Source organism: Actinophytocola sp. (assembly GCF_049647105.1).
GTDB lineage: Bacteria > Actinomycetota > Actinomycetes > Mycobacteriales > Pseudonocardiaceae > Actinophytocola.
In genome coordinates, this window is sequence record NZ_JBARWZ010000102.1 from 1 (window position 1) to 45,362 (window position 45,362).

Annotated in this window: 43 protein-coding genes and 1 pseudogene; 22 read left to right on the forward strand and 22 right to left on the reverse strand. The window is 70.9% G+C overall.

Annotation, left to right across the window (positions count from 1 at the left end):
- From WBA97_RS13065 to WBA97_RS13075, 3 genes are all read left to right on the forward strand, one after another.
- Positions 1-690: [LysW]-aminoadipate kinase (locus tag WBA97_RS13065; protein WP_424231038.1), on the forward strand; the 690-nt coding region annotated here is incomplete at its 5' end.
- Positions 674-1,714, forward strand: a complete 1,041-nt coding sequence (locus WBA97_RS13070; RefSeq protein WP_424231039.1) for a M20/M25/M40 family metallo-hydrolase — start codon at positions 674-676, stop codon at positions 1,712-1,714. The genes WBA97_RS13065 and WBA97_RS13070, both read left to right, overlap by 17 nt.
- A 26-nt stretch (positions 1,715-1,740) precedes the next feature.
- Complete coding sequence (locus WBA97_RS13075) at positions 1,741-2,664, forward strand: DMT family transporter (RefSeq protein WP_424231075.1); 924 nt, start codon at positions 1,741-1,743, stop codon at positions 2,662-2,664.
- On the opposite strand, the pseudogene WBA97_RS13080 reads toward WBA97_RS13075, so the two are convergent.
- Both WBA97_RS13080 and WBA97_RS13085 read right to left on the reverse strand, forming a co-directional pair.
- Positions 2,657-3,769: pseudogene (locus tag WBA97_RS13080) on the reverse strand (MFS transporter); the annotation flags it as partial. The gene WBA97_RS13075 and the pseudogene WBA97_RS13080 sit on opposite strands and share 8 nt — an antisense overlap.
- Positions 3,769-4,833, reverse strand: a complete 1,065-nt coding sequence (locus WBA97_RS13085) for a GNAT family N-acetyltransferase (protein WP_424231040.1) — start codon at positions 4,831-4,833, stop codon at positions 3,769-3,771. The gene WBA97_RS13085 and the pseudogene WBA97_RS13080, both read right to left, overlap by 1 nt.
- A 249-nt stretch (positions 4,834-5,082) precedes the next feature.
- Between WBA97_RS13085 and WBA97_RS13090 the strand changes: the two genes are divergently transcribed.
- Positions 5,083-5,541, forward strand: a complete 459-nt coding sequence (locus WBA97_RS13090; RefSeq protein WP_424231041.1) for a GNAT family N-acetyltransferase — start codon at positions 5,083-5,085, stop codon at positions 5,539-5,541.
- Between the two features lie 18 nt (positions 5,542-5,559).
- Here the strand turns inward: WBA97_RS13090 and WBA97_RS13095 are convergent, their stop codons facing one another.
- Complete coding sequence (locus WBA97_RS13095; RefSeq protein WP_424231042.1) at positions 5,560-6,474, reverse strand: EamA family transporter; 915 nt, start codon at positions 6,472-6,474, stop codon at positions 5,560-5,562.
- A 124-nt stretch (positions 6,475-6,598) separates the two neighbouring features.
- Between WBA97_RS13095 and WBA97_RS13100 the strand changes: the two genes are divergently transcribed.
- The 3 genes from WBA97_RS13100 (at position 6,599) to WBA97_RS13110 (ending at position 10,440) form a co-directional block, all read left to right on the forward strand.
- A complete protein-coding gene (locus WBA97_RS13100; RefSeq protein ID WP_424231043.1) occupies positions 6,599-7,489 on the forward strand; it encodes a class I SAM-dependent methyltransferase in 891 nt (296 codons plus the stop codon).
- Between the two features lie 6 nt (positions 7,490-7,495).
- Positions 7,496-9,364, forward strand: a complete 1,869-nt coding sequence (locus WBA97_RS13105) for an acyl-CoA dehydrogenase (RefSeq protein ID WP_424231044.1) — start codon at positions 7,496-7,498, stop codon at positions 9,362-9,364.
- Positions 9,365-9,441: 77 nt separating this feature from the next.
- On the forward strand, positions 9,442-10,440 hold the full coding sequence (locus WBA97_RS13110) for an NAD-dependent epimerase/dehydratase family protein (RefSeq protein ID WP_424231045.1): 999 nt from the start codon (positions 9,442-9,444) through the stop codon (positions 10,438-10,440).
- Between the two features lie 137 nt (positions 10,441-10,577).
- Here WBA97_RS13110 and WBA97_RS13115 read toward each other — a convergent pair whose 3' ends face one another.
- Positions 10,578-12,071 carry an IS1380 family transposase gene (locus WBA97_RS13115; RefSeq protein WP_424231076.1) on the reverse strand — a complete coding sequence of 498 codons (1,494 nt, stop codon included), beginning with the start codon at positions 12,069-12,071 and terminating at the stop codon, positions 10,578-10,580.
- Positions 12,072-12,416: 345 nt separating this feature from the next.
- On the opposite strand from WBA97_RS13115, the gene WBA97_RS13120 reads away from it, so the two are divergent.
- Positions 12,417-13,256: a hypothetical protein gene (locus WBA97_RS13120; RefSeq protein ID WP_424231046.1), complete on the forward strand. Its 840-nt coding sequence runs from the start codon at positions 12,417-12,419 to the stop codon at positions 13,254-13,256.
- Here the strand turns inward: WBA97_RS13120 and WBA97_RS13125 are convergent.
- The gene (locus WBA97_RS13125; RefSeq protein WP_424231047.1) at positions 13,237-14,586 is read right to left on the reverse strand and encodes a protein kinase domain-containing protein; all 1,350 of its coding nucleotides are present in this window, start codon (positions 14,584-14,586) and stop codon (positions 13,237-13,239) included. The two genes, WBA97_RS13120 and WBA97_RS13125, sit on opposite strands and share 20 nt — an antisense overlap.
- 216 nt (positions 14,587-14,802) lie before the next feature.
- Between WBA97_RS13125 and WBA97_RS13130 the strand changes: the two genes are divergently transcribed.
- Positions 14,803-15,555, forward strand: coding sequence for a class I SAM-dependent methyltransferase (locus WBA97_RS13130; RefSeq protein WP_424231048.1), 753 nt, complete (start codon positions 14,803-14,805; stop codon positions 15,553-15,555).
- 107 nt (positions 15,556-15,662) lie between these two features.
- Here WBA97_RS13130 and WBA97_RS13135 read toward each other — a convergent pair whose 3' ends face one another.
- Complete coding sequence (locus WBA97_RS13135; RefSeq protein WP_424231049.1) at positions 15,663-16,481, reverse strand: hypothetical protein; 819 nt, start codon at positions 16,479-16,481, stop codon at positions 15,663-15,665.
- A 91-nt stretch (positions 16,482-16,572) separates the two neighbouring features.
- Entirely contained in the window at positions 16,573-16,833 is a 261-nt protein-coding gene (locus tag WBA97_RS13140; RefSeq protein WP_424231050.1) for a hypothetical protein, read from the reverse strand.
- 292 nt (positions 16,834-17,125) lie between these two features.
- On the opposite strand from WBA97_RS13140, the gene WBA97_RS13145 reads away from it, so the two are divergent.
- A complete protein-coding gene (locus WBA97_RS13145) occupies positions 17,126-17,470 on the forward strand; it encodes a helix-turn-helix domain-containing protein (RefSeq protein ID WP_424231051.1) in 345 nt (114 codons plus the stop codon).
- Here the strand turns inward: WBA97_RS13145 and WBA97_RS13150 are convergent, their stop codons facing one another.
- The 3 genes from WBA97_RS13150 to WBA97_RS13160 all read right to left on the reverse strand — a co-directional run bounded on the left by WBA97_RS13150 (position 17,471) and on the right by WBA97_RS13160 (position 19,621).
- Positions 17,471-18,061: a ClpP family protease gene (locus tag WBA97_RS13150; protein WP_424231052.1), complete on the reverse strand. Its 591-nt coding sequence runs from the start codon at positions 18,059-18,061 to the stop codon at positions 17,471-17,473. It lies immediately after the preceding gene.
- A 106-nt stretch (positions 18,062-18,167) separates the two neighbouring features.
- The gene (locus WBA97_RS13155) at positions 18,168-18,782 is read right to left on the reverse strand and encodes a ClpP family protease (protein ID WP_424231053.1); all 615 of its coding nucleotides are present in this window, start codon (positions 18,780-18,782) and stop codon (positions 18,168-18,170) included.
- 80 nt (positions 18,783-18,862) lie between these two features.
- Positions 18,863-19,621 (reverse strand): SAM-dependent methyltransferase, encoded by a 759-nt coding sequence (locus WBA97_RS13160; RefSeq protein WP_424231054.1) that lies wholly within the window; start codon positions 19,619-19,621, stop codon positions 18,863-18,865.
- Positions 19,622-19,830: 209 nt separating this feature from the next.
- On the opposite strand from WBA97_RS13160, the gene WBA97_RS13165 reads away from it, so the two are divergent.
- Positions 19,831-20,265 carry a VOC family protein gene (locus WBA97_RS13165; protein ID WP_424231055.1) on the forward strand — a complete coding sequence of 145 codons (435 nt, stop codon included), beginning with the start codon at positions 19,831-19,833 and terminating at the stop codon, positions 20,263-20,265.
- A 15-nt stretch (positions 20,266-20,280) separates the two neighbouring features.
- On the opposite strand, the gene WBA97_RS13170 is transcribed toward WBA97_RS13165, so the two are convergent.
- From WBA97_RS13170 to WBA97_RS13185, 4 genes are all read right to left on the reverse strand, one after another.
- Positions 20,281-20,451, reverse strand: a complete 171-nt coding sequence (locus WBA97_RS13170) for a DUF397 domain-containing protein (protein ID WP_424231056.1) — start codon at positions 20,449-20,451, stop codon at positions 20,281-20,283.
- Between the two features lie 136 nt (positions 20,452-20,587).
- Positions 20,588-21,565: a hypothetical protein gene (locus WBA97_RS13175; protein WP_424231057.1), complete on the reverse strand. Its 978-nt coding sequence runs from the start codon at positions 21,563-21,565 to the stop codon at positions 20,588-20,590.
- Positions 21,562-21,900, reverse strand: coding sequence for a PadR family transcriptional regulator (locus tag WBA97_RS13180; RefSeq protein WP_424231058.1), 339 nt, complete (start codon positions 21,898-21,900; stop codon positions 21,562-21,564). The genes WBA97_RS13175 and WBA97_RS13180 overlap by 4 nt, the downstream gene beginning before the upstream one ends.
- 64 nt (positions 21,901-21,964) lie before the next feature.
- Positions 21,965-23,419, reverse strand: a complete 1,455-nt coding sequence (locus WBA97_RS13185; protein ID WP_424231059.1) for a DUF7059 domain-containing protein — start codon at positions 23,417-23,419, stop codon at positions 21,965-21,967.
- Between the two features lie 123 nt (positions 23,420-23,542).
- Here WBA97_RS13185 and WBA97_RS13190 point away from each other — a divergent pair, with 123 nt between their 5' ends.
- The gene (locus tag WBA97_RS13190) at positions 23,543-23,911 is read left to right on the forward strand and encodes an RNA-binding S4 domain-containing protein (RefSeq protein WP_424231060.1); all 369 of its coding nucleotides are present in this window, start codon (positions 23,543-23,545) and stop codon (positions 23,909-23,911) included.
- Positions 23,912-23,949: 38 nt separating this feature from the next.
- On the opposite strand, the gene msrA is transcribed toward WBA97_RS13190, so the two are convergent.
- Positions 23,950-24,447: a peptide-methionine (S)-S-oxide reductase MsrA gene (gene msrA, locus WBA97_RS13195; protein ID WP_424231061.1), complete on the reverse strand. Its 498-nt coding sequence runs from the start codon at positions 24,445-24,447 to the stop codon at positions 23,950-23,952.
- 199 nt (positions 24,448-24,646) lie between these two features.
- Here msrA and WBA97_RS13200 point away from each other — a divergent pair, with 199 nt between their 5' ends.
- Together WBA97_RS13200 and ligD are read left to right on the forward strand one after the other, a co-directional pair.
- Positions 24,647-24,979, forward strand: coding sequence for an MmcQ/YjbR family DNA-binding protein (locus WBA97_RS13200; RefSeq protein WP_424231077.1), 333 nt, complete (start codon positions 24,647-24,649; stop codon positions 24,977-24,979).
- A complete protein-coding gene (ligD, locus tag WBA97_RS13205; RefSeq protein ID WP_424231062.1) occupies positions 24,966-25,976 on the forward strand; it encodes a non-homologous end-joining DNA ligase in 1,011 nt (336 codons plus the stop codon). The genes WBA97_RS13200 and ligD overlap by 14 nt, the downstream gene beginning before the upstream one ends.
- Before the next feature lie 30 nt (positions 25,977-26,006).
- Here ligD and WBA97_RS13210 read toward each other — a convergent pair whose 3' ends face one another.
- Positions 26,007-26,474, reverse strand: coding sequence for an ATP-binding cassette domain-containing protein (locus tag WBA97_RS13210; RefSeq protein ID WP_424231078.1), 468 nt, complete (start codon positions 26,472-26,474; stop codon positions 26,007-26,009).
- 245 nt (positions 26,475-26,719) lie between these two features.
- On the opposite strand from WBA97_RS13210, the gene WBA97_RS13215 reads away from it, so the two are divergent.
- Positions 26,720-27,913: an NAD(P)/FAD-dependent oxidoreductase gene (locus tag WBA97_RS13215; protein WP_424231063.1), complete on the forward strand. Its 1,194-nt coding sequence runs from the start codon at positions 26,720-26,722 to the stop codon at positions 27,911-27,913.
- Here the strand turns inward: WBA97_RS13215 and WBA97_RS13220 are convergent.
- Complete coding sequence (locus WBA97_RS13220; protein WP_424231079.1) at positions 27,905-29,020, reverse strand: tripartite tricarboxylate transporter permease; 1,116 nt, start codon at positions 29,018-29,020, stop codon at positions 27,905-27,907. The genes WBA97_RS13215 and WBA97_RS13220 overlap by 9 nt on opposite strands.
- On the opposite strand from WBA97_RS13220, the gene WBA97_RS13225 reads away from it, so the two are divergent.
- Both WBA97_RS13225 and WBA97_RS13230 read left to right on the forward strand, forming a co-directional pair.
- Positions 28,913-30,049 (forward strand): L-talarate/galactarate dehydratase, encoded by a 1,137-nt coding sequence (locus tag WBA97_RS13225; RefSeq protein WP_424231064.1) that lies wholly within the window; start codon positions 28,913-28,915, stop codon positions 30,047-30,049. The two genes, WBA97_RS13220 and WBA97_RS13225, sit on opposite strands and share 108 nt — an antisense overlap.
- 133 nt (positions 30,050-30,182) lie before the next feature.
- Complete coding sequence (locus WBA97_RS13230) at positions 30,183-31,109, forward strand: AEC family transporter (RefSeq protein ID WP_424231065.1); 927 nt, start codon at positions 30,183-30,185, stop codon at positions 31,107-31,109.
- Positions 31,110-31,331: 222 nt separating this feature from the next.
- On the opposite strand, the gene WBA97_RS13235 is transcribed toward WBA97_RS13230, so the two are convergent.
- On the reverse strand, positions 31,332-31,817 hold the full coding sequence (locus WBA97_RS13235) for a nuclear transport factor 2 family protein (protein WP_424231066.1): 486 nt from the start codon (positions 31,815-31,817) through the stop codon (positions 31,332-31,334).
- A gap of 179 nt (positions 31,818-31,996) precedes the next feature.
- On the opposite strand from WBA97_RS13235, the gene WBA97_RS13240 reads away from it, so the two are divergent.
- Positions 31,997-32,455 carry a DinB family protein gene (locus WBA97_RS13240; RefSeq protein ID WP_424231080.1) on the forward strand — a complete coding sequence of 153 codons (459 nt, stop codon included), beginning with the start codon at positions 31,997-31,999 and terminating at the stop codon, positions 32,453-32,455.
- A 7-nt stretch (positions 32,456-32,462) separates the two neighbouring features.
- On the opposite strand, the gene WBA97_RS13245 is transcribed toward WBA97_RS13240, so the two are convergent.
- Positions 32,463-34,373, reverse strand: coding sequence for a sensor histidine kinase (locus WBA97_RS13245; protein WP_424231067.1), 1,911 nt, complete (start codon positions 34,371-34,373; stop codon positions 32,463-32,465).
- 246 nt (positions 34,374-34,619) lie between these two features.
- Complete coding sequence (locus WBA97_RS13250; protein ID WP_424231068.1) at positions 34,620-35,465, reverse strand: SAM-dependent methyltransferase; 846 nt, start codon at positions 35,463-35,465, stop codon at positions 34,620-34,622.
- A 138-nt stretch (positions 35,466-35,603) separates the two neighbouring features.
- On the opposite strand from WBA97_RS13250, the gene WBA97_RS13255 reads away from it, so the two are divergent.
- Both WBA97_RS13255 and WBA97_RS13260 read left to right on the forward strand, forming a co-directional pair.
- The gene (locus WBA97_RS13255) at positions 35,604-38,684 is read left to right on the forward strand and encodes an amidohydrolase family protein (RefSeq protein WP_424231069.1); all 3,081 of its coding nucleotides are present in this window, start codon (positions 35,604-35,606) and stop codon (positions 38,682-38,684) included.
- A gap of 80 nt (positions 38,685-38,764) precedes the next feature.
- Positions 38,765-39,910 (forward strand): FUSC family protein, encoded by a 1,146-nt coding sequence (locus WBA97_RS13260; RefSeq protein WP_424231070.1) that lies wholly within the window; start codon positions 38,765-38,767, stop codon positions 39,908-39,910.
- Between the two features lie 4 nt (positions 39,911-39,914).
- Here the strand turns inward: WBA97_RS13260 and WBA97_RS13265 are convergent, their stop codons facing one another.
- Complete coding sequence (locus WBA97_RS13265) at positions 39,915-41,252, reverse strand: PLP-dependent aminotransferase family protein (RefSeq protein WP_424231071.1); 1,338 nt, start codon at positions 41,250-41,252, stop codon at positions 39,915-39,917.
- A 77-nt stretch (positions 41,253-41,329) separates the two neighbouring features.
- Here WBA97_RS13265 and WBA97_RS13270 point away from each other — a divergent pair, with 77 nt between their 5' ends.
- Together WBA97_RS13270 and WBA97_RS13275 are read left to right on the forward strand one after the other, a co-directional pair.
- Positions 41,330-42,118, forward strand: coding sequence for an alpha/beta fold hydrolase (locus WBA97_RS13270; RefSeq protein ID WP_424231072.1), 789 nt, complete (start codon positions 41,330-41,332; stop codon positions 42,116-42,118).
- Positions 42,115-42,834: an SDR family NAD(P)-dependent oxidoreductase gene (locus WBA97_RS13275; RefSeq protein WP_424231073.1), complete on the forward strand. Its 720-nt coding sequence runs from the start codon at positions 42,115-42,117 to the stop codon at positions 42,832-42,834. Before WBA97_RS13270 ends, WBA97_RS13275 begins: the two co-directional genes overlap by 4 nt.
- A 36-nt stretch (positions 42,835-42,870) precedes the next feature.
- Here WBA97_RS13275 and WBA97_RS13280 read toward each other — a convergent pair whose 3' ends face one another.
- Positions 42,871-45,117 carry a DUF6351 family protein gene (locus WBA97_RS13280; protein WP_424231074.1) on the reverse strand — a complete coding sequence of 749 codons (2,247 nt, stop codon included), beginning with the start codon at positions 45,115-45,117 and terminating at the stop codon, positions 42,871-42,873.
- Positions 45,118-45,362: the final 245 nt, after the last annotated feature.

Consider the following 45,362-nt stretch of genomic DNA (forward strand, 5'->3'; position numbering starts at 1 on the left):
GAGCTGGGCCGTCCGCCCCGCTACCTCACCGGCCGCGGTGGCCGCCGCAGCCGGTACACCGACACCGGCGCGCTGGACGTGTTGCGGCTCGGCATCCTCGGCCGGGTCAAGCCGGATCTCGTGGCCGCACTGGTGAACCTGGGTGTTCGCGCCGTCGGACTGTCCGGTGTGGACGGTGCGCTGGTGACGGCGAACCGCAACGGACCAGCGCGCGCCACGGTCGACGGGGCCGAGGTGGTGGTGCGCGACGACCTGTCCGGCCGGATCGCCACCGTGGACCCCGCCCTGCTGGTGACGTTGCTCGGCGGCGGGTTCACGCCGGTGGTCTCCCCGCCCGCGCTCGGCGCCGGGGGCGAGACGCTGAACGTGGACGCGGACCGGTTCGCCGCCGCGCTCGCGGCCGCGCTGTCGGCCGACTGGCTGGTCGTGTTGTCGGACGTGCCCGGCCTGCTGGCCGACCGGCACGACCCGGCGAGCCTCGTGCCCGAGGTGGCCGTCGACGCGCTCGATGGCCACCTCGCGGCGGCGGACGGGCGGATGAAGGTGAAGGTGCGTGCCGCGGCGGAGGCGTGCCGGGACGGGGTGGCCAACGTCGTCCTCTCCGACGGCCGGGTGGACTCCCCCGTGCTGGCCGCGTGTTCCGGTGCCGGGACCAGATTCGTCAAGGAGACGTATGCCAGGGCGAGCTGAGGAACTGCTGACGCGGATGGTCGGCATCCCGTCGGTGTCCGGGAACGAGGGCGCGCTCGCCGACTTCCTTGTCGAACGGATGCGGGAGTGGGGCTTCGAGACCCACCTCGACGAGGCGGGCAACGCGATCGGCCGCCGAGGCGAGCGAGACGCGCCGATGATCCTGCTGACCGGGCACATGGACACGGTGCCCGGCGGGCCTCCGATGCGCCGCGACGGTGACCTGTTGTACGGGCGCGGCACGGTCGACGCGAAGGGCCCGCTGGCAACCATGATCTGCGCGGCGGCCGACGCGGACGTCGACGGAGTGCAGTACGTCGTCGCGGGCGTGGTCGAGGAGGAGACCTACGGCCGAGGCGCGACGCACCTCGCCGAGTGCTTCCGGCCATCGGCCGCGTTCGTGGGCGAACCGAACGGCTGGGCCGGTGTCGGCATCGGCTACAAGGGCCGGATCATGCTGCGATACCACGTGTCCCGGCCCTCGGTGCACACGGCGAGCCCCGAGGAGAAGGCAAGCGAGGCCGCGGTCGCGTTCTGGCAGGACGTGGTGGCCTACTGCGCGTCGGTCACCACGAGCGAGAAGGCGTTCGACCGTCCTATCGCGACACTCAACGAGCTGGCAGGCGACATCGAGTCAGCGCGGCTGGTGATCTCCGTGCGCACCCCGCCCGGGTTCGACCTGCCCGCGTTCGAGGAGTTCCTGGCGGGCGCCACCCGCGACGGCGTACTGAAGATCGACGACCGCACCCCTGGCGTGCGCGTCGACCACCGGGGCGCCGCGGTCCGCGCACTGTGCGCGGGGATCCGCGCCCGTGGCGCACGGCCGACGCTCAAGCTCAAGACCGGCACCGCCGACCTGAACATCGTCGAGCCGCGCTGGCAGGTCCCCATGGCCGTGTACGGGCCGGGCGACTCCGCGCTGGACCACACCGACCACGAACACATCGACCTCACCGAATACGCCACCGCGATCGACGTGCTGCGCGACGCGCTGAACCAGCTGGCCGGAGAGCTGCGCCGGTAACGACGGTGCTCAGTAAGGTGAGCCTGGTGCCGACCCGCGCCGCGTTCGCCGCCATCCTCGTCGCGGTCGTCCTGTGGGGACTCGCGCCGGTCGCGACGCGGTACCTGGTGCTCAACGCCGACCCGCTCGGCGTGCTCGGCATCCGGTTCGCGCTCTGCTCGCTGTGCTACCTGCCGGTGCTCCCGTGGCTGCGGCTCGGCACCGTGACGTGGCACCGGCGGACGCTCGGCATGCTCGCGGCGTGCGGGATCGTCGGCGTGGTCGGCTACAACGTGCCGATGACGCTCGGCATCCGTGACGTCCACGCCGGGTTCGCCGGGATACTGCTGTCGACGGAGCCGCTGTGGATCGCGCTGCTGTCCGTGCTGGTACTGAAGCACCGGTTGACCGCGCCGCTGGCGTGGGGCCTGGCGGTGGCCTTCGCCGGGGTGGTGACCCTGAGCGTGGGCAACGGCCTGACGGTGTCGACGTCGATGTTCGGTGGCGCGGCACTGGTGCTGCTTGGCGCGTTCATGTGGGGCGCCTACTCGGTGGCCGTCGGCCCGCTGGTGCGCAGGTACGGGGCGTTGCGGGTCAGCGCGGTGACCATGTGGATCGGCACGGTGCCGCTGCTCGCGATCTGCGCAGAGGGCATGCTGTCGACGACCCTCGACGCGACCGGCTGGGTGGTGCTGTTCCTGTACGGCCTCGGCCCGAACCTCGTCGGCATGCTGCTGTGGAACTACGGCCTGTCCCGCGTGCCGGGGCCGAGGGCCGGGCTGCTGCTGAACCTGTACCCGGTGGTGAGCGTCGCGGGCGGTGTCATGCTGCTGGACGAGCCGCTGACGGTGACGACGCTGGCTGGTGGGGTGATTGTGCTGGCAGGACTTCTGCTGGCGCGGCCGCGCTCGGGAAGTGACGACGCCACCGAGGAGCCTGGGAAGCCAGCACGACCACCAGCAGACCGCTGAGCGCGCCGAGCAGGATGAACGACGTGCGGCCCGTCAGCTCGTACAGGACCACGCCCGCGACCGGGCCCAGCACGTTGCCGACATCGGACACCAGGCCGAACAACCCGAACGCGGTGCCCTGGCTGTCCTCGGCCGACTTCAGCTCGACGATGCCGCGCCGCGCGGTGAGGAACAGGATGGCGTAGCCGACCATCACGACCATGAACGCCGCGGCGACCGGCACCACCGACGCGCTGACGGCCATCGCCGCCAGCCCGGCGCCGAGGACGGCGAGCCCGGTCCCGATCATCGGCACCAGGCCGAACCGCTCCGTGTACCGGCCAAGCGCCCACATGCCGACCGCCGACGTCGCGAGCCCGACCACGAACACCACCGAGATCGCGCCGCGTGCCGACCCCTCGGCCGCGCCGCTGAGGTACAGCGGCAGCAACGGTTCCAGCGCGGTGTACACGAGGTGCGTGAACAGGTCGAGCACCCCGAGCACGAGCACCCACACCCACCAGCGGTTCGCGCCACCCGAGGCAGGCGCCTCGGGCGCCTTCTCCACCGGCGCGTCCGGGATCGCGTGCAGCAGACCGAACGCGGTCAGCGACGTCACCACCGCGCCGACGACGAACAACGTCGCCAGCCCGAACGGCGCGGCCACCCCCGCGATCAGCGGGCCCAGCAGGAAACCCGCCACCGCCGCCGACCCGAAGTTACCCATCATCCGGCCTGCCGCGATGTCGTACCGCTTGCACAGCGCGGACATGCCCGCGTACAGGGCCGGTGTCACCAGCCCTTCGCCGATGCCCCACACGAACCGGCCAACCAGCAGCGTCACCGAGTCGGTGGCGAAGGCCGTGAGCACGATGCCGACGGCCGCGATGTTCAGCGCCACGCACGCCACCGCGCGTGGCCGCCACCGGTCCACCCACGCGCCGCCGACCGGCTGGAACAACGCCTTCGCCGCGGCGAACACCGCGAACACCAGCGCGATCGTCACCGGGCCCGCGCCGACCCGCTCCTCGAGGTCCGGCACGAACGGGATCAGGACCGTGTAGGAGGCGTTGACGCTGATGACCGCGACGAGCAGCAGCAGTGCCCTGCGCCTGCCCGCGCCCATCAGGCGCTCTCGATGTAGGCGTGCAGCGTGGCGTGCATGCCGCGCAGCGCGAGCGCCAGTTCCGCCCGTGCGTTCGGCGCGTACACCAGCGCCCACAGCTCGGTCGCGGCGAGCCCGTGCCGTTCCTTGAACCGGTAGTTGTCGCGGCCCCACTCGATGCGGCGCATGCCGTTCTCGTAGGCCCACTGCGTCGACCGGTACATCAGCGCGACGTAGGTGCTGTACTCCCGGAGGCTCTCGTAGTCCACACCGCCGCACATGAACGTGACCTCGTCGCCGCGGCGGAAGCCGAAGAACACGCCGACGAGCCGGTCACCGACCGTCGCCGCGGACAGCAGCGCGCCCGGGATGTCGAGCATCCCGTGCAGCGCCGCCTCGTCGAACAGCGCGGGCCAGGAGTTCTTGTCGCTCGTGTCGACGGTCAGCGGGAACGCGGCGGGCACCAGCGCGTGCGCCTCGTCGCCCTCGACCATCCGCACCCGCAGGCCGCGCTCCTCGCCCCGGCGCAGCCGCCGCTCGACGTCGCGCCGGATCTTGTTGTCGATCCGGTACAGGTGGTCGGTGAACGTGCCCGCGACGTCGATCGCGTAGGTTCGTTCCAAGTGGACGGTCCCGGCCGGGGGGCCGACCGCGTCGAGCCAGCTGTCGACGCCCTCGGTCGTCAGGTTCGGCACGACGAGTACGTCCGCGGCGCCGCCGTGGATCCAGTCCATCGCGGTCGCGTACGCACCCCGCACCAGCGGCTCGGCGATCGGGCCGCGCTTGCCGTACATCGAGTACGGCGAGCCGGCGAAGACGATCGGGTTGCCGAACCGGCCCACCAGTCCGCACTGGAGTTCGTAGCCGTGCCAGAACGGGGACATCGTGGTCTCGTACAGCGGGAGGACGTCCTGTCCCGCGCACACGTAGGCGTGCCGGGAACGCTGCTCGATGCCGATCCGCTCCCACCCGCGCAACCAGCCCTGCGAGTCGTACAGGCAGCTGGCGCTCACCTGGTCGGGCACCCGATCGGACAGTGTCCACTCGTCGGCCGGGTCGACCCGTCCCGCGTCGGTGACCGTCACACCGCACCTCCGCTCACGCCGAGCTGACAACACCCCGAACCTAAAGTCGCCCGGTAACCCCGGACCCGAATCCGGCTTGAGCGCCGCCAGCCGCCGTTTTAGGGTCTGCCCCATGGATCTTTGCGGCGAAGGTCTTCCCCTGAGCAACAGTGACCTCAGGGGAACGTGACGGCACCCAGCCACCAACCACCCGCGGTCCGAGGATGCGCTGGGTCGGGACCAACACTTTTGAATCCGGGGAGGCGGACAGTGTTTCTGATCGACGACAATCGGGACCGGGTCGACCGGGACGTCCTGTGGGAGTTCCTGTCCACGAAGGCGTACTGGGGGCAGTACCGCGACCGGGCCAAGGTGGAACGGCAGCTCGCGGGCGCGTGGCGGGTCGTCGCCGCGTACCGCGAGGCCGACGGCGCCATGCTCGGCTTCGCGCGTGCCATGTCCGACGGGGAGACGCAGGCCTACCTCGCCGACGTGTTCGTCGTCGAGGAGGCACGCGGGCACGGCGTCGGCAAGGCGCTCGTGCACGCGATGATCGAGGAGGGGCCGGGCCCGCACTTCCGGTGGATGCTGCACACCCTCGACGCGCACGAGCTGTACCGGACGTTCGGGTTCGCCGAGCCGGACGCCACGTACATGGAACGCAAGGGCACAGGCATGGCGGTGTTCGGCAGGCACGGGGCGGGTGCCGCTCCTGACCAGCTGGATTGACCGGGTGGTCTCCCGCAGTCAGGTGGCCGCGCCCCCCGCGGTTCTGGTCGCGCCTGCGGAGGCCGCCACGACGAGGAGCACCGCCACCCACTGAACCGGGCCAAGGATCTCGCCGAGCACGATGAGCCCGACGAGGGCGGCGACCGCGGGTTCCAGGCTCATCAGGACCCCGAACACTCGTGGCGGGATCCGGCGCAGCGCCTCGAGTTCCAGCGAGTACGGGATGACCGACGACAGCAGCGCGACCCCGAGCCCGACGGCGAGCACCCACGGTTCGAGCAGTGCGGTGCCGCTGTCGGCGATGCCGACCGGCGCGACCATCAACGCGGCGAGCGCCATGCCGAGCGCGAGGCCGCCGCCGTCGTCGGTGTGCCTGCCGAGCGCCGCGCTGAGCAGGATGTAGCTCGCCCAGCAGACGGCCGCGCCGAGCGCGAACAGGATGCCGGCCAGGTGCAGGTCGCCTCGGCCCTCGGTCAGCAGCACCACCCCGCCGGCGGCGAGCAGCGCCCACAGGCCGTCGAGCAGGCGGCGGGACCCGAGCAGCGCCACGGCCAGCGGCCCGATGAACTCTATGGTGACGGCGACGCCGAGCGGGATCTTCGCGAGCGCCAGGTAGAAGCACAGGTTCATGGCGCCGAGCACCAGCCCGTAGCCGATGACCACCGTCCACGCGGGCCGCCCGAGCCGGAACGACGGCCGCCAGACCACGAGCAGCACCACCGCGGCGAAGAACAGTCGCAGCGCGACGGTGCCCACGCTGCCCAGCGCGCCGAACAGCTGCTTGGCGAGCGCCGCGCCGACCTGCACGCTGATGATCCCGGCGAGCACCTGCGCGGGCGGCGGCACCGCGCCGATCGCCCGCCCGGCGAGCGCGATCAGGCCGCCGCGCGGGAACGGCCCGGACCCCACCCGGTCGACATGCATCGTGGTCATGGCCGCATCCTCCGCGAGACCCCCGACAGTCGTCGCGGGCTTTCCAGATGGTGGAACGCCGGGACCTCGACCTGCGCGGAAACGCGATTACCGGACCCCCCGAGGACCGTTAGGGTCAACCGGCGTGGGAGAGAACGAGACAGCGGCGCTGCGGGCGCTGATGGCAGGAGACGTACCTGGGGCACAGGACGAGCTGGCGAGCGGGGTGACGCGGCCACTGCTCAACGCCGCCCTCCGCACCTACCTCGCAAAGGATGGCGATGTCGATGGCGAGGTGTACGACCGGCCCGCCGCGTTCACGGCGTTCATCCGCGGCGGCGGCAACGTCGGGCTCTACGAGGCGGTCGGCACCGCGCTCGCCGGCCAGTACTCCCGGCACGAGGTCGCCACGCTGCTCGACATCGGCTGCGGCGACGGGCGGGCGCTGGTGGCCGCGCTGCGGGGCCGCACGCCGTCGGTGACGCTGGTCGAGCCGTCGTCCGCGCTGCTGGACTCGGCGGTCGCCGCACTCGAGGAGGTGCCAGTGACCGCGCACAACACGGACGCGGCGACGTTCGTCGAGCACGTCACGGACCGGTTCGACCTGGCGGAGTCGACGTTCGCACTGCACGCGCTGCCGCATGAGGAGCGCTCGGCCGTGCTCACCGGGTTACGCGGGCACGTGTCCCGGCTCGTGCTGGCCGAGTTCGACGTGCCGGACCACCCGGTGGGCAGCGCGGAGCACCTGACGTTCCTCGCCGACACCTACGAGCAGGGCCTCGCCGAGTACGACAGCGACCGGGACCTGGTGGCGCAGGGGTTTCTGCTGCCGGTCCTCACCGGCCAGCTCGCACCGGGCGCCCACCGCAGCACGTGGGAACAACCAGCCACGGCGTGGGCCGAGCAGCTCACGAAATGCGGCTACCACGAGGTGATGATCGAACCGCTGCACGAGTACTGGTGCGCACCGGCGTTCCTGCTCACGGCCCGGGGCGACGCCGCGAAAAGTGTGCACCACGCCGAACCGGGGTATTGATGATCCATGACCGAACAGGTGGACCCCGGCGCGCTCACGACCGTCCTCGATGGACGCTGGGCTGCGCTGCGTGGACGGTTGCGGGAACGGATGACCGCCACGAAGCTCGCGGACTCCTACGACCTCGACCGTGAGTCGCACCGCGCGCAGGTGTTCGAGCAGATGCGTGAGCTGGTCACGACCGGCCACCCGAGGCTCGGGTTCGGCCGCGAGCACGGCGGCGAAGGCGACGTCGGCGGGTCCGTGGTGTCGTTCCAGCTGCTCGGCTACGGCGACCTGTCGCTGATGGTCAAGGCCGGGGTCCAGTGGGGACTGTTCGGCGGCGCGGTCCAGATGCTCGGCACGCGGCGCCACCACGAACGGTACGTGCCCGGCATCATGTCCCTCGACCTCCCCGGGTGCTTCGCGATGACCGAGACCGGGCACGGCTCGGACGTCCAGCACCTGCGCACCACCGCCACCTTCGTCGACGGCGAGTTCGTCATCGACACCCCCGACGACGAGGCCCGCAAGGACTACATCGGCAACGCCGCCCGCGACGGGCGGATGGCCGTCGTGTTCGCCCAGCTCGTCATCGGCGACCGGTCCCACGGCGTGCACGCGTTCATGGTCCCGATCCGCGACGAGGCGGGTAGGCCGATGCCGGGCGTGCGTATCGAGGACTGCGGGCCGAAGGCCGGACTCAACGGCGTCGACAACGGGCGGCTGTGGTTCACGGGGGTGCGAGTGCCCCGCGACGCGCTGCTGAACCGGTACGCCGACGTGGCCGAGGACGGCACCTACTCGAGCCCGATCGAGTCCGACGGGCGGCGGTTCTTCACGATGCTCGGCGCGCTCGTGCGCGGCCGGGTCAGTGTGGCGGGCAGTGCGGGCAGCGCGACGCAACGGGCGCTGACGATCGGGATCCGCCGCGCGGAGACCCGCCGCCAGTTCGAGCGTCCCGGCGAGGACACCGAGATCGTGCTGCTCGACTACCTCGCCCATCAGCGCAAGCTGCTGCCCGCGCTCGCGACGACCTACGCACTGCACTTCGCGCAGGAGGAACTGGTCGCGATGCTGCACGAGGTGCACTCGGCGGAGGAGCAGGACGAGCGGGCGCAGCGGGTGCTCGAGTCCCGCGCGGCTGGCATCAAGGTCGCCGCAACGTGGCACGCGACCGCGACGATCCAGGCGGTACGCGAGGCGTGCGGCGGCGCGGGTTACCTCGCCGAGAACCTGCTGCCGGGGCTGAAGGCGGACACCGACGTGTTCACCACCTTCGAGGGCGACAACACGGTGCTGCTGCAGCTCGTCGCGAAGGGCCTGCTGACCGACTACCGCGACAACTTCGCCGACCTCAGCCCGCTCGCCACCGCCCGGCTGGTCGCCGAGCAGCTGATGGGCGCGGTGCTGGAACGTCTGCCCGCCCCCAAGCTCGGCAGCACCGAGTTGTTCGACCGGACGTGGCAGCGGGACCTGTTCGCCGACCGGGAGGACCACGTCCTCGCGGGCCTCGCGCGCAGGCTGCGGGCCGCGGCCCGCTCCGACGCGGACCCGTTCGAGGTCTTCAACGACGCGCAGGACCACGTGCTGCTCGCCGGGCGCGCGCACATCGACCGGCTGGTGCTGGACGCGTTCGTCGCCGCGATCGACCGGTGCGCCGACGAACCGGCGAAGGCGCTGCTGAACCGGGTGTGCGACCTCCACGTGCTGGCCAACATCGAGGCCGACCGGGCATGGTTCCTGGAACACGGCCGCCTCACACCACCCGTCTCGAAGAAGGTGGTGGCCGAGGTCAACGCGCTGTGCAAGGAACTGCGCCCGCACGCACGGACACTGGTGGACGCGTTCGCGATCCCGGAACAGTACGTGGCTTTTCCGCCTCCCCGGAACTAAAGGTGTTGGTCCCGACCCCAGCACCGATCGTCCGGGGTGGGGCAATCCCATCGCTGAGTGTCCGCGAGGATGGACGGATGACGCGCGTACTGGTCTTGGGCGGTTCGTGGTTCCTTGGGCGCTCCGTCGTCGACGAAGCCCTTGCACGTGGGTGGGCGGTAACGACGTTCCGCCGTGGGGTCTCCGGGGACGACGCACCCGGCGCGGAGGCCGTCCGAGGGGATCGGACAAACGCGGATGACCTCGCGCGTCTCGCGGAGGCTGGCCCGTGGGATGCGGTTGTGGACACGTCGGGGTTTGTGCCTCGGGAGACGTTGGCCGTCGCTCGCGCACTCGAACCGGTTGTGGATCGCTACGTGTTCATTTCGAGTGTGTCAGCCTACGAGGGTTGGCCTATCGAGCCGCTAACGGAAGATTCGGCGGTTTTGGAGTGTCCGTCTGATGCGGGGCCGGATTTCGGCTATGACGGCGACCCCGGCCCCTCCGTGTATGGGTTCACGAAAGCGGGATGTGAGCGCGCCGTGATCGAAACCTTCGGGCTGGAACGCGTGGCTGTGTTGCGGCCGGGCGTCATCCTCGGCCCTCGTGAATATGTGGGCCGGTTGCCGTGGTGGTTGCGGCGTGTGCAGCGCGGCGGACGGGTATTGGCTCCAGGTAGCCCAGATCGAGCGATTCAGCCTGTTGACGTTCGAGACGTGGCGGACTTTGCGCTTCATACGGCAACCGGTCAGGCCGGTGTTTTCAACGTGACCGCGAGCGGCAACGAGTCTATGGTCGATCTCCTCACGGCGTGCCGCGAGGTTACCGACTCCAGTGCTGAGTGTGAATGGATTACCGATGAGAGCTGGCTCATCGCGCAGGAGGTAGCGCAGTGGACGGAACTCCCGCTGTGGCGCACTTATGCGGGAGCGTGGGATGTCGATTCGACAAACGCGCGCGCGGCTGGACTTGTCACACGCCCGATCCGGGAGACGGTCAGCGATACGTGGGAGTGGCTCAACTCGGCAGGCGCCGGGGTCGTCCACGAGCGGGCGGCCGAACAGGGCATAAACACTCAGACCCGTATCCGCGAGTAGTCGGCTGAGTTGATCTTCAGGTCCTGGAGTCGTGTGGTGGAGCGGTTTTCGGGTGTGTGGGCATGCTAGCGGCCCGGGGTGTCGCGCCGGGTTCACGTGTGGGGTTCCTGGGTCGGGGCCTTGGGGTGGCCGGGTGGTCAGGGCCGTGTGGGGAGTTTCCGGAGTCGGGCGAGGATCTCGGCGAGTAGATCGTGGCCGGGTGGCGGGTGCAGGATTGGTTGTCCTGCCTGGAAAACAAGGCGGGCAGGGACGCGGATCAGGCGGTGGCGGAGTGTGGCGATCATGGCTTTGCCGTCGCGGGCGCCCCAGCCGGAGAGCTGTCCGGTCGGGCCTTCGGTGGCGGTGAGTTGATGGAGCCAGGCTGCCATGGATGCCGCCAGCAGCGCGCCCCACATCCATGCGGTGTTCACCTCGGGATAGCCGGAGGGGAGGTGACGGAGCGCGGCGCCGTGTTTGCTGTCACGAAACAGGTTTTCGATGCTGGTGCGGTGCCGGTACCAATGTTCCACCGCAGCGGCTTTGTCCGGTGTGGACACGTCGAGGTTCGTGAGGATGAACGAGTACCCGTAGATCGCGTCCGCGTCGGCCAACTCTTCCAGCGGGAGAGCGCGTTGATTGGGATGTAGTGTCCGGCGACGCCGTGAGCGTGGGTCGGCCGAGACCTGAGAGACATCCAGACGGACTCGGCGGATCAGCAGGAAACTCTTGGCCGGCCACCACACGGGCCGGTAGTCCGCGACGACGACCTGCGCGCCGGCCATGTCGATCGCGTCGGTCCAGGAGTCGTCGGTGATACCGGAAAGCAGCCGCCACAACGGAGCGATGCGTTTGGCGCCGATCGCGAACTCGACATCGGCGAAGAACGCGACCCGGGCCAACTCCCCGGCGAAATACCCGGCATCGGCCCGCAGCCGAACCCGCCCCTGTCTGGCCTGCTCGGGTAACGCCGCGAGCGCCCGCCGCAACAGTTCGGCCGCGCTAGCGCGGGGATCATCGTTGCCTGACAACAACTCCGCTGCCAGCACGGTCTCCACCTCAGCCCAGGACGCCACGTGCGCACGTCCCACCCGCTGCCCCTCATAGTTGTAGGCGACACCGCGTTTCTTGCGCCCGTAGGTCTCGACGTCGCTGGCGTCAAGATCGATCGTCGCCGTGCGGCACAACCGGTTCCGCCGCATCGCGGGCACCCGCTCCAGCATCCGCTCGGTCACCCGAGCGACCCCAGTCTCCACTGCGCTCCACTGCGGATCAGTGAACCTACGGGCCAACCCGGCCGCGGTGGTCGAGGCCAACCCCGGCACCGGCGTGATCACCTGCCCTGCCACATCAGCGCGCTGCCGGTCCAACCCGACCAGGAAATCCTCCCCAGCCACCTGCGCAGAAGCCAACCCGACCAACACTTCACCAGCCCCGAACCCGCGAACACGCTGCTTGATCGGCCCCACCGCCGCATCCAACGCCGAGATCACACCCAACCGCTCCACCAACTCCGTGACCGCAGCCATCCCCGACACCGACGTCAACGACGGATCCGGCGCGCCCACCCGCACTCTTGGCCGCCTACCACCTAAACTACCCACTCGATAGGTGTCCTCTCCCGGGCGTGATTGTGTCTTCGCAACCACCATCATCCCAGGCCAGAGCGGCACCTATCACCATCTCAGCAGCGTGTCACCGCCTTACTCGCGGATACGGGTCAGAAGGAGCAAGAGATTCTGGCCCGGTGGGATGCGCTCGAACGCGGGGACGGTTAGCAAGCGCAACGATTGAAGTGCCCGCGCGACACCCCCTCACTCGCTCACGGTGATCATTCGTGAGGCGGCAGAGCGGGCTTGGACCTGCCCGGCACCCAGCCACCAACCACCCACGATCCGCCGGAGGTCGCTGGGTCGATACCAACACTTTGAATGTCCGGGGAGGCGGACCAGTGGCGGCCTGGCTAGTCCATCATTGGGTTGGGTCGCTACGGTTCACGCATGGGTGGGCGGGTGTGGTCGTGGCTCCTCGAGTTCGCACCGGTGCAGGAGGCGGTGCGGCGCGAGGTGAAGGCCGCCGTCGACCTCGTCATGGACGACACCGAGCAAGCCCAGACACGGCAGCGCAAACGCCACCGCGACGCGCTCGGGCGCACCGAGCGCGAGCTGTCGGACCTGCGGACGAAGATCGCCGAGATGACGGCGGCCAACACCGAGTTGCTTGGCGCCAACGCGTCGCTGCGTGGCGAGGTCGCGGAGCTGGTGGCGGCGGCGGAGCGCGAGGTCACCGAGCGCGAGGAGTTCGCGCTGCGGCTCGTGCGCGAACAGGAGGCGGCGGAGGAACGGCAGTGGCAGGGCGCCACCACCGACGTGTTCTGCTGCCAGTCCTGCTGGGCGTTCTGGTTCCTGTCCACCGCGCCCGACCGGACCAGCTGCACGGTCCGCGGCCCGTTCGGCAGGCACGACGCCGCGTGCGGGGTGTGCGCGGAGCCGCTGGTGGCCCTGCCCGCCGCGAAGAGCGTGGTGCTGCGCAAGGGCGCGGAGGACCGGATCAGCAGGCCGGTCCTCGATGACGAGCCGCGGTCGGACACCGCCGTGGCGAACGTGGAGCTGGCCGCCGTCGCGGAGGGGCTCAGCAGGCTGCCGAAGGTCGCGAGCCGTACCGCCGCCTGGGTCGCGACCGATCTGACGGGGCTGCCGGACCTGCCGGCCAAGGTCATCGGCGACATCGCGGGCCGGACCACGATGCCGGTGCCGATCGACGGGATCGTGGCGGGTATCCGCGCGTTCGTCGAGGTGGGCGCGCCAAGAAAGCCGCCGGTCACGTCTCCCGGCAGCTGACCCGCGGCACCTGTGGGTCGCTGCCGGAGCCGTTGAAGCCGAACTCGGTCTGACCGCCGGCGGGGACGGTGACGTTCCAGTCCTCGTTGGTGACGGTCACGTCGGCGCCGTCGCGGTCGAGCTTGCCCGCCCACAGGTCGTTGATGTCCTCGCCGTCGGGCAGGGTCCAGCGCACCTCCCACCCGGTCAGCGTCCCCTCGCCGTCGTTACGGACGACCACCCGCACCTGGTATCCGTCCGGCCACGAGTTGGTCACCTCGTACGCCGCGACGCAGCCCCGATCCTCCGGTGCGGTGGTGGTCGGCACGGTGCTCGGCACGGTGGTGGTCGGGAAGGTGGCGGTTCCTGCCGCGCCGGGCGACTCCTCGTTGCCCAGCAGCAGGCCCAGCACGACGCCGGCGGCCACCAGTGCGGCGGCGCCGACCCCCACGGCGAGCCCGCGCCGTGACACCGTGCGCTGCGGGGCGGGTAGCAGCAGCGTGGGGTTGCGCGGTGCGGGGACGGGCACCGCACCGCCCTCGGCGGCGGCCGCCAGTGCCTCGTGCGCGGCCGGCATCGCCGGCCGCTCAGCGGGGTCGCGGCGCAGCAGCCACAGCAGCAGGTCGGTGAGCGGTCCCGCCTTGCTGGGCGGGACCAGCGGATCGCGGGCGACCTTGTGGAGCAGGGCGATCGCGTTGTCCTCCACCCCGAACGGCGGGGCCCCCTCGATCGCCGAGTACAGCGTCGCGCCGAGGGAGAACACGTCGGACCGGGTGTCCGCGTCCGCGCCACCCGCGACCTCGGGCGCGAGGTAGGCGGGGGTGCCCGCCAGGATCCCGGTCGCGGTCACCGAAGCGAGCCCCGCGGCCCTGGACACCCCGAAGTCGGTGATCTTCGCCGTGCCGTCCGTGGTGAGCAGCACGTTGTCCGGCTTGACGTCGCGGTGCACCACCCCGTTCGCGTGCGCCTCGGCGAGTGCCGCGGCCACCTGCGCGCCGATCGCCGCGACCTCACCGGGCGGCAGCCCGCCTCGGGTGGCCGCCACCTCGGCGAGACTCTTCGACGCGAGGTACTCCATGACCAGGCATGGCCTGCTCGCGTGCGTGACGACGTCATGCACCGCGATCGCGTTCGGGTGGCGCAGCCGGGCGGCTATCCGGCCCTCCCGCATGGCCCGCTGGGTGGCGTCGCCCGCCGATTCCCCCAGGTCGTCGCCGTCGGGCCGCAACTCCTTGATCGCGACGTCGCGGTCGAGCCGCTCGTCCCGGGCCAGCCACACGACACCCATCGCCCCGCGCCCGACGAGCGATACGACGCGGTAGCGGCCGGCGACCACCTCACCCGGTTCCATCGCGCACACGCTAGCGCGACAGGGGTTCCGGCGACACCACGCGCCGACCGGGGGCGCGGCGGGCGCTCAGGACGTCCACACGATGGTCGCTGTCGCGTCACGGGTAATCACATTCCGTGCCTGAGTTTCGCTTGACCGGCCGATGGCCGGGAACCCTCCTACCCTCTGCCGCCGACTATGTGACTGGGAAGACCTGCGCAGGGGAACGGGAGTGGCATGCATTGGTACGAGGACGAGGAACGATGGATTGACTTCGCGTCGGTGATGTTCCCCGAGATGGCGGTGCACACCACCGAGGAGTCGGTCGCCACGTCCCCGCTGCTGAAGGTCGACCCGGGGGCGCGGGTGCTCGACATCTCATGCGGGCCCGCGGTGTACGTGGTGGCCCTCGCGCGGCGGGGTGCCGAGGTGACCGGGGTGGACCTGAGCCCCGCGATGCTGGCCAGGGCACGCGCCGAGTGCGACCGTGCCGGGGTGTCGGCGTGGTTCGTGCGCGCCGACATGCGGGAGCACGTCGAGCCGGGCGCCTACGACCTCGTGCTCAGCACGCACACCTCGTTCGGCTACTTCACCGGGCCGGGTGACAACCTCACCGTGCTGCGCAACGCCTACGCGAGCCTCGCGCCGGGCGGCACGCTGCTCGTCGACGTCCTCGGCAAGGAGGTCGTCGCGGGGCGGGTCGGGCGGCGGGGTGCGATCGACATCGCCGAGGACGCGGGTGGTGGCACCGTGTTCACCCGCGACACGATCCTCGACGACTGGACCCGCCTGCGCACCGACTGGACGCTGGTCCGCGGCTCGTCGGCCCGGCACGCGTCGATCCTCTGGTCCCTCTACAGCGCCGCCGAGCTGCGCAGCCTGTTCGAGACCGCGGGATTCGTCGACGTCGAGTGCTTCGGCGGTTTCGACGCCACCCCATACGACAACCACGCCCGCAGACTGGTAGTCCGCGGCGTCCGCGCGGAGTAGCCCACCCGTCGAGGATCTGTGCGAGAACGCCCGGGCCTGACCAGCAGTTACTCAGGGGGCCGTGACGGCACATAGCCGCTACTGTCCCTCGGGGCACTGCGGTGTCGTCATCGGTTCATGAGCCCGGCGGGGTTCGGGTCGATGCCGGTGTTCAGGATTGTCAGGTCCTCTGGCAACAGCGTGCCGGTGTCGACCAGTACCCGCGCGAGGTTGGTCTTCAGTGCCTCGGCCGGTGCGGTCTCGCGGGTCAGGCGCTCGATCCCGGCCGCGGTGAGCCGGTGCCGGACACCGTCGACGACGGCCTCCGCCTTGCGGTCGTTCCACCCGGACTGGCCGGGAACGGTGTTGAGCACCTTGCCGGTCTCGTTCCAGGACAACGGAAGCGCCTGGTCCTCGCGGGCGAGGACGGCGGAGAACATCGCGACGAGCACGAGCCACTCGCGGCGGGTGATCGGCAGCCGCAGGTTGCCGGTGCTGGTGTCAGGCCGGACCGCGCCGCGGTGCCGGTGCCCGTCGCTGACGAGCACCTCCACCACGTGCAGCTGCGAGCCCTGGATGTAGAGCGGCGTGTAGCCGACCGGCAGCGGCGCCTCGTGCGCACGCAGGAGCGGTGCGGTGTCCGGTAGCCGGATCGGCAGCTTGCCGCCGTTGCGCACCACCCAGCGCGTGCCGGTGCCGTGCTCGACACAGCGCAGCAGCACGTGTTCCCTGCTGACGTAGCCGTCCTCACCGCCGATCGCGACGTGCACGTCCGGCGCGTTGCGCCCGACCACCAGAGACCGCCCGGCCACCGCGGCCGCCGCGTACCCGCCTGCGTCGCCGAGGACGAACAGCGTGCCAACGGGCGCGGCCGCCCCCGCGAACAGCGGCTCCTGCCGCACGAGGCTGGGGGTGAGACGACCGAGTGGATACATGCCCTCTGTCATGGGACCTTCCAGTGTGTCACCGTTTCCGCGTCGCCAACGCTACGGGCCCGGTGCCGGGAACCCTCCCGGAACACGCTTGGCAGGTGAGACGTCATGGGGCGATGTTGAACCAGTCGATGCGTCCCGGCTTGAAGTCCATGCCGTTCGGGACGCCGACGCCGGTGAAGTCGGTGGCGAGTGTGCGCCAGGTTTCTCCCACCCACAACCGGAAGGACTGCCGCACCTCCTCGACACTGCGCCCGTACCAGCGGATGTACACGATGTTCGACCCCATGCCGCACACGATGACGTAGGGGTTCGCCCCCGGCGGCCTTGGCGCGTCGAGCGCCTCCAGCACCGGATCGGTGCCCACTCTCCGCTGATACCTGATGCTCGCCGGTTCTCGCCAGCCGACCATGTTCCGTGCCCCCATCCGAGTTGATGTGAGGATGATCGGCGCTCCCTGGGAGCTGTTAGGGGTCCTGTACCGACACTGTCAAGAAGTTGTCATGAACCGACTGTCCACAGTGATCGACTGTCGTTGGCACGCAACAGGTCCGACAAATCCGTCCGCTCGGAACGGTGCGTACTCCCCCACCGCGGGCGGCGTTCTGCCGGGAGCGGAACCGCTGCTCCCCGCGCCGCGGCGATGTCACGATGAGGGGATGGCGGACATTCTCCAATTCCACCGGAACCGGGAGCCCGAGCCGGAGCCCGCACCGCTGTGGCGGGACGTGCTCGGTCCTCGCCTGCGCGCGACGCGGGAGGAGCAGGGTGAGCGCCTCGTCGACGTCGCCGAGAAGGCGGGCATCTCCCCGCAGTACCTGTCCGAGATCGAGCGCGGGCGCAAGGAGCCGTCGAGCGAGATGATCGCCGCGGTCACCGGTGCGCTGGGGCTCGAGCTGGCCGACCTGCTCATCGGGATCGCGAGCGACGTGCGGCGACGCCGTGCCGCCGCACGTCCCTCGGTGCTTCCCCGGCCGACCGGTCCGGTGCTGCTGGCCGCCTGATCAGGGCCGCTGGTCCAGTACGTGGTCGGCGAGCCCGTAGGCCACGGCGTCCACCGCGTCGAACACGCGGTCCCGGTCGGTGTCGTGCCTCAGGTCGGTGACGCCGCGGCCGGTGTGCGCCGACAGGATCTCCTCAAGCTGGTTGCGGACCCGCACCACCTCGTCGGCCTGCAGGATCAGGTCGGGGATGGTGCCTCGGCCCTGCGCGGCGGGCTGGTGCAGCACGACCCTGGTGTGCGGCAGCACGGCGCGGCGCCCGGACTCCCCCGCCGCGAGCAGCACCGCGGCGGACGCGACGGCCTGGCCGACGCACGTCGTCGCCACCGGCGCCTTGATGTAGGTCATGGTGTCGTACAGCGCGAGTGCCGCGGACGGGTCCCCGCCCTCGGAGTTGATGTACAGGTCGATCTGCTGCTCCGGGTTGTCCGCCTCCAGGTGCAGCAGCTGCGCGATCAGCGCGTTCGCGACGCCGGAGTCGATCGCCGTGCCGAGGTAGACGATCCGCGACGACAGCAGGTGCGAGTAGACGTCCATGATCCGCTCGCCGCCGGGAACCCGCGTGATCACGTTGGGGATGGTGTAGGTGCTCAAGTCCGCTCCTCGCAGGCTCCGAGCGGCCGCTCGCGGTCGCCCTGTGTCTGATGGTTCGCTCCGCAAGCTCCGCTCAGTGTCCGATGGTTCGCTCCGCAAGCTCCGCTCACGCCGTGGCTCCCAGCCCGAGTTCGTGTGTGCGTACCGGCACGACCTGCGCCAGGTTCTGGACGACATGGTCGATGAAGCCGTACTCCAGCGCCTGCCCGGTGGTGAACCAGCGGTCGTGCAGCGAGTCGGCGAAGATCCGGTCGACCGGCTGACCGGTGTCCTCCGCGATGAGGCCCAGCACCGTGTCGCGGGTGTGGCGCAGGTCGTCGGCCTGGACCTCCACCTCGACCGCCGAGCCGCCGATGCCCGCCGAGCCCTGGTGCATCAGGATGCGGGCGTGCGGGAGGGCGAACCGCTTGCCCGGCGTGCCAGCGGACAGCAGGAACTGTCCGGCACTGCACGCCAGCCCCAGCGCGAGCGTCGCCACGTCGCACGGCACGAGCCGCATCACGTCCCGGATCGCCAGCATCGACGGCACCGAGCCGCCGGGCGAGTGGATCCACAACGCGATGTCCTTCTTGGGATCCTCGCTCGCGAGCGAGAGCAACTGCGTCGCCAGCACCGTTCCGTTGTCGTCGTCGAGCACCCCGTCGAGCACCAGCACGCGCTGGCTCAGGAACCGTTCCCGCAGCCGGTGGTCGAACAGCGGCGGCCTGTCGTCGTTCGTCATGCCCCGACAATGCCGCCGCGCTGGCACGCTTCGCCGCCGGTGCTGCTGTGAGCAGATCCGCTCACAGCAGCACGAGCCGGCTACTTCTCCGCGATCACCGTGTACGCGAGTGCGTCGACCTCGTCGCCGGACTCCGGGGTCCAGCGCAGCGGGCTCAGTCCCGGTGGGCGGAGGCGCCACGGGCCGAGCAGTGCGCTGAACTCGTCCGCGGAGCGGCTCAGCACGGTGATGCCCGCCTGCTGGAACAGACTTACCGCCTCCGCGACCATCTCCGGGTCGAGCGTGTCACCGCTCGCGTGGCTCGCCGCGAGCAGGCTGCCGGGGGCGAGACGTTCGTGGTACCGGCGCACCGTGTCCGCAGGCGGGATGGGGCCGTCGTCGGGGAGGCAGTGCAGCACAGCCGCGGCAAGGACACCGACCGGGCGGTCCAGGTCGAGCACCGCACGCACCGCGGGATCGTCGAGCACGGCGTCGGCGTCGGCGACATCGGCACGTACCACCGCGATACGTTCGTCGCCCTCGGTGCCGCTACTGACGTGTGCGACCGTCACCGGGTCGATGTCGATGTAGGCGACGCGGACATCGGGGTTCTTCGCGTGGGCCACGTGGTGGCTTGACTGCGGGGTCAGCATGCCGCAGCCGAGATCGAGCACCTGCGTGACACCGGCGTCGACGAAGCTCGTGACCGCCTGACTGGCGAAACGCAGGTTCGCCATGGCGAAGTACCGGTAGCCGGGCATCAGCGCGAACACGCGTTCCAGCAGGCTGCGGTCCACGGCGGCCGTACTGGCGCCGCCCGCCGCGCCGTTGTACACCCGGGAGAGGGCCGGTTTGTCCACCGATGGCTCCATACCGGACAAACTATCGGGGACCGGCGGGCTCGCCAAACGACGAGGTGGGCCAGTGCGCGGTGATCTCGCCCTCGGTGGCGGCAGCCGCGAGCGACGACCTGCGCGCGGCGACCGGCACCACGATCCGCCTCGACGCCGGGTGGTCGGTACTCGTCGGCGGCCCCACCGCCTAGGGGCATGCCACTACGGTGGAACACATGCCATCGGTCAAGCAGTTCCAGGTGACCTTCGACTGCGCGGAACCCGAGCGTCTCGCTCGTTTCTGGTGCGAGGTGCTGGGGTACGTAATACCGCCGCCACCGCGTGACTTCGCTACCTGGGACGATTTCACTCGCTCGCTGCCGCCGGAGCGTCAGGATGCGGGGTTCGTCTGCGGTGATCCCACGGGGGTGGGCCCGCGACTGTTCTTCCAGCGTGTCCCCGAAGGCAAGGTCGTCAAGAACCGGGTGCATCTTTGCGTGCGGGTCGGCACCGGGCTCGTGGGTGCCGAGCGCCTCGCCACGCTCGAGGCCGAGTGCACACGCCTGATCGCGCTCGGCGCGGTTCGCGAACGACTACTGGAGGCCGACGACGACAACGAGTCGTGCATCGTGATGCAGGACATCGAGGGCAACGAATTCTGTATCGACTGAAGGGGTTGACCACGGTCACCGTCTTCGGTCCAGGATGCCGGACTTGACGGTGGCCAACAGCCACGACAGGTCGACGGACAACATGCGGCCGGCGGCGTTCTTGCTGTCCCGGAGGGCGGTCAGGTCCTGCCTGACCTCCACGCACTCGCCACTGTTCCCACTGAAGCTCGACTTGCGCCAGTCCATGATCACGCCTCCTCCACGAGTCACCGGAGCATAGTCCGGCTTTCGCAGGGTATGGAGCAGGCCGCAGGACGCGGTTACCTTGGTACACCGTCAGTCCTGTGTGGACATTGCGGGAATTCCGGCGTGTGGGACGCGCTTATCGGGCCCCGGCCCGACGGCGCACGGGCACGCCGCCCAGTCCCAGGAGCACCACCACGGGTATGCCATAGCAGAGCACCGCCACCGTCAGCAGGTCCGAATTCCTGGGCAGCACCAGCAAAAGCACGCTCACCACGACGGGCACACAGAGCATCAGCGCCGCCCGGCGACCCTCTCGCGTCCGCACGCCACCGGCGACGACGGCACCGGCCACCAGCACCGCCAGGGCGAGGAACCAGAGCGCCATCCTGCCCACCCCCTGAAGGTTGGCCACCTGTGCCATCGAGTGGAACAACACGTCGTAGGTGCCGAGCGACTTCATGACCATCACGAGACTCGTCCCGACCGCCGCGACAAGCACGACGACCCGCCTGCCACCCACCAGCTCCCACCCACGGGCCGGACCGGGCGACCAGGTCAGCGCGGCGGCGACCACCACGCCCAGCAGGATCCAGCCCGTGGTGATGACCATCGAGTCCCAGAAGAAGTTGTACCCGAGCGCGGAGGCGGGCAGGAACCCAAGGGTGGCAAGCCATGCGCCGACAGCCGCCGTGCGCCGCAGCCGGAACAGGCTCAGCACCGCCACCACGGCCCAGAGCGCCCACACCGGCGCGGCCGGGATCTCCTGGAGATAGCTCATCAGCCGCGACCGCGGCACGCCCACCTGGAACCACGCGGCCATCCGGTCCAGCACCGGGGCCGAGCCTGCCAGCAACACGATCGGCCCGAGCAGGCTCACGATCGCGAGCACGTCCCGGTGGTCGATGCCGCCGTCGATCCCCACCACACGCCGCAGGTGCAGGTACACGGCCCCGCGCACCAGGTCGGCGGTTTCCTTGCGGCTGGGCCGGTCCCGCTCCCCCGCACCGGCCAGGAGGACACCGAGCATCTCCTCACCGTGGCGCTCCCGGTGGTCCTTCGGATACCAGGCAAGCAGCCGCCGGTAACGGTCGGCCAGGTTCGTCGGTTCGTTCACGCCATTCCTCCCGAGTGACGCGCACGCAGACGTTGCCGCGCCGCGCGGGTGTGTGCTCGCAGTTTCTCCACCTCGGCGGCCAGCCTGGCCGCGCCCGGTTCGGTCAGCCGGTAGTAGCGCCGCAGCCGACCGTCGACGACCTCCTCGCGGTCGACGTCCACCCAGCCATCCGCACTCAACCGGTCGAGTGCCGCGTACAGGGTGCCTGCCTGCAGGGAAACCCGGCCTTCGGAGATCTCCTCGACGTCACGCAGGATGCCGTAGCCATGCTGGGGCCGGGCCGCCAGCGCGGTGAGGATCAGGAAGGTCGGCTCCCGCAGCGGAGCGATTGACATGATCGTCTTTATATACCGATCAATTGACTATGGCAAGAGCCGGGCTCCGCACCATCGAGCCAAACTAGGCGGGCACGAGCATGCCGTGGCGGACGAGATCCCGGACGATCGGCAGCGCCGCGTCTGTGTCGATGCCGTCGTACGCGATCTCCAGCAGAGCCAGTAGCTCCTCGATCGGCAACGCGCCCCGGCACCCGGCAAGGAGCTTCGCGGTCGGTTCGTCGACCTCGTGCTGCCAGCCAGGCCCGTCCGTCCGGTGGAGCCTGCGCACGAGCGGCGCCCAGCCATCGTCACCCGCGGCCGAGACCTCCTCAAGCACCACCGTCGGCGGCACCGTGAACCTGGTCTCCGCCAGCCGATCACCGTTGGCCCGCAACCACGCCACGTTGTCCAGCCACCGCGCCGACTCTGGTCCCAGCGGATCGTCATAGGCGTGGCGCAGGTCCTCGCACACGATCTCGGGGACGGCCACGTCCGCGCGGCGCAGCGTCACGTACCCGAACCCGACGCCCTCGACGTCGTTGTCCGCGAACCAGTCCAGCCACGCGCCCGCCTTCTCCCTGCCCTCCGGCGAACGCGGGTCGATGCCCGCGTCACGCAGCCAGGTGCCGACGTACAGCGCCGGGTCGGCGACGTCCCGCTGCACGAACCACGCGTCCACGCCTCCCGGCAGCCACGACGTGACCCGCTCCGCCCAGTCCTCGCCGTCGCGGTGCAGCCACGACGCGAGCAACTGGCCCACCCCGCCCTCGGCGAGCAACGCGGGCATCCGGCCGATGACGAGCGCGCTGGCGTCGTCGCCTGCGAGGCCGGAGTCGCGGTAGGTGTAGTCGACGCGGGCTGGGCCGACGACGAACGGCGGATTGCACACGATCTGGTCGAACCGCCTGCCCGCCACCGGGTCGAACCACGGGCCCTCGATCAGCTCCACGTCCAGTTCGTTGAGCCGGAACGTGCCGCGTGCGATGGCGAGTGCCCGTGGCGACAGGTCGGTCGCGGTGATCCGCCCGGCGTGGGCGCCCGCGTGCAGTGCCTGGACACCGCAGCCGGTGCCGACGTCGAGCAGGGTGCCGACCGGGCGCCTCGCGGTGGCGCGTGCGAGGTTGATCGACGCGTGCCCGACGCCGAGCACGTGGTCCTCTGGCACGGTGCCGCCGAGTTGGTCGGCGTCGAGATCGGCGACGACCCACCAGTTCTCGCCGTACGGCCGGATGTCCAGCCCGGCCCGCCCCTCCGAGGTCAGCACCTCGTTCGTCACCGCGTCGGCGAGGTCGACCGACGCCAGCGCGGACCGGATCGCCTGCTCGGGTTCGGCGTCGCCGAGGAGGAACAGCCGGATGAGGGTGCCGAGGTCACCGGCGTCCCGGCTTGCCCGCCGCGCGGCCTCCGGCTCACCCCGGCCGAGCGCGGCGTGCGCCTGGCCGCCCAGTGCGTCGACGACCCCGTCCGGGGTGTAACCGGCGGTCAGGAACGCGTCGCGCAATCGGGCACACAGGTCGGCGGAAAGATCAGGAAGCACGAAACGACATGCTGTCACGACCCGACACGGCCCGCGACCGGCCCCGTGCGGCGCGGATCGGGCGGGGTTCGAGTGGAAGTTCCGGCCGTGTCAGCGGCCGATCGCGGGCGTCGGTCATCATGTATGACTGTGGAGTCCACCCGTGTGGACCGCTGGCTGTGGGCGGTCCGGCTGACCAAGACCCGCTCGGACGCCGCGGCCGCGTGCCGTGGCGGGCACGTGCGGGTCAACGACCGTCCCGCCAAGGCCGCGACCAGCGTGTCCTCGGGCGATGAGGTGCGCCTGCGTGCCCACGGCATCACCAAGATCGTCGAGGTGACGAAGGTGATCCAGAAACGGGTGGGTGCGCCGGACGCGGCGACCTGCTACCTCGACCGCACGCCCAAACCGTCGCCCGAGGCGCTCATGCCGGTCGCGCGGCGTGACCGGGGTGCGGGTAGGCCCACCAAACGTGACCGGCGGGTTCTCGACAAGTTCCGCCACAGCGAGTGAGGCCGGGGCGCCCGTGAGCGCCACGGCCTCACTCCCCGTCACGCCTTGGTGAGCGTCCAGTCCGGGCGCACGTAGTGGCAGGTGTAGCCACCGGGGTGCTTGACCAGGTAGTCCTGGTGCTCCTCCTCCGCGTCCCAGAACGTGTCCGCCGCGGTCACCTCGGTCACGACCTTGGCAGGCCACTTGCCGGAGGCGTCGACCTGGGCGATCGTGGCCTCGGCGACCCGCTTCTGCTCGTCGTCGAGGTAGAAGACGGCCGACCGGTAGCTGTCGCCGATGTCGTTCCCCTGGCGGTTCTTCGTGGTCGGGTCGTGCACCTGGAAGAAGAACTCGAGCAGCGCCCGGTAGTCCGTCGCCGCCGGGTCGTACACCACCTCGAGGGCCTCGGCGTGGCCCCGGTGGTTGCGGTAGGTCGGGTTGAGGACCTCACCGCCGGTGTAGCCGACGCGGGTGGAGACCACCCCTGGCTGCTGCCGGAACAGGTCCTCCATGCCCCAGAAGCACCCGCCGGCGAGAATGGCGCGTTCGGTCGTCATCGGTCACCTTCCCTTTCTCTGGCCCTGCCCCTCTCAGCGCGGACGACCGAGCCGTCCTTACCCGGAGGTGGGTCACCTCACAGCCATTCTCACCGCTCGCGCAACCCGGCGGGCTCCACTCACCGGGAGACGCACGCTTTCTGTCGGTGGTGTGCGTCAGAATGACCGCGTGGGTGTACCGGACGGACAGTTGCTGCGGATGATCGACCGGCTTGCCGAGGTCGAGCGGGCACAGGCGCGTGACTACACATCATTCAGCGTGCGCGGCAAGCGGTTCGGCTACTACTGGCCGCGCACGAAGACGGTCGGGTTGAAGCAGACGCTGTCGGAGCAGGAGGCGCTCGTCGCGGAGCGGCCGGACGTGTTCGAGGCGCAGTTCACCTCGGGCGGGTTCGGCTGGGTGGTGGTGTACCTGCGGGGCATCGAGGCCGACGAGCTGACCGAGCTGGTCTACGAGGCGTGGCGGCTGTCCGCGCCGGAGGACCTGGCCGAGGCCAACCCACTGAGGCGGGTGTCCCGTGGCAGGCGGTGACGTCGAGGTGCTGGCGGTCGCCGGCCACGAGGTGCGTATCACCAACCCGGGGAAGGTGTTCTTCCCCGAGCGGGGTGACACGAAGCTCGACCTCGCCAGGTACTACCTGGCGGTGGCCGAGCCGCTGATGGCGGCCATGGGCGGACGGCCGGTGCTGCTGCAGCGGTTCCCGAACGGGGCGACGGGGTCGTCGTTCTTCCAGAAGCGGGTCTCGCCGACGAAGGCCGACCCGTGGCTGACGACCACGAAGGTGTCGACCCCCAACGGCACCGTGTCGGACGCGCTGGTGGCGGTGGACCTGGCGCACGTGCTGTGGGCGGTGAACATGGGCTGCCTCGGCTTCCACGTGTGGCCCAACACCGCGGCCGACCCCGAACACGCCGACGAGCTGCGCATCGACCTCGACCCGAGCCCCGGCGTGGGTTTCGAGATGATCCGCGAGGCCGCCGAGGAGATCAGGAAGCTGCTCGACGCGCATGGCATCGCGAGCTTCCCGAAGACCACCGGCAACCGCGGCCTCCACGTGTACGCCCGCCTCGAGCCGAAGTGGGACGGCTACCAGGTGCGGGCGGCGGCGGTCGCGCTGGCGCGGGAGCTGGCGCGGCTGCGGCCCGACCTGCTGACCGCCGCGTGGTGGAAGGAGGAACGCGGGGCCCGCGTGTTCATCGACTTCAACCAGAACGCGCCGCACAAGACGGTGTTCGGCGCGTGGTCGGTGCGCGCCAACCCGCACGGGCAGGTGTCGACGCCGTTCGAGTGGGCCGAGCTGGCGACGATCGAGCCACGCGAGCTGACGCTCGCGAACGTGCCCGCCAGGGTGACTGACCACGGCGACCCTTGGGCGGCGATGACCCCGCAGTCGCTGGCACCGCTGCTGGACCTGCACGAACGCGACATGGCGGCCGGCCTGATGGACGCACCCTGGCCGCCGGTGTACCCGAAGATGCCCAACGAGCCACCGCGGGTCGCCCCGAGCCGCGCCCGCAAGGAGGACTGACCATCCACCGGCGCATGCACTGCTGACCCGTCAGCGCGTCCTGCCAACTGACACCGGGGTCTCGGCAGCATCGGCAGCATCGTCGGCGGCGTCCAGGAAGCCGCCGGACTGGTGGCGCCACAGGCGGACGTAGACGCCCTGTGCGCGGAGCAGCTCCTCGTGGCCGCCCTGCTCCAGGATGCGGCCGCGGTCGAGCACGATCAGCCGGTCCATGCTGGCGACCGTGCTCAGCCGGTGGGCCACCACCAGCGCGGTCCTGCCCTCCATGATCCGCCACAGCGCCTGCTGGATCAGCACCTCGCTCTCCGAGTCCAGCGCGCTCGTCGCCTCGTCGGGCAGCAGGACCGGCGCGTCCCGCAGGATGGCGCGGGCCAGGGCCACCCGCTGGCGCTGACCACCCGACAGCTTCACGCCGCGTTCGCCGACCAGCGTGTCGAAGCCCTGGGGCAGCGTCTCCGCGAACTCGGTGACGTGCGCGGCCCGCGCGGCGGCGAGGATCTCGTCCTGGGAGGCCGACGGGCGCGATGTTCTCCCGCGGTGTCCGGTGGAACATCGCGGGTTCCTGCGGCACGTACGCGATCAGGCCGCGCAGGTCCGCCTGCCGCAGCCGGGAGATGTCCTGCCCGCCGATTTCGACGGTGCCCCATGCTGTCGGACCACCCTGGTGCGCGGCGACCGAATATCGTGTGGAAGTCCAGCGCCTGCCATCACCATGTGCACCGGGAGTACGGAGAGGGCATGTCATGAGGTATGTGCTCGTCGGCGGTGGGGTCGCCGCCGCGGCGACCGCCGCCGCGCTGCGCAGACGCGGGTTCGACGGCGAGATCGTGCTCGTGTCCGACGAGCCGGAGGCGCCCTACGAACGGCCGCCGCTGTCGAAGGACGTGCTCACCGGCGGCGACATCGTCCCGGCACGCAAACCGGAGTGGTACGCGGGCAACGGCGTCGAGCTGCGGCTGTCGACCCGCGCCACCGCCGTGGACGTCGCCGCGCGCTCGGTCCGGCTCGCCGACGGCGACGACCTCCGCTACGACGCCCTCGTGCTCGCCACCGGCATGCGGCCACGCGGGCTGCCCGGCTTCGACGGCGACCGGATCCACTACCTGCGCACCGCGGCCGACGCCCGTGCGCTGCGTGCCGAGCTGACCGGCGCCGAGCGGGTCGTGGTACTCGGCGCGGGGTTCGTCGGCTGCGAGGTCGCGGCGTCGGCGATCGGTCTCGGCAAGCAGGTGACGATCTTCGAGCCGGAGGCCACGCCGCTCGCCCGCGTGCTCGGCGTGAAGATCGGCGCGGCGGTGCTCGACATCCACCGGGCCCGCGGCGTCGAGGTCCGGACCGGCGAGTACGCCGTGACGTGCACGCGCACCGGCGACGGGCTGGTCCTCGACTCGAATCTCGGTCATCGCGCCGAAGCCGACCTCGTGCTCGTCGGGGTCGGCGCACTGCCCAACGTCGAGCTGGCCGACGAGGCCGGGATCGCGACGGGCAACGGCATCCTCGTCGACGAGTACGGCCGCACCTCCGCGCCGGACGTGTGGGCGCTCGGCGACGTCGCCGCCCAGCAACACCACGGCAGGCGGGTCCGGGTCGAGCACCACGACAACGCGCTGCGGCAGGGGCAGACCATCGCCGCGAACCTCACCGGCGAGGAGAAGCCACACACCGACCCGCACTGGTTCTGGTCCGACCACTACGAGCACAAGCTCCAGTCCGTCGGGCACGCCAGCGACCTGGACGACCTGGTGCTGCGCGGGTCGGTCGAGGAGGGGAGTTTCTCGGCGTTCTCGCTGACCGACGGCAGGCTCGACGGCGTGATCTCGCTCGGCAGGCCCGGTGACGTGCTGGCCGTCCGCCGCGCGCTGCACACCCCGCACGCGGTGACCGTCGACGAGCTGCGCGACGAATCGCTGCCCCTCAAGCAGCTCCTGTCACGCTGACTCGACGGGCTCCTTCCTGCGGCGCGACGCGCGCCGGACGAACGGGAGCGCGGCCACGAGCACGAACGCGACCAGCAGCGTGCCCGAGATGGGCCGGGTGAAGAACCCCGTCGGATCGCCGTCGAAGATCAGCAGCGAGCGGCGCAGCGAGTCCTCCAGCAGCGAGCCGAGCACGAACGCGAGCACCAGCGGGCCTGGGTCGAAGCCGAGCTTCTTCATCAGGTAGCCGACCGCGCCGAACACGATCACCAGCACGATGTCGAACACGTCGTTGTTGACCGTGTACACCCCGACCAGCGTGATCAGCACGGTGATCGGCGCGAGCACGCTCGCGCGGACCTTCAGGATCCGCACGAACAGCCCCACCAGCGGGATGCTCATGATCAGCAGCAGGATGTTGCCGATGTACATGGAGTTGATGACACCCCAGAACAGCTCCGGTTCCTGCGACACGAGCTGCGGGCCGGGGCTCACGCCCTGGATCAGCAGCGCGCCGAAGATCACCGCCATGGTCGCGTTGGCCGGGATGCCCAGCGTCAGCAGCGGGATGAACGACGACGTGGCCGCCGCGTTGTTCGCGGTCTCCGGCGCGGCGACCCCCTCGACCGCGCCCTTGCCGAACCGGGACGGGTCCTTCGCGCGCCGCTTCTCCAGCGCGTAGGCGGCGAGCGAGGACAGCACGGCGCCGCCACCCGGCAGGATGCCGAGCACGAACCCGATCACCGAGCCCCGGCCGATCGCGCCCGACGACTGGCGCAGGTCCTTCTTCGACGGCCACGCGTTGCCGACCTTCGCGGGTGTCTGCGCGGCGCGGGTGGCGCTCCTCCAGGTGTAGAGGATCTCGCCCGTGGATTCGGGGAGCGTAATTTTCGGTATCGATGCGTGTCCAGAACCCTTGAAGCATGGTTTGATACCTTCCGGGCATCGATGCCGTTCAGGTATGGAGCAATGCGCAACAAACCTTGGACAGGCATCGCGCGACGTTATTGCATGGTCGGTATGACCATCGCCGCCGTACTCGACCGGATCACCTCGGTGACGCTCTCGTCGGTGACCCTGCCGCTGCCGACCGGCATCAGTGACGCGAAGGTGCTGACCGGCAGGCAGCGGCCGATGACCGAGGTCGTGTTCCTGTTCGCCGAGATCGCCACCGGGGAAGGCCACCACGGCGTCGGGTTCGGCTACTCGAAGCGTGCGGGCGGACCGGCGCAGTTCGCGCACGCCCGCGAGGTGGCGCCGGACCTGATCGGTGAGGACCCGAGCGACATCGGCAGGCTGTGGACCAAGCTCGTGTGGGCGGGTGCCTCGGTGGGCCGCAGTGGCGCCGCGACACAGGCGCTGGCCGCGATCGACATCGCGCTGTGGGACCTCAAGGCCAGGCGCGCGGGCCTGCCGCTCGCGAAGCTGCTCGGCGCGCACCGCGACTCGGTGCGCTGCTACAACACCTCCGGCGGGTTCCTGCACGAGACGATCGAGCAGGTCAAGGACAACGCGACGCGCACGCTGGCGGCGGGCGTTGGCGGCATCAAGATCAAGGTCGGGCAGCCGGACTGGCGCGAGGACCTGCGCAGGGTCGCCGCGGTCCGCGAGCACATCGGCCCCGACGTGCCACTGATGGTCGACGCGAACCAGCAGTGGGACCGCCCGCGCGCGATGCGGGTCTGCAAGGCGCTCGAGGAGTTCGACCTCGTGTGGATCGAGGAGCCGCTCGACGCGTACGACGCGGAGGGGCACGCCGAGCTGGCCCGCGAGCTGACCACCGCGGTCGCCTCCGGTGAGATGCTGACCAGCGTCGCCGAGCACCACGAACTGCTCCGCCACCGCGCGGTCGACATCCTGCAACCCGACGCGCCGCGCATCGGCGGCATCACCCAGTTCCTGAGGCTCGCGACGCTGGCCGACCACGCGAACGTCGGCCTGGCCCCGCACTTCGCGATGGAGATCCACGTGCACCTCGCGGCCGCGTACCCGGCGCAGCCGTGGGTCGAGCACTTCGACTGGCTGTACCCGCTGTTCAACGAGCGCCTGGAGACCAGCGACGGGCGCATGCACCTGTCCGGGCGGCCGGGGCTGGGCATCACGCTGTCCGAACAGGCCCGCGCATGGACGACCGATTCGGTGACCATCGGCGCGTGAACCCGGAGCGGAGCCCCGGAGCGGTCGCCGTCTGGACTGACGAGCACGGAGGTTCCTGCGCGAGGAACGAGCCCAGGAACCTCCGCGCGCAGGAGGGAAGACGGCGGCTCAGCGGAGGAGCGGAGCGACCAAATTGAACACAGTTCTCGTAGGCTTTGGCGCGCTCGTCGCCGTCATCGGGGTCGGCTGGGTCGCCGGGCGGGTGCGGGTGCTCGGGGACGACGCGGCGGGGGTGCTGTCGCGGCTGTCGTACTTCCTCGCCACCCCGGCGTTGCTGCTGCTCACGCTCGCCGATGCGGACCCCGGCGTGCTGGCGTCCCCCGCGCTCGTGGCTACCGCGGGCAGTGCCGTGTCGTGTGCGCTCCTGTACGCCGTGATCGCACGCAGGCGGTGGCGTGCCCGGCCCGCCGAGCTGGCGACCGGCGGCCTCGCGTCTTCATATGTGAACGCGGCCAACCTCGGGGTGCCGATCGCGGTGTACGTGCTTGGCGACGCGTCGTACGTGGCGCCGGTTCTGCTGTTCCAGGTGCTGGTGCTGGCGCCGGTCGGGCTGACCGTGCTGGCCTCCTCCCGCGCGGACTCCCCGTCCAGGATCCGGCTGCTGACCCAGCCGCTGCGCACGCCGGTGGTGATCGGCTGCGCACTGGGCCTGGCCGTCGCGGCACTCGGCGTACGGCTGCCTTCCCTTGTGCTGCGACCGATCGAGCTGCTCGCCGCACTCGCGGTGCCCGCCGCGCTGCTGGCGTACGGCATGAGCCTGCACGGCGCGCCCCGCCCGGCGTCCGGCGACGGCGCGAGCCGGGTGTGGCTCGCGGTGGTGCTCAAGACCGCCGTCCAGCCCGTGCTGGCCTATGTGCTCGGGCGGTGGGTGGCCGGGGTGGAGGGCACTGCGCTGCTCGCGGTGGTGATCACCTCCGCGCTGCCGACCGCGCAGAACGTGTTCGTGTACGCGACCGCCTACGACCGGGGCACCCGCCTCGCCCGGGACGTGGTGCTGCTGTCCACCGTCCTGTCGGTGCCGGTGCTCGTGGGGGTCGCGGTGCTGCTGGGAGCGCCATGAAAGTGCTTCGCGTGGACAGAGAAAACCCTGCGGTGCTGCCAGGTCGGGGGTCCGCCAGCGCCGCAGGGTCACTCAGGTCATCGCACGGGCCCCGGGTCTTGTTACACCGCCCGGCGAGACCCGGTCCGATCAGGCCGGCGGTCCGCCCGCGATAGTCCGACGGGTGATCAAAGTACGGCGCCGCGAGCGGGGTCAGGATGCCCCCGGGACACGACTGATCGACTACCGGTTGACCTGTTCCACTGGCCAGCGGTTCGCCGTCAGCCGGAAGCTGGGCAGGTCGTCGAGCGACAGCGTGGCCTCGTACGTCCGCTCGTACCCGGTGTGGCCGATGCGCCACCGGCCGTCGGCGTCGCGCCGGTAGCGGTCCTCGTAGTACGCCGCCCCGGTGATCACCATGCGGTGCGCCACGACGATCACGGTGTCCTGGAACGCCCACCGGCCGGTCGCCTCGTCGCCCGCGACGTCGATCTCCGGCTGGGTGGCGAAATGCGTGGTGATCATGCCCGGCCCGAGCTTCTCGCCCAGGAACGCCACGAGGGCGTCCCGGCCCGCGAAGTGGAGCGGACTGCCGTAGACGGGCGTGCCGTAGTCCGCGGTGACGTCGACGGTGAGGGTGTCCGCGAGGCCGTCCCAGTCCTTCGTGTCGACACAGCGGAGGTAGCGGTGCTTGAGACGCTTGATCTCTTCCAGCGCGACGAGGTCCATGCCATCAAGCTTCCGCCGGACCATCCCGCAGCACAAGAACGTGTTCTCGTTGGATCTTGACCGATACTTTTGCTATGCGCGCGACCAGTAGTGACAACGGTTTTGTGCACGGTGCGTAACATGCGGCCGTGACCACCACGGAACGACCGGAACCGCCGCTGACCGGCGGCGAACGCGAGATGCTGCGTACCTTCCTCGACTTCCACCGCGCCACGCTGGCGATGAAGTGCGAGGGACTGACCGACGAGGACCTGCGACGCCGGTCGATGCCGCCGTCCACGCTGACGCTGCTCGGCCTGGTCCGGCACATGGCCGAGGTCGAACGCACCTGGTTCCGACGGGTGATCAACGGCGAGGACCTGCCGCTGGTGTGGTCGGCGGACGGCGACTTCCAGGTGGCCCACGACGCTTCTGGCAGCAGCCGGGCGGAGGCCTTCACCGCGTGGGAGGCGGAGGTCGGGCACTCCCGCCGGATCGAGATCGAGGCGGAGACACTGGAGGTCACCGGGTACAACGCCCGCTGGGAAGCGGATGTCTCCCTGCGACTGGTGATGCTGCACCTGATTCACGAGTACGCCCGGCACAACGGTCACGCGGACTTTCTGCGTGAAGGCATCGATGGCGTGACCGGGGCTTAACGAGCCTTCAGCGCCGTGTCCAGCGCCGGAACGGCAGCTCCGCCACCACCTCGAACTCGCGGCCCGACCGGCGGGCCGTGAACCGCCCGTCGGCGACCTCGACGCGGGCGCGCAGGTTGTCCAGTCCGCTGCCTGGCCCATCCAGGTGTTCCTCGACGAGGCCGTCGTTGCCGATCCGCAGTCGCAGCGCGCCCTCGGTGACCACCAGCGTGATCGTGCAGTGCAGGGCCGCGCTGTGCCGCAGGATGTTCGTCACCGCCTCCCGCACCACGGTCGCCAGCACCACGTCGACGTCCTTCGGTGTCGGCGGCGGGCGGGCGGGCACGTGTACCGCGATGCCCGACGAGGTCAGGATGTCGGACGCGAGGCAGAGCTCGCTCGCGAACGACAGCCGCAGGCTCTCCGTCGCGACCAGCCGGGCGTCGTTGCCTGCCTTGGCGCACAACCAGACCAGGTCGTCCAGCTCGCACCGGACCTGTGCGTCGTCGCTGCCGATCAGTGCCGCGATCAGGTCGGTCTTCAGCGCCATCGCCGAGAGACCCAGGCCGAGCAGGTCGTGCGTGTCCCGCGCCAGCCGGAGTCGTTCACGCACCGCGGCGAGCTCCGCCAGTTCCTCCCGCAGCGCCGCCATCCGCACGGCGAGCCTGGTGAGCCACGCCAGCCCGTACACGAGCAGCCCGAACGCGATCGCGGTCGCGGTCGCGTACCCCGTCCACCGCAGCGGCGACTCCGCGGACCGCGAGCCGCCAGGTGCCAGCAGGACCAGCACGGGCATGCTGGCGACGATCGCGCCGAACCACACCCACCGCACCCGGTCGGAGAACAGCAGCAGCGCCGACCCGGCGAGGAACCCCGCGAACGGCAGCCCGGCCGCACCGAGGAAGGGGTACTGCACGTAGGTCAGCACCGCCTGCACGGCGAAGGTCCACGGCCAGGCCGGCGGGCGGCCGTCGTGGCCGATGCCGGAGTGCCGCAGCTGCAGCGCCGTGATCGCGACGCCGGTGACCACGGCGACCGTGAGCGCACCAGGCGGGAAGACCACGTCGCCTGGCAGCAGCACGTTGGCGACGTTCTGCACCGCGAACAGCACGAGCACGGCCAGCAGCACACCCGTGGCCAGACGCGGCGCGAGCACCACGCCGGTCTCCTGGCGAGCACCGATCTGGTCGTCCGGGTCCGAGGCGATCGCCCGCGCCTCGGACAGCATCTCCCTGGCGGTGACCCCGGCCGCCACGATCTGTGCCCGCGCCTCGTCCGGCCGGTGGGTCAGCGCCTCTCTCGCGGCCTTCGCCCGGTCGGTGACGACCCGGACCCGCTCCCCGATCATCGACCGCAGCCGCTCGGCCACCGCCAGCCGCTGCCGGGTGACCGCGGCGGCGGCCAGCTCGTCGCGGGTCGACGCGATCCCGCGCACCAGCCCGGCGAGCCACGTCAGGCCGAACAGGGCGAGCGCGTTGTTCGCGAACGCGATCAGCAGCCACATGGCCGCGTGCAGCGCGGGCGTGTACGGCGGTCCCACGATCCCGAGCCAGGCCACCTCCTCGACCACCGCGAGCACGCAGAACACCACCCACGACGCGGGCGCCGACACCGTGAGCAGCACCAACCCGGCCAGCAGCCCGGAGATCCCGCCGACCCACCCGTTGCCGAAGAACACGAACGGGAGGTAGGTGAGCACGGCCTGCGTACCGAGCAGCCACCAGCGCAGCCGGGTCCACAGCGCGCGGGCGATGCCGCTCGCGAACCAGACGGGCAGCACGAACAGGGCCACGACGAAGAGCGCGAAGAGGAACTCGCCGTGGTCGACGGCGTCGACGGCCCGCCCCGCGAGAAGTGCGCCGAGGAACCCGAGCACGACGGCACGGGCGCCGCGTAACTCGCTGCCCGCGTCTAGTTCGTCGGTTCCGACCGTCCTCACCAAACGGGAGGCTACCCGGTCAAGCGACGGCAGGAGGTCACGAACAGGATTTCCGGCGAATGCCTTGCCCGCCGCGACCACGACCGGCGACAGCGGCGCGACGGGGAGTACCCGGCCGGCACGATCCCCCAAGCCGGCCGCGGCACTCCCCACCGCTCCCCGACCCTCCGGGTAGGAGAATCGTGGACCGCGAACCTGAGGAAACCGTGTGACTGGCCTGAGGGAACCCGGTGGATCAGCCCAGGATCAGCCCAGGATCCGGCCGACCGCGCCGTAGCCGAGTAGCCGGGCTGGCGACTCCTCGTGCCGCGGCCACGCCGGGCTGCCGTCCGAGGACCGTTCCGGCCGCCACTGGTGCAGCAGCACGAGACCGGGGTCGATCAGGTCCGTGCCCGCGAACCAGGACGCGATGGTCTCCTTGTCCCTCGGGTAGATCCGCTCGTCGGCCATCTCGTACAGCTTCAGCAGCCCACCGAGCCGCTCCCGGGTCTCTGGGTCGGCCTCGTCCTGGCTCATCGTCGAGATCGCGAGATAACTGCCCGCCGGGCACGCGTCCCGGTAGGCGGCGACCAGGCCCGCCGGGTCGAAGTCGTCACCGATGAACAGCAGCAGTCCCGCGCACAGCAGCCCGATGGGCTGCGTGAAGTCGAGCAGCCGCCGCGTCTCCTCGTGCTCGAGCACCGACCGCGGGTTGCGGACATCGGCCCACACGACCGTCGCGTACTCGTTGTCCTTCAACAGTTCGAAGCTGTGGTGCACGGCGACGGCCTCGTAGTCGACGTACACCACGCGCGTCGTCGGATCCAGCCGCTGTGCCTGCTCGTGCACGTTGCCCGCGGTCGGGATGCCGGACCCGAGGTCGAGGAACTGGCGGATCCCCTGCGCCATCAAGGTGTCCACCACCCGGCGCAGCCACGCCCGGTTGATCCGCGCGATGTCCTTCACCCACGGCGCGACCTGCTCGACCTGTCCGGCGAGCGCCCGGTCGGACTCGAAGTTGTGCGACCCGCCGAGGTAGTAGTCGTACATCCGTGCCGCGTTGGGTTTCGCGAGGTCGACTTCGCGAACGTTGGTTGGCGGCTTGATGTTCATGGAGGCGGCTCCGTTTCCATGGTGCGGTGGTGGGGGCCGGGTCGAGCTTACGGCGGCCCACCGGCGCACAGACCTGGCAGGTGAGCGCAACCGGTAGCAGAATGACATTGGCGTACTCGCGCTCACCGGGGAGGGCACATGCACGAGGTAACGCGCAGGGACGTACTCCGTGGCGCCGGTGTGCTCGCCGGTGCCACGGTCCTGCACGGCACGGCCGCCACCGAGGCGGCAGCGGCGGATCCCGGCGGCGCGGCCAGGATCGGCCAGGGCACCAACATCTCCGCCCAGGTGTCGCCGGACGGCAGGCATGTCGCGTTCGACCTCGTGACCGCGATCTGGACCGTGCCGATCGGCGGCGGTACGGCGGTGCGGCTGACCGGCGACGACACCGATGCGAGCCAGCCGTCGTGGTCGCCGGACGGGCGGGCGCTGGTGTTCCAGGCGTACCGCGACGGCAACTACCACCTCTACACGATCCGCCCCGACGGCGCCGGCCTCCATCAGCTGACGAGCGGTCCGTACGACCACCGCGAACCGAGGTTCTCGCCGGACGGCGCCACGATCGCGTTCTCGTCGGACCGTGGCGGCACCGGCGGCTACGGCGTGCACACCCTCGACCTCGCGACCGGGACGATCACCGCGCGCACCGACACCGTGGCCGAGGAGGCGATGCCCGCGTGGTCGCCGGACGGGCGCCGCCTCGCGTACACCGCCGACAGCACGGCCATCGACGTGCTCGACCTGGCCGCTGGCACGACGTCCCGCGCGGTCACCGCACCGGCCGGGGCATCGCTGTACGGCCCGTCGTTCTCCCCCGACGGCGGCACGCTCGCGTACGTCCGCGTCGCTGGCGCGACCGCCGAACTGGTCGTCGGCGACCGGGTGGTCAGCACGCGGGGCGAGGACGTGTTCGGGTTCGCGCCGTCGTGGCTGTCGGCCGCCGAACTCCTGCACACCGCGGACGGCCGCATCAAGCGCAGGACGCTCGACGGCACGGCGACGGTCGTCCCGTTCACCGCGGCGGTGCCGGTGGTCCCTCGGCCGGACTACCACCGGAAGGTCCGCGACCTCGACTCGACGCGTGAGCAGCGGGTGCTCGGCATCGCTTCGCCGGTGGCGTCGCCGGACGGCGGGCAGGTCGCGTTCCGCGCGCTGAACGCGTTGTGGCTGCTGACGATCGGCAATCCGGCGCCGGTGAAGCTGGTGTCCGACGGCTACTTCGGCTCCGACCCCGACTTCGCGCCGGACGGCCGCTCGATCGTGTACGCGTCGGACCGGGCGGGTGACGCGGACCTGTGGCTGCGTGACCTCGCGACGGGCGACGAGCGGCGGATCACCGGGCTGGCCGGTGCGCAGCTCGCGCCGCGGTTCTCCCCCGACGGCACCCGGATCGCGTACTGCGACCAGGACGGCGTGGTGTGGGTGCTGGAGCTCGCGGCGGGCACGCCGACGCAGGTGACGCCGTCTCTGTTCATGCCGGGCAGGCCCACGTGGTCGCCCGATGGCCGCACGCTCGCACTGGCGGCGGTGAAGCCGTACTCGCGGCGGTTCCGTGAGGGCACGAGCCAGGTGCTGACCGTCGACCTCGGTACCGGCACGCTCACCTACACCGAGCCCATGCCGCACGCGTCGATCGCGACCCGCGGCGACGATGGCCCGGTGTGGTCGCCGGACGGGCGATACCTGGCGTTCGTGGTCGAGTCGTGCGCGTGGGTGGTGCCGGTGGACGCACGCGGCCGGTTCACGGGCGCGGCGAGGCAGGTGACCCGCGAGGTGACCGACTCGCTGTCGTGGCTGGGCCCGGATCGATTGCTGTACCTGCACAACGGGACGCTGCGGTCGGTGGGTGTCAACGGCAGGGGCACCCGGGACGTGCCGCTGTCGCTGCGGTACCGCCCGGCGCGGGTCCGGCAGCACGACGTGGTGCGCGCGGGTGCGCTGTGGGACGGCAGCGCGCAGCGGCTGCGGGAGTCGGTCGACATCGTGCTCGACGACGGCAGGATCGAGGCGGTGCTGCCCGCCGGGTCCCGCCCGTCCACCGTCGACGCGTCGGACCTGACGGTGATGCCGGGCCTGATCGACGCGCACGTGCACTGGCACCTGCGCGGCAGGCAGTGGGGCGACCGGCAGGGCAGGCTGTGGCTTTCCTACGGCATCACCACGACCCGCTCGCCGGGCGATCCCGCCTACCAGTACACGGAAACCCGCGAGGCCCTGGCGTCGGGCGAACGGGTTGGCCCGCGCTACTTCGGCACCGGCGAGGCGATCGACGGATCGCGTGTGTACTACAACTTCATGCGCCCCACCCGCTCGGTGGCGCAGCTGGCGCTCGAACTGGAACGCGCGCGGGCACTGGGCTACGACATGATCAAGACGTACGTGCGCCTGCCGGTCGCCTACCAGCGGCGGGTGATCGCGGCGGCACACCGGGCGGGTCTGCCGCTATCGTCCCACTACCTGTACCCGGCCGAGCGAATCGGCATGGACGGCATGGAACACACGGGCGCGACGAACCGGCTCGGCTACTCGCACACGGTGTCCCGCCTCGGCCGCGCCTACGAGGACGCGGTGTCGCTGTTCACCAGGTCCAGGATGTCGATCACCCCGACCCTGTTCAACTCGGCGGGCATCTACGACAACGACACCACACTGGTCGAGGATCCCCGCACCAGAACCCTGTTCCCGTCATGGGAGTACGCGCAGTACGTTGCGAAGGCGGACGCGGCACAAACCCCGGCGAACGCGGTGACGCTGGCGCTGCTGGCGGCCAACGTGGACATGGTGCTGCGCATCCACCGCGGCGGCGGCTTCGTCATCGCGGGCACCGACGCGCCACTCGACAACCCGGCGGTCTCCCTGCACGCGAACCTGCGGGCCAAGGTGCGGTTCGGGTTCACCCCGTACGAGGCACTGACCACGGCGACCCGCAACCCCGCCCGGTGGCTGGGCCTGGCGGGCAAACTGGGCGAGGTCCGCCGAGGCGCACACGCGGACCTGTCCTTCGTGACCGGCAACCCACTCACCGACATCCGCGCGGCGGCGGCCGTCCGCATGGTGATGACCGGCGGCAGACTCCGGACAGTGGACGAACTGGTCGCCCCGTTCGCCACCCCGGCCAAGGTACCCGCGATGGTCACGTCGGCACCCCGGGCAACCCACGACCACGACGACGATTTCTGGTGGCACGAACCGGAATGGACACACCGCTACTGCTGCTGACCCGGCAACGGCACTGCCCGCTCCCTGCCTCGGAACGCGCTCGGCAGGTCGCCCGGCCGCGCCCGTCGTAGGCTCGGGCGGTGGAGTCCGGGTGGCGTGCGCGGGTTCGGCGCCTGCCGGGGCTCCGGACGGCGAAGACGACCCTGGCCGCGGTGTTGTCGTTCGTGGTGGCCGACTGGATCGGGACCAGCGACGCGCCGGTGCTCGCGCCCCTGACCGCATTGCTGGTCATCCAGGTGACCATGTACGACACGGTGCGGGAAAGCCTGCAGCGGGTGGCGAGTGTGCTCGCCGGTGTGCTGGTGGCCGTCGGGGTGGCGGCGATCGCCGGGTTGAGCTGGTGGAGTCTCGGTGCCGTGGTCGCCGTGTCGCTGGTGGCGGGGCGGCTCCTGCGGCTCGGGCCACAGCTGCTGGAGATGCCGATCAGCGCGATGCTGGTGCTCGCCGTCGGCGGGGACCGGGACGTCGCCGACAGCCGGGTGTACGAGACGCTCGTCGGCGCGGGCGTGGGGATCCTCGTCAATCTGGCGATCGCACCACCGCTGTACCTGCGGCCCGCCGGGGACGCGGTGCGCGACTTGGCCGACCGGATCGCGGGATTCAGCCGTGACCTCGCACGCGGGCTGCGGGCCGAGTGGTCGCGGGCGGAGGCGGACCACTGGCTGACCGAGGCGCGGTCGCTCAACCCGGACGTGGCGCGGGCCGACCAGGTCCTCGTCCGCGCGGAGGCCGGCGCGCGGCTCAACCCGCGTGCCGCCTCGACGAGACGGCAGCAGCCCCGGCTGCGCTCCACGTTGACCGGTCTCGAACGTTTCCAGCTGTCACTGCGCGAAGTGTGCAGAGCCCTGCTCGACCGCACGTACTTCGTGCCGGAGGAGGAACAGGGCAACGCCTACCCCGCCGATGTCCGCATGGCGCTCGCCGACTTCCTGGAGACGGCCGCCGACGCGGTCACGGCGGCCATCGAGCAGGACGCGGTGCCACTCGCGGACCTGGAACGGCGGCGCAACCGCCTGAGCACTCTGCTGATGGTCGACCCGCACAGCGACGAGGCCGCGTGGCAACAACACGGCGCGCTGATGGCCGCGGTGGACCGCCTGCGGGTGGAGGTGGCGGCGGCGGCCCGGCAACCGGAGGAGACGTGGCGCCCTACTCCACTGACGGACCGCCAGCGGCAGGCCGTGCGCCGCATAGTGGCGAGAAGGCGGCGCCGCGGCGGGCGGTGAGTCCTCAGTCCACCGTGGTGTCTTCCGGGCGCGTGCCTGCCAGCTTCGCCAGTGTGTCCAATGTGGAGGCGAGTACCTCGGCGGGTGGTGCGGACAGCGCGAGCCTGACCGCGTTCGGGGCTCGGCCGTTGCCTACCGCGAACGCGGCCGCCGGGGTGACCGCGATGCCGTGCCTCGCGGCGGCGGCCACGAACATCTCCGCGCGCCACGGTTCCGGCAGTTCCCACCAGCAGTGGAACGCGCCGGGGTCGGCATGGACGGTGAACCCCGCCAGCCGGTCGGCTACCAGGCGTTGGCGGGCCGCCGCGTCGGCTCGTTTGGCGACGGCGATCTTCTCTGCCGTGCCGTCGACGACGCAGTGTGTTGCCGCCTCCATGGCGAACCTCGTCGCCGCCCAGCCACCCGACCGGAGGGCGCTCGCCACCGCGTCGGCGGTCGCCGTGGGCGGGGCCAGGTAGCCGAGGGACAGGCCCGGTGCGATGCGCTTCGACATGCTGTCCACCAGCACCACGTGGTCAGGCGCGTACGCGGCCAGCGGGGGCAGGTCGTCACGCAGGAAGGTGTAGATGCCGTCTTCGATCGCGGGTAGTGCGCGGTCGATCAGGGTCTGCGCCAGTTCGGTGCGACGCTTCTCCGGCATCGTCACGCCCAGTGGGTTGTGCAGTGTCGGCTGGACGTACACGGCTCGCACCGCCGCGTCGCGCACCGCCTTCGGCAGCAGGCCGTGCTCGTCCATCTCCATGGGGACGAGGGTGACGCCCAGCCGTGCGGCCACGGCCTTCACCACCGGGTAGGTCATGGCCTCCACGCCGAGGCGGCCGCCCACCGGCACCAGCGCGGCGATCGCGGCCGCGATGGCCTGCCTTCCGTTGCCCGCGAACAGGATCCGGTCCGCGTCCGGGGTCCAGCCGGTGCGGGTCAGCAGACTCGCCGCCGCCGCGCGCGCGGCGGCGGTGCCGTCGACGGTCACCGGGCGCAGGGCCTCTGCCAGCACGTCCGGGCGCAGCAACCGCGCCAGGCTCGACGACAGCAACTCCGCCTGGTCCGGCAGCATCGGGAAGTTCAGCTCCAGGTCGACCCGCGCCGTCGCCGGTTCGGACAACGCCGGTTCCGGCGCGGGGGCCGCCGCGCGGACGAACGTGCCCCGGCCCACCTCGCCCACCGCGAGACCACGGCGTACCAGTTCGCCGTACACACGGGCGGCCGTGGACGCGGCGATGCCGTGCCTGCGGGCGAACCTGCGCTGTGGCGGGAGTTGCTCACCCGCTCGCAGGCGGCCCGCGGCGATCTCGTTCGCGACGGTGTCGGCGATCAGGCGGTAGTCGTCCACAGTCCCCCACATTGCACCGAGAGCATTGTTGCTATTGCACCGACATAATGCACCGAATAGCCTCGGAGCGGCAAGGGAGGAGCACCCAGATGAGCACTGCCGCCGTCAACGGCATCACCATCGGCTACGACGACGAGGGCACCGGGGACGACGTCCTCGTCCTCGTGCACGGCCACCCGTTCGACCGTTCCATGTGGCGGCCGCAGGTCGAGCACGCCCGGTCGCTCGGCTGGCGGGTGATCGCCGCCGACCTGCGTGGTTACGGCGAGTCGACCGTCGTGCCGGGGGTGACGCCGCTGTCGACGTTCGCCGAGGACGTCGCGGGGCTGGCCGACCACCTCGGCGTGGCGAGGTTCGTGCTGGCCGGGTTGTCCATGGGCGGGCAGATCGTGCTCGAGTGCGTGCGGCGGTTCCCCGGCCGGCTCCGCGGGCTGGTGCTCGCGGACACGTTCGCGCAGGCCGAGACGCCGGCGGGCCGCAAGAGCCGCAACGACATGGCGGACCGCCTGCTGCGCGAAGGGATGGCGGGCTACGCCGAGGAGGTGCTGTGGAAGATGGTGGCACCACACAACACCGCCGCGGGCGAGCACGTGTCACGGATGATGCGCGCCGCGCCGCCCGATGGCGCGGCGGCGGCACTGCGCGGGCGGGCCGACCGACCCGACTACACGCCCCTGCTCGCCCGGATCACCGTGCCGACGCTGGTTGTCGTGGGCAGCGACGACGAGTTCACCCCCGTCACCGACGCCGAGTACCTGCACGACCGCATCCCCGGCTCGGCGCTCGTGGTCGTCGACGGCGCCGCGCACCTGCCGAACCTGGAACGCCCTGCCGAGTTCGGCGCGGCGCTCGAGACCCTGCTGGCGCGCGTCCGATGAGCCCGACCGTCCTCGTGACCGGGGCCAGCAGCGGGTTCGGCGCGGCGATCGCCAGCAGGTTCGCGGCCGAGGGCGCGACGGTCATCGCCGCCGCCCGGCGGGTGGACCGCATTCCCGACGGCGTCCACGCGGTCGAGCTGGACGTGCGGGACGCCGACGCCGTCCGCGAGACGGTCGAGGCGCTGCCCGCGATCGACGTGCTCGTCAACAACGCCGGGCTCGCGAAGAGTCTCGAACCCGCGCACCGCGCCGACCTCGCCGACTGGGATGACATGCTCGACACCAACTGCCGCGGCCTCGTGCACTGCACCCGCGCGGTCCTCCCTGGCATGGTCGCCCTCGGCCGCGGCCACGTGATCAACATCGGGTCGGTGGCGGGCACCTACCCGTACCCGGGCGGCAACGTCTACGGCGCCACGAAGGCGTTCGTGCGCCAGTTCAGTCTGAACCTGCGCAGCGACCTGCACGGCACAGGTGTGCGGGTGACGTGTGTGGAGCCGGGCATGTGCGAGGGCACCGAGTTCTCCCTCGTGCGGTTCGCGGGCGACGCAGACCGCGCCGCCGGGGTGTACAAGGGCATGCGGGCGCTCACCGCCGACGACATCGCCGAGACCGTCCACTGGGTCACCGCACAACCGCCGCACGTCAACGTGAACACGATCGAGCTGATGCCGGTGGCCCAGTCCGCCGGACCGTTCCAGGTGCACCGCGCCTAATTCATCCGCAGGTGTCGCTGGGTCGGGACCAACACCTTAATTCCGGGGAGGCGGACCAGCCCTGCCAACGTCCGGCCTGCGGTAGTCGCACACCCCCGTCGGGAAGATCTGTGCCAGCCTGGACTTCTCCGCCTCGCTGGGCCGCCACGACCCGTACACGCCGCGTGCGATCGCCGTGTCCACCGGCTGCAGCGCGCACTTGAAGTGCTGCTCGTCGAACGGGCCACCCGCGATCGTGCGGGAGGTGCCGCCGATCGGGAACCGCTGCGTGCACGCGCCCGCCGGGCCGAGGTCGAGGATGCCGCGCCACGCGTCCCTGCCGCGGTACAGCAGCGTGCCGTCGGTGCCGAAGCAGCTGTCCACGGCGGCGGCCGGCTTGTTGCCGACCACGCCGCGCGACGGGTGCGCGCGCAGGTTCGTGAGCCACTCGTCCATGACGGACAGCGCCATCGGGGTCTGGTCGAACGCGCGGGCCGGGCGGGCGTCGGTGAACCACACGACCTGGTTGGCCGCGTTGCCCTTCCCATCGATCATGCGCTGCCGGGACGCGAACGACTGGCGCGCGTTGTGCATATCCAGCTCGGCGTCGAGGTAGTGGCGCCAGTCGATGATCGGGATGTCGACGCGGCCGTCGAAGACGAGACCGGAGCGGTAGGCGGCACGCATGGCGTCGACGTCGCCCTCGGTCCTCGGCCGCACGCCGTTCGCGTCCGGCGCGTTGACGTTCCGCACGCTCCAGACGTCCACGTCGGACGGACAGGCCTGCGTGACGAACGGGCAGCCCTCCTGCACGGCATCCTGGGGCTGCTTCCAGCCGCCGACGTCCGCGTTCAGGTCCAGGAACTCCCCGGGGGTGAGGTTCCCGTCCACCAGGGCCTTCAGCCCGTACTGGACGCCGATGTTGTCCCAGGCCGACCGGGCGTAGCCGGTGTCGGGGTCACGGCCGTAGACGTTGACCGCGTCGTTCCAGTGCGTCCACTCGACGGCCGCCTGCTGTTCTGGCGTGATGCCCGGCGCGGTGCCGAACTTGGGGTTCAGCGCGAGCGGCGACAGGCCACGCCAGCCGTTGATGCACTCGCTGGACCCCGGCGTCGCGAGCCACGGGGTGAGCTGCGCGTACGGGTTCGCGACCGTGTCGGAGGCGGCGAGGCCTTCGAGTTGGGGCCGGTTGCTCCACTGCCGCCACTTCGACGCCGGGTCGGCGAGCGCCTTCTGGTCCATCCAGCGTTCGAGCAGTTCGCAGTCGCCGACGTGGATGGTCTGGGTGACCATGTCCGGGTAGGAGTACTGCGGGACCGCGCCGTCGATCAGGCCCTTGTGGTTCTGGCCGTAGACGTACTGCTGGATGCCGCCGCCCGAGCCGCCGAGCCCGACCGTGTACACCGGGTCGCCGTACTCGGTGACGAACCGCGACTTGACCATCATCGCGGTCTCGCCGCCCAGCACGAGGTTGTAGTGCGTGCTGGTCTTGGTGCCGGTGGACCACGCGATCGCGTACCCAGCGCCGAGCCCGTAGACGTAGCGAGACTCGCTCTGGTTGTTCGAGCCCTGGTAGTGGCCGACCCCGACGCCGCCGCCGAAGTAGTAGATGAGCTTGCGGTTCCAGTGCGGCAGCGTCGCGGGCCCGGTCGCACCGGGGTCGAGCACGGCGATCGTGTAGACGAACCGGTTGATCGTGCCCCGCTCCCAGCGAATCACGAAGTCGACCCCGGACGGCGTGGTGCTCATGTCCGAGGGGCGGGGCGCGGCCGGGTCGTAGGGCTGCCACGTGTTCGCCGTGGTGCGGTAGTAGTGGCCAGCACGCGTGTCGAGGGAGCAGTCGTCGTCGAGGAACGGCCCGGCAAGGTCGAACCCGGCGAGGTGCGCGGGCGTGGAGCAGAAGAAGTCCGGCTGCTGCGGCCCGGAGAACATCGGCCCGGAGGCCGGGTGGTTCACCAGCCGCAGACTGGCCCGCGCCCGCCGGGACACGGCCGCGGTGACGGTGCTCGCCCCGGCAGGCAGGTCCCGCACCACCCCTTCGAGCGCATGCGACGCCTGGTCGTCGGCCACGAAGTCGTCGGTGACGTCGACCCCGCCCACCGCGACGGTCACCGCTTCGAGCGGCACCTGTCTGGGCACCACGACACGGAGCCTGGCCGCGCCGCCACTCACGTACCGCGCGGGCCCGGACAGCGTCTCGAGCCGCAGCCCGCCGCCGTCCCGGTCCGGGGTACCGTCCGCAACGGCCGCGCCAGCGGCCAGACAAGCAAGAACGGTTGCCACAACGGTGAACCGACGCCTCATCGCGTCCTCCCCAGGGTATGGACGGCTCAGCAACGTTAGGCAGCCGCCGAGCAGGTCGTCAATGCGCCGAAAAGCCGCTATCCATCCGCCACGACGTGCACTGACGCTGGTCACGGACCAAATCTGGCGTTCCACCGCACACCAAAACCGACTGTCGTATGCTCGGCTACGGAGCGTTCGCACAGCCAGGGGGAACACACTCGGATGGACAGCCAAGCACACCACGACAGGATCAACACCCAACT

Bases quoted from the DNA above. Each gene is read 5' to 3' on its own strand.
- WBA97_RS13215 (WP_424231063.1), top strand. From the start codon at position 26,720: ATGAGGTATGTGCTCGTCGGCGGTGGGGTCGCCGCCGCGGCGACCGCC.
- WBA97_RS13170 (WP_424231056.1), bottom strand. From the start codon at position 20,451: ATGGACTGGCGCAAGTCGAGCTTCAGTGGGAACAGTGGCGAGTGCGTG.
- WBA97_RS13095 (WP_424231042.1), bottom strand. From the start codon at position 6,474: ATGACCACGATGCATGTCGACCGGGTGGGGTCCGGGCCGTTCCCGCGC.
- WBA97_RS13250 (WP_424231068.1), bottom strand. From the start codon at position 35,465: ATGAACATCAAGCCGCCAACCAACGTTCGCGAAGTCGACCTCGCGAAA.
- WBA97_RS13130 (WP_424231048.1), top strand. From the start codon at position 14,803: ATGCATTGGTACGAGGACGAGGAACGATGGATTGACTTCGCGTCGGTG.
- WBA97_RS13180 (WP_424231058.1), bottom strand. From the start codon at position 21,900: ATGTCAATCGCTCCGCTGCGGGAGCCGACCTTCCTGATCCTCACCGCG.
- WBA97_RS13255 (WP_424231069.1), top strand. From the start codon at position 35,604: ATGCACGAGGTAACGCGCAGGGACGTACTCCGTGGCGCCGGTGTGCTC.
- WBA97_RS13240 (WP_424231080.1), top strand. From the start codon at position 31,997: ATGCTGCGTACCTTCCTCGACTTCCACCGCGCCACGCTGGCGATGAAG.
- WBA97_RS13155 (WP_424231053.1), bottom strand. From the start codon at position 18,782: ATGACGAACGACGACAGGCCGCCGCTGTTCGACCACCGGCTGCGGGAA.
- WBA97_RS13145 (WP_424231051.1), top strand. From the start codon at position 17,126: ATGGCGGACATTCTCCAATTCCACCGGAACCGGGAGCCCGAGCCGGAG.
- WBA97_RS13110 (WP_424231045.1), top strand. From the start codon at position 9,442: ATGACGCGCGTACTGGTCTTGGGCGGTTCGTGGTTCCTTGGGCGCTCC.
- WBA97_RS13165 (WP_424231055.1), top strand. From the start codon at position 19,831: ATGCCATCGGTCAAGCAGTTCCAGGTGACCTTCGACTGCGCGGAACCC.
- WBA97_RS13120 (WP_424231046.1), top strand. From the start codon at position 12,417: ATGGGTGGGCGGGTGTGGTCGTGGCTCCTCGAGTTCGCACCGGTGCAG.
- WBA97_RS13275 (WP_424231073.1), top strand. From the start codon at position 42,115: ATGAGCCCGACCGTCCTCGTGACCGGGGCCAGCAGCGGGTTCGGCGCG.
- WBA97_RS13135 (WP_424231049.1), bottom strand. From the start codon at position 16,481: ATGACAGAGGGCATGTATCCACTCGGTCGTCTCACCCCCAGCCTCGTG.
- WBA97_RS13235 (WP_424231066.1), bottom strand. From the start codon at position 31,817: ATGGACCTCGTCGCGCTGGAAGAGATCAAGCGTCTCAAGCACCGCTAC.
- WBA97_RS13225 (WP_424231064.1), top strand. From the start codon at position 28,913: ATGACCATCGCCGCCGTACTCGACCGGATCACCTCGGTGACGCTCTCG.
- WBA97_RS13270 (WP_424231072.1), top strand. From the start codon at position 41,330: ATGAGCACTGCCGCCGTCAACGGCATCACCATCGGCTACGACGACGAG.
- WBA97_RS13265 (WP_424231071.1), bottom strand. From the start codon at position 41,252: ATGTGGGGGACTGTGGACGACTACCGCCTGATCGCCGACACCGTCGCG.
- WBA97_RS13115 (WP_424231076.1), bottom strand. From the start codon at position 12,071: ATGATGGTGGTTGCGAAGACACAATCACGCCCGGGAGAGGACACCTAT.
- WBA97_RS13190 (WP_424231060.1), top strand. From the start codon at position 23,543: ATGACTGTGGAGTCCACCCGTGTGGACCGCTGGCTGTGGGCGGTCCGG.
- WBA97_RS13280 (WP_424231074.1), bottom strand. From the start codon at position 45,117: ATGAGGCGTCGGTTCACCGTTGTGGCAACCGTTCTTGCTTGTCTGGCC.
- msrA (WP_424231061.1), bottom strand. From the start codon at position 24,447: ATGACGACCGAACGCGCCATTCTCGCCGGCGGGTGCTTCTGGGGCATG.
- WBA97_RS13105 (WP_424231044.1), top strand. From the start codon at position 7,496: ATGACCGAACAGGTGGACCCCGGCGCGCTCACGACCGTCCTCGATGGA.
- WBA97_RS13200 (WP_424231077.1), top strand. From the start codon at position 24,647: ATGATCGACCGGCTTGCCGAGGTCGAGCGGGCACAGGCGCGTGACTAC.
- WBA97_RS13070 (WP_424231039.1), top strand. From the start codon at position 674: ATGCCAGGGCGAGCTGAGGAACTGCTGACGCGGATGGTCGGCATCCCG.
- WBA97_RS13125 (WP_424231047.1), bottom strand. From the start codon at position 14,586: ATGGAACCGGGTGAGGTGGTCGCCGGCCGCTACCGCGTCGTATCGCTC.